Here is a 56,913-nt window from a genome sequence, read left to right as displayed (position 1 = left end):
GAGTGAGATAAAAAGGGACTGGCTAGTGGAAACTAGCCGGTCCTGGTGATTGATACTCTTCAAAAATCAAAATTATCCATCGTTAACTCACTTTGCCGTACCAAAGTACTGTCTGCAGTTCGTTGCCTTGGCTATTTTTGATTTTTATTGAGTATGGAAGTGGGATAGATGTCTAGGACTAACCGTCCCAGTCTTTTGCTAATAAAAGCTCAAACATTCATTGAATAAGGGGAGGACTATCTCCATAAACATACCGGTGACTTAGAAAACTCCCCTTAGATAAATGCCCCTTTGACTAAGCATTATAATCACCGATAATGCGAACTTCCGGTTCCAGACGGACACCAGAGTGTTCTTGGACTTTTTCGATGACATGGGCAATCAGATTTTCATAATCATCAGCTGTGCCTTGGGCCACATTGACCATGAAACCAGCATGCTTCTTACTGACTTCAACACCGCCGATACGATAGCCCATCAGGTCAGCTTCCATAATTAATTGGCCAGCAAAATGATTGACAGGCCGCTTAAAGACAGACCCGCAGGAAGGGTATTCTAGGGGCTGCTTGAGCTGACGCAGGTGGTTGAGACGGGCCATTTCATTCTTAATTTGCGAATGGATTCCAGGACGAAGAGCGAATTTGGCAGAAATAACCACTTCACCACTTGTCTGAATGGCTGAGTGACGATAACCAAAGGCCATATCACGAGCTTCAATAGTATGAATGTCCCCTTCCTTAGTCAAGACCGTTGCCGAAACCAGAATGTGGGAAATTTCGCCACCATAGGCTCCAGCATTCATAAAAACAGCCCCACCGATAGAGCCAGGAATTCCTGCCGCAAATTCAAAGCCAGTCAGGCTATGAAATTCAGCAATTTTGGTCGTCTCAATCAGGTTGGCCCCTGCTTCTGCTTCAATGGTATAACCATCAACGGTGACCGTGCTCAGCTTATCAAACATGATAACAAAGCCTCGAATGCCCCCTTCACGGACAATGAGGTTGCTGGCATTGCCTAGAACCATCCAAGGGATATCATTTTCGTTGGCAAACTTGACAATGTGGGCCAACTCATAGCGGTTGCGAGGGAAGGCCAAGTAATCAGCTGGCCCTCCAACTCTAGTGTAAGTATAGTTACGCAAGGGCTCATCAATACGAATATCAATTCCCTCAAGCGCCGTTTTCATTTTTTCTAACATTGTTTTTCCATTCTTCTTGAGCTAAAGTTGATTGCTAACGTGAAAAAATCAAGCCTAGCTACTTTTCGATAAAAGACGTCTGAGCACCAAAAAAATCGGCCTGAGACCGACTTTTATTATATCAAAAACTAGGGACTTTTGCGATAGCCTGCCTGAGAGAATTTGACATAACCTCCACAAGAGAAATCGACATAGTATATCAGAGAAAATTTGATAATTCGGTAATTTGTAAATATCCAGAACCTATTTGATAACCCTAGTAAATCTCGCTGTTCCTAATAATCAGCCTAGATAAAAGGCATGGGGTCAAGGAAATTAGCAAAATTCAAGAAAGCTTAATCCGAGATTTTTTCGATTCCTTCCTGAGACAAGCTAACTAGAGCCTGACTATAGGGTTGACCAGTTTTTGGGTCCAGCAATTTTTCATCCAACTCCAAAAGTGGAACGAGGACAAAGGCTCGCTCCTTTATATAGGGATGGGGTAGCGTCAAATCAGGCTCCTCTACTAGCTCCTGCCCGTAGAGAAGGAGGTCAATATCTAAGGTCCGAGGTCCCCAATGCTCTTTTCGCACGCGCCCTAAATCATCTTCGATGGTCTGGCAGGCCCGTAAAAGGTCCAAGGGAGGCAACTCTGTCTCAATGTGACAGACCAGATTGAGAAAGTCAGCTTGGTCAGTCAGCCCCCAGGCAGGAGTTTGATAGGTAGAAGATACGGCCAGCAGGCTTGTCTGAGGGAGCTTGGCTAGACGCTCCAAAGCCTGATCCAGATAGGCCTTCCGGTCTCCGATATTGGAACCAAGACCCAGAAAGGCATCAATCATCGACGGCGCTCCAATTCTATACCGACACTGTCATAGTGCCCAGCGATAGGCGGATTCTCCTTGCTAATTCGCAATGTGACACCCTGAACAGGTGGAAATTGGTTGAAGATATCCTGACAGATTGCACCCGCTAGTCTCTCCAATAATTGATAAGGCTGGCCTTCTACAGCTTGCTTGATGGCCTCAAAAACAAGGCCATAATGAACCGTATCGCCTAAATCATCGCTCGTAGAAGCCTGACTCAGGTCTACTGATAGTTCAGCATCCACCACAAAAATTTGCCCCAGACGATTTTCTTCTGGAAGGGCTCCATGGTAGCCGTAAAAACGACAGCCCTTTAAAAGTATTTTATCCATATTCTATTTCAACTGACTAATAACCTTGACAATATCACGATTAGCTTCAACGTTATGGACTCGCACAATTTGGCAGCCTTTCTCAATAGCGTAGCCAGATAAAGCGGCAGTTGCCCCATCTCTTTCTAGGGGCTTGGTGTGACCGCCTAAAAGATAGTCCACGACCCGCTTGCGAGAAATACCAAAGAGGACTGGATAACCCAGAGAGGTAACTCGGTCCAATCCCTTGAGCAAGTCAATATTTTGAGCTTCATTTTTAGCGAAACCAAAACCTGGATCCAACCAGATCTTGTCCCTAGCAACGCCTGCTTCTACAGCTGCTTGAGCCCGCTGAGACAGAAAGTCACAGACATCCTGGGTGACATCCCCGTAAACCTCATCTTCCTGATTGTGCATGAGAATAATAGGAACATCCTTTTGGGCAGCAAGAGCCAGCATTTGACCATCATAGAGGCCAGCCCAGACGTCATTAAGAATATCAGCACCAGCTTCCAATGCAGCCCGTGCTGTTCCTGTCTTATAGGTATCGATACTGATGAGGACATCATAATTTTCCTTAATAGCCTTGATGACGGGAACAACTCTGGCAATTTCTTCCTCTTGCGAGATGAAATCAGCCCCTGGTCTGGTAGACTCACCACCAACATCAATAACGGCTGCTCCCTGCTCTACCATGGCACCTACTTGAGCTAGGGCTTTTTCTAACTGTGTATAAGACCCGCCATCTGAAAAAGAATCAGGGGTCACATTCAGAACCCCCATGATACAGGCTTTTCCATCAACATGATATTGTCCAATGTTCATCTTCTAGTGCTCCTTAATCAAAGTCAGCAATTCCTGTCTTTGGTCTCTATCTTCTTTAAAAAGACCACGGGCAACGGTTGTCACAGTCTTACTACCAGGCTTTTTGATGCCTCGCATAGTCATACACATATGCTCAGCTTCTACCATGACAAAGACCCCCTTGGGGTTTAAGGCTTCTTCCAAGGCCTTGGCGACCTGTTCGGTTAAGCGCTCTTGCAACTGAGGTCGCTTGCTAGCCACTTCTACTGCCCTGGCTAATTTGGAAAGTCCTGTGACCTTGCTCTGACTTGGCAGATAAGCCACATGGGCTACCCCATAAAATGGCACCAAGTGATGTTCACACATGGAATAAAAGGGGATATCCTTGACCAAAACCACTTCTTCGTGATTTTCGCTAAAGACAGCCGTGAATTGGTCCTTGGGATTTTCCTCCAAGCCGGAAAACATCTCGGCATACATCTTCGCTACTCGCTTGGGAGTCTCAAGCAGGCCTTCTCTTTGGGGGTCTTCACCAATGGCCTCCAGTAATTGATAAATGGCTTTCTCAGCCTTTTCTTGATTAACCATCTCGTCCTCTTTAATTTTTACTTGCCTTCCATTATACCTTATTGAGGGGAATTCTTCAAAAGCTCCTTACGCACTTGGGAAATGAAATAGAGGGAGCCCGTGATGAGGTAGAAGTCCCCTGAATCAGGCTCATATACCTGATCCAGCCATGTCTTAAAATCGGGGGCTTGCTCATAGCCCTGGGGATAATCGCTCAAGGCTAAACTATTGTGATAAGGAAAAGTGGTCACCATGACTTGGCCCACCTCAGCCAGTTTTTTCAACATACTGGTAACTGGCTTAGTATCAATAGCCGCAAAGAGAATATGGATAGTTTTGTCACCATAGCCCTCCTTTAATAAATCAACCAAGGCCTGGATGCTCTCCTTGTTGTGAGCTCCGTCAATCATTAAATTGGGTCGCAAAAGCTCAGTCCGCCCCTGCCATCTGGCAGTCGCCAGTCCTTGGCGAATGGCCCTATCAGTCAATTTTGGATAGCTTTTCTTTAGCAAGAGAGCCGTTTCAATGGCCAGGGCTGCATTAGAGACCTGGTGCTGACCTGGCATGGCTAGTTCAATGTCAGACAGGCTGGTCTCCTTATTTCGGAAGACCAGGCTCTTTTCATTTTCAGAGGTCATCAAGCTGAAATCCTTTTGCCATTGATAAACAGGTGAGCCAACTTTCTGAGCCTTCTCTAGAAAGGCCTGTCTGGCTTCTTCTTGCTGGACTGCCATAACCAAGGACTCGCCCTTCTTAAGCACGCCCGCTTTATTCTGAGCAATTTGCGCATGGGTTCGGCCTAAAATCGCCTGGTGATCCAAGCCAATTGAAGGGCAGACTACAGCTAGGGCCTTAAAGAGATTGGTTGAATCGTCCCGTCCACCCATACCTGCCTCAATAACAGCCAGATCCACGCTATGCAGTCGACCAAAATAGAGAAACATCATCAGGCTGATGGTCTCAAACTCAGTTGCCACTTCAAGTTCCGCTGGCAGAGCTTCGACAACTGGCTTGACTAATTCCACACAGGTCACCAAATCCTCCTTGGGCATGAGTTGACCATCTAGAGAAATCCGCTCCCGAAAATCCACGATGTAGGGAGAGGTAAAGGTCCCGACATGGTAGCCAGCAGCTGTAAAAATATGCTGGAGGTTATTAACCACCGAGCCCTTGCCGTTGGTACCCACCACATGAATGGCTGGTATATGCTCTTGAGGATTGCCCAACTGGTCTAACATCCAGGCCATCCTCTGGATACCAGGCTTGATGCCAAACTTTAAACGACTGTGAATCCAAGTTAGTGCTTCTTGATAATTCATTATTTCCCTTCTTTATAAGTCTAGGTTAGGCTTCATAAACCTATCTCTTGATAACCTCTACTAGTATAGCAGGCAAAAGCGAAAAATCCCGACCCTAGGTCAAGATTTCTAATTTTTCAATGAAAACCTTATGGTGCTCTGTCAATAAGACAAGCAAACTAAAGAAATCAGCTGACGATGTCGCTAGTGGCCTATCTCTGACAAGGTCGTCTTGGAACTTTTTCGCATCAAGATAATCTGACCGACGACAAAGAGGCCAATAGCCAGCCAGATGAAAATCAGGCCATAGAGTTGACCTCGGCTGAGCTTCTCGCCGAAAATACTCAACGCAATCAAAAGTTGGATGGTTGGATTGAGGTACTGGATGAACCCAACCAGATTCAGGGGAGCTCGCTTGAGACTCTCCGCATAGAGCAAGAGCGGAATAGCCGTGATAATGCCCGACAGAGCTAGGAGGATATCTTCCCATAAGCTATAGTCTGTCAGGGTCTCTTGACTGAAAAAAATCAGATAAATCAGCACAAAGGGCAAGATTGCCCCCACCTCAAAGAGCATGGCCACATCACTAGATAGCTTGATTCCCTTTTTGAGGAGGCCATAAAAGCCAAAGGAAAAGGCCAGAATCAAGGCGATCGAAGGCAAATGCCCCGTCTGCCAAACCAAGACCCCTACTCCAACTGCCGCCACCAGAACCGCTAGAGTGGTCGCTGGTGTCAAACTCTCCTTGAGAATGATTAGAGCCAAAAGAACCGATACCAGTGGCATCATATAGTAGCCCAGACTGGACCCTGTCGCATGGCCATTGGCAATGGCATAAATATAGGTTAACCAGTTAATCGCAATGAGAAAGGCCGCACCGATAGCACGATAGAATTGCTTCTTGTCTAACCAGAGCTCCTTAAGTTCTCGGCCGTAGCGCTGACGATTGCTAGAAACCAACATATAAACCAGCATGGTCAAAGCCGTCCAAATAATCCGATAAGAAAATGTATTATAGGCATTTACCCCAGCCAGAAGTTTCCAATAGAGGGAGAGAAAGGCCCAGAGTAAATAGGCCGAAACGCCCAGCAAGAGGCCCTTTTGTGTTTTAGTCAAGGCCAACACCTTCTTTATCGACCGCCAAAACAAAGGTTTCGCCGTCAAGCTTCAACTTATCTAGAGCAACCTTTAGCGCCTCACCTTCCCCTTGTTGAACCAGGGTCATAACGGTTGGTCCAGCGCCTGATAAATAGGTTGCATAAGCGCCAGAAGTTTGAGCAAGCTCCTTAATCGGTGCAAATTCCTTGACCAATTTTTGTCGGTAGGCCTCATGGAAACGGTCCTTCTGGATGGCTTGTCCAGCTACCGTTAAGTCTCCCTTTAAAAGCCCCGCAATAGCGACATTAGCGATAGAGGATGCTACAACAGCCTCTTTATAGGCCATGGTAGAGGGCAAAACTTCCCGACTATCGCTGGTTTTCAACTGGTAATTAGGGATAAAAGCTACGAAATCACAGCTAGGAAAGTCAGCCACAAGGTGGGAAACTTGGCCATCCAAATAGGAAGCCACTACCAGATTACCAAAGATGGCTGGGGCAACATTGTCGGGATGCCCTTCGATTTTTGTTGCCAGATTGAGCTTTTCTTGGTCGGAAAGTTGCAAATTGGCCAATTGATTGGCTAACTCTATCCCTGCGACAATGACTGAACTGGAAGAACCCAGACCTCGAGCCAAGGGAATATCTGAAATCATCTTAAGCCGATGAGGGGCTAGATCAGGAGCAACTTCCAAGGCTGTCTTAATCAGGAGATTGTTGGCATCGCTAGGAATGTCCCCCAAATCGTGGATAACCTCCCAGTCAGAGGAGTCTTCAAGCACTTCGATGGTTAAATATTTGGACAGAGCCACCCCCACCGAGTCAAATCCCGGCCCAATATTGGCCGAAGTTGCTGGAACTGTAATTTTCATCTTAATCTCCCAATACCTTAAAGCTGTTCAAAAGGGTGAAATCGCTCTGAGCTTCTAATTCAGCCTTGACGCGTTCCAACTGGGTCAAGCTAAGGGCGTGGGTCACGATGACAATTTTAGCTTGTTTTCCATCCCCTCTTTGTTGGAGGACTTGGGAGAAGGAAACATCCTGGCCGTTAAAAATTTCTGCCAAGCGCAGGATTTGTCCCTTCTTATCGGGCACACTGAGGGAGAAATAATAGCCAGACTTGACGTCGCTCGGGTTGGCTAATTGAGTCGGACGACTGAATTCATTGAAGGGTTTACCAACATTGCCATCAACAATCCGACGACCAATGCGAATAATATCGGCAACTACAGAAGTTGCAGTCGGCTTTTGACCTGCACCAGGACCATAGTACATGGATTGGCCGATGCCGATAGACTCCACAAAGACGGCATTCATGACCCCGTTAACGCTAGCCAGCGGGTGTTCCTTAGGGAGGAAGGTTGGGGAAACCTGAGCGGAAATACCTGAGGCTGTTTCCCTAACATCACCAACCAGCTTGATGACATAACCCAACTCTTGGGCGACAGCGACATCATCTGGAGTAATGGTCGAAATGCCTTGGTGGCTGACATCGTCAAAATCAATGGTCATACCAAAACCAAATTGGCTGAGAATAACGGCCTTGTAGGCTGCATCGATTCCTTCCACGTCATTGGTGGGATCACTCTCTGCATAACCCAGTTCTTGTGCGGTTTTCAGAGCATTTTCATAGGTCCAACCTTCATCAACCATCTTGGTCATCATAAAGTTAGAAGTCCCATTGAGAACACCCAAAATCCGAGTCACCTTGTCTGAGGTTAGAGAATTAGCCAAGGTTCGCAGTATTGGAATACCACCAGCTACCGCAGCTTCATAGTAGAAAGCCAGCCCCTTCTCTTGGGCAAGAGCAATGATTTCCTTGCCATGAGTGGCAATCAAGTCCTTATTGGCAGAAACCACGTGTTTACCAGCCTCCAAAGCCTTGGTGATAAAGGTCTTGGCTGGTTCAATCCGCCCCATCAATTCAACCACAATGTCAATGTCAGGGTCTTGGACAATATCTTCAACATTGGTCACGAAGTTGTAGTCATGTCCAGCGGCCTGAAGACGATTTTTTTCGGCCTCATCCTTGACTAAGACCTTAGCAATCTCGAAATTATCCTTGGCAGCCGCCCCGATCTTATCGCCATTTTCCTTAAGCAAAAAAGGGATACCGCTAGCAACAGTCCCAAAACCAAATAATCCAATTTTTATTGCCATGTTTCTTACCTCGTTTACGAATAATATACGCCACCATTATAGCAAAATCCCTTAGATAATTACAGAAAATCCCGCCTTATGCTATAATTTAAGAAGAATTCACGAACGAAAAGGAAGATAACTATGGTATCTTGGACAGGATTTGCCCAAAAAAGCCCTCAAGAGCGCTGGCAGACTATTGAAAACAATCAAGCCCTCTCAGAGACTAGCCTGGAAAAACTAAAAAAAGAAGAACTCCTGCCTCTCGAGACAGCTAATCAAATGACCGAAAATCTCATTGGTCGACTGGCCCTGCCTATGAGCTTGGCTCCAGATTTCTTGATTAATGGCAAGATTTATAATCTCCCCATGGTGACCGAGGAACCTTCTGTCGTCGCTGCTGCTTCTTATGCCGCCAAACTCATAAAACGTTCGGGTGGTTTTAAGACCCGGGTTCACCAGCGACAAATGTTGGGGCAAGTTGCCCTGACTGGGCTCAGCGACTGGCATCCTGCCAAAGAGGCTATCTTAGCCCATAAGGAAGAGCTTCTGAGCCTAGCCAATCAGGCTCATCCTTCCATCGTCAAAAGAGGGGGCGGTGCTAGAGAGTTAACCTTGGAAGAAAAAGGAGACTTTCTCATTGTCTATCTCTCGGTGGACCCCCAAGAAGCTATGGGAGCCAATATGGTTAATACCATGGTGGAAGCCTTGGCACCTAAGTTAGAAGAACTTTCAGGAGGCCAAAGCCTTATGGCCATTCTCTCCAACTATGCCACCCATAGTTTGGTGACAGCTACTTGCGCCCTCGACCTGCGCTTTCTCAGTCGCGACAAAAAGGAAGCTCAAAATCTTGCTAAAAAAATGGAGCAGGCATCGCAACTAGCTCAAATCGACCCCTATCGCGCCAGTACACACAATAAGGGTATTTTCAATGGTGTAGATGCCTTGGTTCTGGCTACAGGTAATGACTGGCGAGCAATCGAGGCAGGTGCTCATGCCTATGCTGCCGCTTCTGGCTCTTACCGTGGCCTCTCTCAATGGACTTATGATAAAGAGGCTGGGCAAATCAAGGGAGAACTAACTCTCCCCATGCCCATTGCAACCAAAGGAGGCTCAATCGGCCTCAACCCCAGCGTCCAAGTCGCCTTTGACCTCCTGGGTAATCCTGACGCCAAGACTCTAGCAGGTCTCATTGTCTCCCTGGGCTTGGCTCAAAACTTAGCCGCCCTTAAGGCCCTAGTTGGTAAAGGCATTCAGGCAGGCCACATGAAATTGCAGGCCAAGTCCTTAGCCCTACTGGCCGGCGCTTCTGAAAAAGAGAGCCCCAAACTGGTTCAGGAACTCCTATCAGCCCAACACCTCAACTTAGAAACTGCTCAAAAAATCCTGGCAAATCTAAGAAACGACCAAAAATAGACTAGTTTTAAAATGCTTGATTCCAAGAGCAAAGAAATCCTCTAAGTTTGGCCACACGCATAAAGAAAGACTTGAGTAATTTGACAACTCAAGTCTTTTTATCTCTTAAATTTTTTATTTTGAAATCGTATCAGCTATGGTCCTGGTATAGGCGATGGCCCCTTGATCGTTGGGGTGGGTCATATCTTCACTTAGGAGCTGGCTTTCCTTATCGTGGGAGGCTCCGTACCAGTCGATGATATGTAGATTGTCATACTTCTGGTCCGCTTGACTTAAGACTTGATTAACATCATTGGTCCAGTAGTATTGGGATTTTTCCAGATTAATATTAATCCAATAGACCTGACGACCGCCAGCAGCCTGCATAACCTGATCAATCTGGTCCGCCGTTAGAGTACCGCCATTTTCATCCCGATTAATTCCGATACCGATGACCAAGGTATCCAAATCTGGATGGTTGGCGACTGCTTCTTGAACCATTTCTAGGGTATGCTGAGGTTTACGACCAATGGCCCCGTCAAAGAAGGCATTTGGGAAGACCTCGTGTAGGTCATCGTAGGTCATGGCAATCATAGAATCACCCAAGATAGCCACCTTCTTTTGATTAACAGTGTCGTACTCTTCCTGACTGATGCTATATTTACTAAGAATGGCGGGGTCCGCAGGAGTTCCTGGTGCTTGTTGAGCTTGGTTCTGCTCCTTCATCTTGGCTTGATTTTGCTTGAGTTGGTCGGTAATCTTGTTTTGGGCAGACGTTTTATCTGGTGCCGTAAAAACTAAGAAGAGGGCCCCTGCTACCGCCACAGAAACCAGCAGGGTGACAGGCCATTTGACCAAGGAAGACCAGGACTGACGCTTATCTTGGTAAAAGTCCTTAATCTGCTGCCAAGTTATTCGTCGCAGAGGTACTTCTACTAAGCGATAGGTGATTTCGGTCAAAATCACTACCAGAGCTAAAGCAATCAAGACCGATGGTAGAGACTTGGGATTGGGCAACTTGAGCTCAGCGAAGGTCAAAACAGGAATCTGCCAAAGATACATGCCATAGGAACGAGTTCCCAAATAGGAGGTTACAGGATTGGACAGCCACTTATTGGCTGCCAATTTGGGATGGACAATCAGAGCAATCAGAACACAACTGAGGAAGGAAAAGAGCCACATGCCTCCCCGATAGGTAAACCACTCTTGGTCAGGCAGGGCAAAGAAACAGATCACTAAAACAGCTAGACTTACGAGGGCCACGCCATTAAAGAGTTGCCGATCCCGCAGGGATAATTTAATTTTTTCAACCTTATCACTAGGATAGATGAAGGCTAGTGCCGCCCCCATAAGGATAGAAAAGAGCCTGGTATCTGTCCCGTAGTAGATCCGAGTGGGATCGACATGAGCCTTGTAGAGCAGGGACATTTCGACAAAGGACAGGAGCAAAATCAGATCCAGAACATTGAAGATGACAGTCCGATTCTTGCGAAAAATCCGCATGAGAACAATGATAATCAAAGGCCAAAAGAGATAAAATTGACCTTCGATGGACAGACTGTAAAAATGCTCAAAAGGAGCTTCAGCTAGCAACTTAGCAAAGTAGGAACCGCCCTTAGCAATCTGCCACCAGTTATTTACCGAGAAGATACTGGACAAAAAGACGTTCCGCATGCCATTGAGCAGATTTTTCTGGAAAAAGTACATGTAAATCGTACTCAAAAGCATGACGGCTATCATATTGGGATAGAGCCGCTTAAAACGCCGTAAGAGAAAGGCTTTGACATCAATCTTACCATTGGCTCCGTACTCTCTTAGGAGAAGGTCGGTAATCAAATAACCTGAAAGGACAAAAAAGAGAGCCACACCCAAGTAGCCACCCTTAAAAATCGAGGGATAAATATGATAAAAAATGACCGCCAAAAGACCAATGGTCCTCAGACCGTCAAAACCAGTAATATAACGCTTCTTCATGTCCTCATCCTTAAGTTTAAGCTTTGTCATCAAAATATAACATAAAATAGCCGACTAGGCAAATTGGGTGGCGGGAGAAGGTGAAAAGCCCCAGATTTCCATCTCTAGAGGAAGTCGCGGACACAAAAACTGATCCCAAAGGTCAGTTTTGGGGAATATGACTAGTCAATTCCAATCAGATCATTGCTAGGTTTTTGCAATCCTATTATGAAAGTCAGGCTCTGTCAGGTCATCATCAGATAATAGTGGACTGGCTTTTTCAGCCACTTCTAGCTTAAACAGGTCCTTCACCTTGATTATCCAGAGGGACCACCGACAAGTTCTTCCCTAAGCAAGCCAAGACTTTAAGAACAGTATCTATTTGTGGACTAGTTTTGCCAGTTTCCATTCTAGCAATGACTGGCTGACTAACACCGCTCATCTCTTCCAATTGTTTTTGAGTAATTCCCTTCTCCTTCCTAGCTCTAATCAATTCAACGATGATGGACGCCCTAATTTGGCTCTCTTTAATTTCTTCTTTTGAAAAAAGTTCCTTTTGGACACTTGTCCAATCATGACCTAAAGCCGAATTATTCTCCACTTTCCAATCCTCTCTTTCTTAAATCATTTAACTCTCGCTTGGCTTGCTCAATCTCTCGTCGAGGTGTCTTTTGTGATTTTTTCATAAAATGGTGAAGTAAGACAAAACTACCATCAAACCAGGTGACAAATAAAATTCGATCTCTTAAAGGACGAAGTTCCCAAATCTCCCCCTCAAGATGTCTGAGGACGGGAAGACCTGCAACAGTTCCAACCTCCTGCAAAATATTAAGGTAATCAGAAATCTTATTCAATCTAATCCGACTATCCTTTCCCTTTTGTTGTGAAAGTTCTTTTAGGTAGTCTAAAACAGGTTCTTTGCCCCTTTTATCCTTGTAAAAATAAATTTGATACAAATTAAACCTCTTTCTATCATTATAACTTATAAGTTATAATCTGTAAATACTTTTGGGCTATACTCTTCGAAAATCAAAATTTTCCGTCGTTAACTCACCTTGCCGTACTCCAGTACTGTCTTCAGTTCGTTGACTCGGCTAATTTCGATTTTCGTTGAGTATTATAATGCATTATCTTCCACTTATTTATTCAAAAAAAAGCTACCTTTCGGTAACTTTATTGACTTATTCATCACTCCCCAGCACCTGCTGGACAAAGTCCAGAGCTAGCTGATTGAAGACCTGCGGGTCCTTATTGGCGATGCTATGGCCGAAACCGTTTAGGGAAAGAAATTTTGCATTGGCTAGATAACGAGCGATTCTTCGAGAATGCCCCTGACGGATAAAATCTTTTTGGCCAACTAATACCAAACTTGGAACAGTCACGCCCCTCAAATCCTCAAATTTGATGGGGAGATTTCTGACCATGAGGCCGAAGCGTTGTTTGCGACGATTGACCGCTGGTTTGAAACGAACTTGTAGGCTCAACCAGAGATAGGTCAAAACCGAACCTAGTCGCAACCACCATTTCTGCCCCCAGAAGGTCAAATTTCCTGAATTGAGCAACACGGCCTTGACTCGCTCGGGATAAAGGTGTTCAAAGACCAGAGCGTAATTGGCACCATCACTATGACCGATTAGGATAGCCTGCCTGATGGCCAACTGGTCCAAGACCTCTGCCAAATCCTTGGCCATTTTCTCAAAAGTCAGATGAAGCTGACCTAGTCCAGATTTTCCGTGGGCCCGACTATCCACCATGATGACCTGATACTTCTTTGCAAAGTCTTCAAGCTGGCCAGCAAAGTATTTGCTAGAGTTGCCATTCCCGTGGAGAAATACGATAGGGTAGCCCTGACCAGCAACCTTGATAAAAATTTTTTGACCATCTCGCATGGTCAGATATCTTTCTTGGATTTCTACCATAGATTAATAAAAAGACGACCTTTCTATCGCCTGCTTCCTTTCAACCTACCTTAGAACAGGTCGGAATTGCTACTGTCTTCAACTGGTGTGATGACAGGCTTGCCATCCTTATCCAGCAAGGGAGTCATGCTACCACCATAGCCCGCTCCATGCCAGAGATAATTAACACCAGTCTCTTTGTCTAGCCAAATTTCCATTCCCGTATGACTTTCTGAAAACCTCTTTTCAAAACGTAAATCCTTTTTTGTTCGCATTATAACTAACCTCCAATTTTATTGACTTTACTTTACTCTTATTATAGCAGAGCGACTTTATCCTAGAAAGTTAAAACTGAACCAATTGGAACTTTGAGCTCCACTTTCTTATAGATATTTACTAGCCTCACGAATACTGAGTTTAGCCATTTGCTCCTCATGCTGCCAGATAAAATCTCTTACCCAGTCGGGATTGGTCTTGGAATAATCTCTTAAGGACCAGCCAATGGCCTTATTGATGAAAAATTCGTCGCTACCTAGGCAGTTGACAATAATTTCAGCCAAGAGGTCTGTATCCGTCTGCTCTTTTAGCCCCAATTGGTGCTCAATAGCCGTCCGCCTAATCCAGATATTGTCCCTCTTGGACCAGCCCAACATCAAATTCTTCACACGATTATCTCTGAGACCCAACTGCCCTACTACCTTGGTCAGGAAGTCAATGGTATCCCACCAAGATTTGGTCAAAACGTAATGCTCAACCTTAGCTAGATCTTCATAGACTAGGTAGGACTGCATTCTCAGCAAATAGTCATAGGCCAGATATTGAAATTCACGGTGGGGATCCGCATAACAGGCATCCAGAAATTCCCAGTCAATCGTTTTGGTTTTCTTCTCCGCCTTCAAAAATTCGGCATAAATTTTTCGTCTCTGGGGCGTGGGAATTCCGTAAAATTCAAAGAGATTTTTCTGGTAGGCTGCCATAGCAACCGCCCTCTCCTCATCAGCCTGAGCTTCAAAGAGGGACTTTATATTTAAATATTTTGACATAACTGATAACCCCAAACTCCCTTTTTTCTTAGCTTCTGCTATCACATAGGTTTCCACCACTATTAACTTTACCTATACTTATTTCGGAATTCTTTTTTGACATCACAATATATTTTTCCAAACAGTTTTACCTCCTTATCAAATTCAAAATCATCAAGAAATGTCATTCGCTCTGCCGAGGCTCTTATAAGTCCTTAACCATGACATAATCCTCATTGTTCTCAGATAAGGGGTTGAATCCTAATCTTCTATACAATTTTAGAGCAGGGTTGGCTTTTTGAACGGAGAGAGAAACTTTTTTAACCCCTTTTGCTTTTAAGACTTCAAGCATCTTAGTCATTAAGGACGTCCCTAGACCTTGGCCTCTGTAGCCTTCCAAAAGAGCTATAGCTAATGACGGAGTTTGATCATCTACATGACCATAATCATTGATTATCCTAACCCAAACTGCACCCACTAGCTGGCCGTCGACCTCTGCAACAAGGCAATCATCACCCACTTGACCTCCAAAACCTTTGACATATAACTGAAGCTCTGGCTGTTCAATAATTTCCCTATCTGGCTTAGCCTGGCCGTTCGGAATAAAAATAGCTTCATAGAGAAAATCATTTAGGCGATAGATTTCCTTATCTCTTATTTTTCTTATCTTTACATTCATAGCTAGACCTCATCTTTAACATCCCCCCGCTACTTCCCTATATAGTGGGCGATAGTCATCCCTATCAGCATGCCGATAACTGTTGTCAAACCTACATTAAATCGAAAGACGGAGCCTAAGGCTAGACCAAGGCTCATCCCGATTAACATTCCGGCAGATAAACGGTTTTGATTAGCCCGACCGCTGGCTTCTTCCTGCACGGACCATTTTTTGGCAAGGTAGATAGTCAGAATTGCCAATACAGCTGTCAAAATAAAGGGTAAAAATATTTTTATCATGGCCATTTGCCTGACCTCCTCGGGAATTATTTACTAATTCCATTATAACAGAAGCCAGCAGGCAGCCTGTTTGCAAACTGCAATTTTATCAATAGACATATTTTTTCTTGACGCTAGTTTATTAGAATTGTATAATCTAGTTATTAAGACTAGATTATAGAAAGTAGTTAAACTGATGACAAAGACTTATCCAAAATGGGCTGACTTGCCACAATTAGATTTGTATCTAGACCAGGTTCTTCTCTATGTCAACCAGGTCAACCAACCTCTGGCAACGCCAGGCGATAAGGGCCTGACCGCTTCCATGATTAACAATTATGTTAAGCACGGTCTCCTTGAAAAGCCAGTCAAGAAGAAATACAGTCGCAAGCAGCTGGCTCGCTTGATTGCCATTACGACTTTCAAGCCAGTCTTTTCCATTCAGGAAATTAGTCAGATTTTAGAACGGCTAACGGCTAATAATCAATCTCAGGCCTGCTATGATGCCTTTGTCGCCTGTATGAACGAAGAGCAGGGACAGGAAATTCCCGAATTGATTACCTCGGCCTGCCAGACTCTCAAGCTCTACCACTACACCCACAAACTTGCTCAAAATCTTCAAGGAGGACACCATGAACACCGCAACTCTAAAACTCAGTAAACAACTAACCTTTGGTGAAGAGGTGGCTAATGCAGTCACCCATGCCGTTGGCTCCGTCGCCATGTTGGTTCTTCTACCTATTACAGCTTCCTACAGCTACCAAATCTTTGGTCTCAAGGCGGCTGTCAGCATGTCGGTCTTCGTCATCAGCCTTTTTCTCATGTTCATGTCCTCTACTGTTTACCACTCTATGCAGTATGCTTCCCCGCAGAAATATGTCCTGCGGATTATCGACCACAGCATGATTTATATTGCCATCGCTGGCTCTTACACGCCTGTGGCTCTGTCCTTGGTCGGTGGTTGGTTAGGCTATCTAATTATTGTCCTCCAATGGGGGACGACTATCTTTGGCATTCTCTATAAAATTTTCGCCAAGAAAATTAACGAGAAATTCAGCCTTTTCCTTTATCTGCTCATGGGCTGGCTGGTTATTTTCATTATTCCAGCCATCGTCACCAAGACTGGACCAGTTTTCTGGAGCCTCATGCTGGCTGGAGGGCTCTCCTATACCATCGGTGCCTTCTTCTATTCCCGCAAGCGACCTTATGACCATATGATTTGGCACCTCTTCATCCTACTGGCTTCAGCCCTGCAATATATTGCCATTGTTTATTGCATGCTTTAAACCAGAGCCAGAGTGACTAGTCGCCTCAATCCAGTTCTAAATAATTCCTAACACAAAAGAGCTAGCGGTAATCGTTAGCTCTTTTCTATATATATAATTCAAGCTTCCTCGTAGGCCGACCAGTCAAAATTGATAAAGGTTGGAAAGAGGTCACCGTAGGTCCCTTGGAAGCCAAGGTCCTTTCCCTTGTAGATCACACTCTTGATGGGATAGTATTCTGGTAGAGTTGAGCAACCCATCAGAACCCGAATAAAATCGTTGGGATTTTCAAAAGTCTGCCGACGCTCAATATCGTAAGCGTCTGTATAGGTCATTTCAATCATGACATCATCTCCTTTACCCCTAGTCTATGCCTTTTTAGTCCCTAGGTCAAAGATTTGGACTGATTCTCCTGCTAGTATTGCCAATCAAGATTTTTCATCTCTTAGATGGCCTATCTGAGCTCTTGTAAGATTTTCGGAGAGCTGTCAGTCAGTAGTCCAATTTGCCTGGGCCAATTTGCCGTAGAGGAGATAATCAACCTTCTTGAGGTCGTCGATGGTGCGAGAGTTAAGAGCGCACATCAGCAAGCACAAATCATCCTTCCAGCCTTCTACAATGGCAATGACTTTCTCGACGGGGTAGCGCTCTACCAGATCCAACATGGTCCGAGAAAGCCCAACAGCCTTGGCACCTAAAACCAGGGCCTTAATCATATCCAGGGGATTTCTGACACCACCGCTGGCTAGGATTTCAGCTTCTTCTTTGAGCTCCCCTAGATTTAGAAGGGTTTGGACGGTCGATTGGCCCCAAGTATTAAGATAGGAACGGTCTCGCTCGCTTCGCTGATTTTCAATATAGGCAAAGCTGGTCCCGCCACGCCCGGAAATATCAAAGGTCTTGATACCAAGCTCAAGTCCTGTTTGAACAGTTTTCTTGTCCATACCAAAGCCAACTTCCTTAAGAATGACAGGGACAGAAATCTTTTGAGCGTAATCGGCCAGGTTGCTAGGCCAATTCTTAAACTCTCGTTCTCCCTCTGGCATGAGCAATTCCTGCATGAGATTAACGTGAACCTGCAAAAGCAAAGGTTGCAGGTCCTCCACGACTCTTTGTCCCAAGTCAACTGGTTTGTCAAGCCCGATATTGGTCCCCAGTAATACATTGGGAGCCACCAAGCGAACGTCATAAGAGTCATCCTCAGGATTTTTGAGGGCTGGACTATAGGAGCCAGTAATGAACAGCAGACCACAGCTCTCCGCTACCTGAGCCAGTTTTTGATTGACAGCCTTGGCCTTGGCGGAACCACCGGTCATGGCATTGATATAAAAAGGAAAGTCCCAGTCTCGACCGGCAAAATGCGTTTTCAGCTCAATATCTGCCAAGTCATACTTGGGTAGCGAAGACTGAATCAACTCCACTTCGTCAAAACTATTGTAGGGGGATTGGTAGGCTAGGGCGTGCTTGATATGCTGGTCTTTTCGAGAGCTCATAAACTTCCTTGGCGAAATAGTAGTTCAATACCAGCCTTTCGCCACCTTTCTATAATTTCTTGACTGTGGACAGGGTTAAATGATAGGGCAATACCACAATCACCACCACCAGAACCTGAGGACTTGGCAACGGCATCCAGTCCCTCAACGGCAGCCTGTAAATCCAAAAGTTCCTTGGTATAAATAGCTGGATGCAAGTCCTTGAGCAGCCTGCTGACCTCTAGCAGGGAAGACTTGATTAGTTCTTTATCGCCAGTCTTCAGTCCTCTGGCTATTGCCTCAACTGCTACTTGTGTTAGCTCTAAAAAATCTGGACCAATAGCTGACTTGACTGGCACAATCATTTCTTTAGAAATAGCAGGTTGGCCTGTCCAACCGACTAGAAAGTCAAAATCCAGGGCTGGCTCAATTGGCTCAATCTGATAGCCCCAATCCCTTGCCAAAACCTGGGACAGTCCTTCTTCTGCTATCCAAGTTCTGACCTGCTCTCTGTCAAAGGCCCTGTAGAGAACTAAGTCTTCATAGGCAATACAGGCCAGATCTCCCATGGAGCCATTGTCCCCACGCTTAAGTAGAGTATAGCTAGCCAACTTAAAAATGAAATCAGCTGTCCAGTCCTGCTGGTAAAAACTAGCCAAGGCCTTGACCACTAGGACAGTAACGCTACCGCTGGAGCCGATACCGAACTTCTTACCACCTTTTTCTAGCTTGCCGGTGATAGACAGACGAAAGGGACGGAGCTTGAGTCCCTGACCCTTAATAAAGTCATGAACAACTGCAATAGTTTCCTGAATCAGACTGTAGTTATCCTCTGCTTCCAAACCGACCTCGTAGTCAAACATATCCGAATAGAGCTGATAGCTTAAAGCAGGTTCAATCTGTCCTGACAGATAAATAGGAATATTTTTTATCAGGGCCTGCTGCCCCGGCGTAAGAATGGCGTATTCACCAGCTAGATAGAGCTTGCCGCCAGTTTTAACAAGATGCTTAGTCATGGGCTGGATCCTTGGTTTTAGAGACAATGGTGCGATAATGCTGCCCCAAAATTTGAGCCAGCTTCTCCAAATCCTTGGTCTGACAGAGAACCTTGACATTAGGGCCAGCATCCATGGTGAAATAACAGTCATACCCTTGTTCATGCAGGCTTCTAACAAAATCCATAGCCTGATAGGATTCTTCTGTCAAATAAGAAAAAGGCGGATGGGCTGATCGTGTTGTCGCATGCATTCTCAGGGCGTTTTCTTCAGCCAATTGGCCAACCTTAGCAAAATCATTAGCAGCCAGATAGCCCAGCATAGCCTTATAATCAAAGACCGACTGCTCTACCCAATCCTGAAAATCACTCGAAGTCTCTGCACAACGTTTCATTCCTTCTCGGCTGGAAATAGTCTTGGGCTGATCATTGAGCACCAGCATAATCATGGCCAAATCCAAATCAGTCTTGACCTGATAAATCTCACCTGAGTCCTTGTCCCAAGCGGACAGCGGACCAAAAAAAGACCTAGCCGAGGAGCCAGAGGCAAACTTGGCATACTGGGTCAGTTCTTTTTGATTAAGACCAAAGTCAAAGAGCTGATTGCAGGCCTTAACTAGGGCCGACAGACCGCTAGAACTAGAGGAGAGACCAGCTGCTGTTGGCATATTGTTGCTGGTTTCAATCTTGACAAAAGGTTGACCTTCCTTGCGGAAAAAATCAATAATCGTCGTCATCTTAACATGTTCCTGCGGGCTTTGCAGGACACCGTCGATATAAAATTCATCGCCTCGAGCTTCCTCAGGTAAAAAGGACAGGTCGGTCTTGGTGTACATATTTTCCAGGGTCAGAGAGATACTACTGGTCGCTGGAATCATCTTCTTGGCATCAGCCTTGCCCCAATACTTGACAATGGCAATGTTAGCATAGGATTTGACACTTACAGATTTTCTATCCACGTGTTAACGGCTCCTTCTTTTTCGAGCTCTGTAGCCAGAGCCACGGCTTCTTCTTGATGACGACAGAGGGCAATGATGCAACCGCCTAGACCACCACCGGACATCTTAGCTCCCAAGGCCCCTTGAGCCTGGGCAACACCTACTAAACGATTGGCTTCTGGACTGGAGACACCCAGCTGATTTAATTCATGATGGGCTTGGCTCATGGCCTGACCCACGATGAGGAGATCTTTGGCTAAAATTCCGATTTCGATGGTATTAGCTAGCTTACCCAAGCGGTGTAGATAGGGCAAAGCCTTCTCTTCTAGGTTACGGACCTTGGCCACTGCTTCTCGCGTATGGCCATGAATACCTGTATCGGCAATGACCAGACAAGCCTCTAGGTCCATGGCCATCTCTGAAAAACCGAGATTGCGAATGAACTTAATGGCGGTGTCACTGAGGCAGGTCTTGGCATCAAGACCGCTGGGATTCTCATGGGCAATGATTTCCGCCTGATTGGCCAGTATCTCCAAGTCTGGTAAGGTCAAAGATTGATCAAAATAGTCAAAGACCGCCCGAATGGCTGCAATAGCCACAGCTGCTGAGGATCCCATACCTCTTTTGGCAGGAACATTGGACTCAATTTGAACGGAAATTTTTTCATCTGCCTTATCCAAAAATTCCAAGGCAGCAAAAACCGCTGTCGATAGGGGATCAGCGATGTCAATTTCCAAGGCTTGGTCTGAGGACTGGACATGACAGACCACCTCAATATTTTTTAGGGGCAGGGCAATGGCTGAGTAGCCGTAGACTACCGAATGTTCCCCGATGAGAATAATCTTGCTATGGGCCCTTCCGATTCCGATTTTCTGCGTCATCATCACTTTCTTTCTTATATTCCTCTAATATTTTAGCTTAAAATAGCAAAAAAAGCGACCTCAAGCCCTAAAAAACTTCGGTCGCAAGGAGGATTTTCTCTTATTGCTTGGACTTGCTTCTTTAACTTTCTGCCCTTGACTCTCATTGAAAGCAAAAGCTAGGGTCAGTATAATGGTGGTCAGAAAGGAATGTATGAATCTATGAATAATCATCAAAAAGCAAGAAGCCTGTGCTTGACTAATGGAATCTTAAGCATAGCTGGTGGGGTGCTCATTTTTCTTGCCACCTTCATCTTTGTCCTAGCCTATGCTATTGATGCCAGCTATGACGGCCGAGTAGCCTCCGTCTTGACCTATGTTTTCTATACCTGCTTGAAACTGGCCATCCTTATCCTCGGTATTGTCAGTCTGGTCTATTATAAGGAGGACCCCCGTCTCAATGTTGCTCCCCATGTTCTTTTTATCGTCGGTGGAGCAATCTCCCTCATTCCTTTTTTGGGTTGGATTGGCGGTATCCTAGCCATCGTGGGTGGCTCCCTCTACCTTGTTAACCTGAAAAATTTTGACCGACCACCATTCGGACAATTTTAGTTTAACTTCATTGGCTTTAAAAAGCTTGCCCTGTTTGAAAGGTCAAGCTTTTTTGAATGCTTACATTATGGAGAAATTTCTCTAAAGACTTTTACAGGAGGAAAACTTACCAAAGACTAGTTATTTTTCGCCATAATACTCCAGCAACTTAAGGGCTGATTCGACAAAATAATTGACAGCGACTGGTAGGGCTTCGTCCTTGACGACAAAGTCATCGTGGTGCCAATCGGGAGCGCCCTCATCCCCGTTTGAGCCGACAAAGGCAAAGACACCTGGGATTTGTCCTTGAAAGGCCGCAAAGTCTTCACCACCCGTTGATGGCAGGGTGTCAACCACCTCGGCAAAGGACTTGGAATTCTCAAAGATGATTGGGGTGATGGTCTTGTCATTGAAGGTGACGCTAGGCGAATTGCCCCACTTAATGGTGACATCTGCTCCAAATTGCTCAGCCGTTGTTCTAACAACTCGCTCGAACTTTTCAATAACATCTAGGCGAACTTGAGGGTCAAAGGTTCGAATGGTCCCTTCAAAGAATCCCTTGGCCGGCAGGACATTCCAGGTTGTTCCGACATCAATATGGGTCACAGAGAGGACAGCTGATTCAAAGGGTGAGACGGTCCGAGCGACGATGGCTTGAAGGTTGTTGACAATGGTAGTAACAGCCAGGACTGTATCCACGCCCAAGTCAGGTCTAGCAGCATGGGAGGAAACGCCTTGAACGGTCACTTCAAACTGTTCAACCCCTGCCATGATGGCACCAGATTTAAGCCCGAGTTGACCTGGTTTGAGGTGAGGATAATTATGGTAGCCCACAATGGCTGACACTCCTTCCAGACCTCCGGCTTCAATGACCTGATAACCGCCTTGGAAATCTTCTTCGGCAGGTTGAAAGATTAGGCGAACAGTTCCTTGCAATTCATCTTCCCGATTTTTCAAAAGTTCAGCCGCCCCCAGCAGGCTGGTTTGATGGAAGTCATGACCACAGGCGTGCATGGCTCCATTGGTGCTAGCATAGTCCAGACCAGTCTTTTCTCGAATAGGTAGGGCATCGATGTCTGCTCGCAGGGCAATAATAGGATTGCCTGAACCAATTTCCGCAATTAGTCCTGTTTTCAAGGGGTAGTTGAGGGTCTCAATTCCCAAGTCTGCCAAGTAGGATTTGAGAAAAGCTGTGGTTTCAAATTCCTGCTCGGAAACTTCCGGATGGGCGTGAATATAGTGACGTGTCTTGGCTAATTTTTCATAAAAACCTGATGACATAAGCATTCCTCCTAGCTAGTCTTGTCCAAATGCTGGACTTTAAACTTATTAATATCTTATCATCAGCCCGACAGCTTGCCTAATCTAAATATTTTATGCTCGGCCATAAGAATTTCTTATAGGGCAGCAAATCCAGATTCTGGTCGCACAAGGCCGCGAATGGATACTGAGCAAAAAGCACTAGAAAATTTCCACAAATCTTATCCACTGAAGCATCAAACTGGGTAAAAAAAGAAGCGCACTGGCACTTCTTTTTTAGGCTCTTTTATCAGACATAAACCAGACGGTCATTTTTACTGTCTGGTTGGAATTAGTCATGGCTATAGAAACTTCAATAGCAGTCACTCTAATGAAAAACTATAGAGTGAATTTATCCGTGGGAAAATTTTGATTTTCGAAGAGTATTAACTTCTGGTCACTCGGTCCTCTAAGACTAGGGTCATAAGGACATAGCCGACCCAGGAAGTTCTAGAATAGGAAATATAGCGCTGGTCCCAAAGTGGGGTGAATTTTTCCTTATAGCGATAAAGACCTTCAAAGGAGTAAAAATGACTGCCAAAATGATAGACCAGATAGGCCAAACGCTCTTGAATAAAGCTTTCCTCGACCTGACCAACTCCTGATAGGGGAGCCATGCCCAAGTCGAAATAACCGATACCTTGGTCTCGGAAATAGACAAAGAGGGAAATAAAGAGGTAGTCCATGACCCCGTTTGGAATGGCCTCCTTGTCATAGCGCATCATATCAATGGAAGCGATATTTTCCTGATAATTAGGCATGACATTGGCAAAGGCAACCAGTTTGCCCTCCTGATTGCGAACGACTGCCAGAGCAGCTTCCTGCAAGTAGGCCTGGTCAAAATAACCTAGTGAGAAGCCCTTTTCAGATCGACCGTCCAGCCAGATGTCAGAAACGGCCTTGACTTCCGCCAAAAGCTCAGGACTATGGGGGCTGGCCAAGACTTCAAAGCTAAAGCCATCCTTCTCCACCCGATTGAGGGCATTGCGGAAAGGCTTGTATTTATTGCCCCTGAGGGTGAATTTTTCCAAATCCACTAGGGCGTTTTCCCCCACCTTCATAAATTCAAAGCCGAATTCATGCAGGTAGAGGGTCATCTTTTGACCGATACTATAGAAAATCAAGTCGTAATCCAGCCGATCGGCCTTATCAATGAAATAAGCAATCGCTTCTTCCACATCTGCTTGGTTACCAGCAGGTTGGCCCATCACCAGACATTTGTTGTTGCGGATAGCGAATTGAAAGGCAACCCGGTCTTCGCCTTCCTTTTGATACCAGAAGAGGCGTTTGTCACCTAGAAAAGCAAGTGCGCTATCCCCTTGACCACCATAGGTTTCCAGGAGCTTACGGTAGCGGTCAGCCTGGAAGGGCGTGCCCAACTTAACCTTGCGTCCTTGAACAATCCGCATCAAAATCCAGTAAGAGACCGTGATAATCACCGTAATGATTAAAACGATTTTCCGCGTTAGGAGGTAGCTTTCTGGACTGATGGGTTTATGCCGCTCCACGAGTTCATGGAGCTCATGGGCCCGAACAGGGAAAATCACTCCAGCCAAGGTGAAAATCACAAGCAGGGTCAGAGCAATAATCAGGCTATCCTTGGTTCTAGCCTCCCAGGAATAAATAAACTGCTTCTTATAGAGCTGAGGTCGAACCAAATTGAGGGCAATTATAGCTAAGAAAATGGCGATGGAAAAGCCCCAACTAATAGCTCCAAAATCGACATAAATCAGAGTCAGGACCAACCAAATCATGGTCAGAAGATAGGCCAGCTTGACCTTCTTTTCGATGGTCCTGGCTAGAAGAATGAAACAAATCCCCAACAAGAGACCTGGAAATTGCCAAATAATCTGCTTCTGCAAGGGGTTAAAAGGCCTTAGCCAGGTGATATAATCCAGATTTTCAAAGAAGACGGTGGAAAGGGCTAGGAAAATCCCCAACCAGCGAATCAGACGGATAGTGACTGTATGAATGCCCCTTTCCAGCATCTGCTTGGGAACGGCATTGTATTTCTCATTAATCTTTCCACCCAGATGTCTGATAAAGAAAATAATCCCGACAAAGAAAGGGAGAACATAATAGGCCAGGCGGTAAAGCAAGAGCCAGGCTAGAACCGTTTCCTTAGGCAAACCGTGGGCAGACAGACCTGTCAGGACGACAAAGTCAAAACTCCCTAGAGCCCCAGGAATCAAGGAAATAATCCCCACCGCACAACCAATGGCAAAGAAGGGCAGAACGACGGAAATCGGCATATCAATGCCCATCAGACGGCCAATAATGATAAAGGCTGCCGCTGCACAAGACCACTCGAAGAAGGACACAATCCCTAGACGGTTCCTGGTCTTGACAGGCATATTGGCAAAGTAATTCTTGGTCTTGCGTCCCGTCAACCAATAGAGAATAGGAAAATAGAGACTAGCTCCAATCAGAACAATATCATAATAGGGAAGACCAGAGCGGTTGACTCCATAGGCGTAGGTCAGACCCAGAGAAGCCAGACTGACAAAGGACAAGCCCGAAATCAGATAAGGGAGGAAGGTCGTGACCTGCTGGAGGTCGCGCTCCTCTTCTCCTTTTTGCCCGTAGAAGGCCAAACGCAGACCAATATCAATCAGACCGCCAAAACCCGATAAATTATTAAAGGTATTGATACACCAGGAGGTCTGCAAAATATACCACTTGGACTTATTGGTACCCAAAATTTTATTGAGGACAAAATCATAGCCCGTCGTTGGTAGGACGGCCAGGGCTCCAATGATAAAAATCAGGAGAATATTGATAGGAGACACCCCACCCAATGCCGCCTTGAGTTGCGACACAGAAATGGTCCGCCTCAGATTGAGGATTTCCATGATGATTAAGAGGATGATGGAAACAAAGAAGACGGTTTTAAGAATGGAGGTAAGGGGCTTGATTTTTTCAAGAAGGGCTTTCAAAAGGAACTCCTAACAATATATGCTTGATAAACTGATGCGTAATTTGGTTAAAGGTTTGTGAATCTTTTTTGACAATATTATGGCCAAATCCCTTGAGGGAGTAGAAAATCCCCTTGGGAAAATAGGAAGCCAAGCTCCTAGAATAAGAAAGCTTAATCAGGTCATGCTTGCCAACCAGGACCAGAACAGGGACCCTGACAGCTGCCAAATCAGCCTGCTTAATGGTCAAATCCTGCAACATCAGATAGATAACGCGGCTCTTAGCCTTGAAACTAGGAATAAGCAGGGACAAGACCGCTAAAAACCCGTAGGCCAACCAAATTAAGAGCCTGTCAGCCAGATGCAGAGCCTTGGTTGTGATATTGCCCGAATTAAGGAGCATACCAACAACAGCCTGAGGGTACTTCTTTTGGAAAATCATGGCTAGGTTAGCCCCATCGCTGTGGCCAACCAAGATAGCCTTTTGAATTTTCAAGACGGTAAAGACCTGATGGAGGTCATCGGCCATCTGGTCAAAGGAGATAGTCTGAGCCTTGGCCTGAGTACGACCATGCCCCCGACTGTCCAAGACGATAACCTGATAATTCTTGACAAAGAAGCTAATCTGCTGTTTAAAATAGCGACTACTGGAACTATTGCCATGCAGGAAAACCAACGGTTGTCCTTGGCCAAAAATCTCTACATAGACAAAGGTACCATCCGCCGTTTCAATCCATTTTTCTTGTCCAACCATGCTTTGTCTCCCATCACAAACATCGTCAACTATCTGCCAAAATCAATAAAGGAAAAGCTACCAATTTGGGCCAATCCCTGGCAAATCTTGGCAGAAAAAATTTACTCTATAAGGTCAATTCTATCATAATTTGCTTATATTTTTACTAGAAAACTGGTCAGAAATCGGGGAAGATAGCCTGCTTAGGGGGGTATATTATAGTCAGCATTATTAACCTTCTTGGTATCAAAAAAGAGTAGCTCTTGACTACTCATTCTGAATTTTTTACGACTCGGAATTCTTCACAGACTACGGGCATGTCTTGGCTAAAGTCCAGGCCTACCTGGGCTAACTCCTGCTTGAAAAAGTCTTCGTGAACTCGGCGCCAATAAGTTAAAGATCGGTCTCCTTCTCCTTCCTTATAGGCATGGGCCTCGCTCACCTGATTGAAGGGAACTGTCCTAACCTCGGTCGTTTGTATCAGACAGACGGCCTGCTCTTCGCTATCCATGACAATACTGTATGTACCAGTTTGGGGCAGAGGTGCCTGATCCAATTCATACATGGGATAAGCCGAAGCTGTCGCCGTTTTAATGCCCTCCTTGACCAGCCTAGCCAAGTCATCGATCGTTTGCGCTTCTAGTCCAAATTGAAAGGCTTCATAAAAGGGAAAATCCTCAACCTCATAGCCTTGCGCTTGCTTTTGGTCCAAAAATTCCTGCCATAATTCTGCTGCTGTCATCTTTAGTCTCCTAGTGTATGGCTAGTCTTATTTAAACCAACCAAAAAATTCATCCTCTGCTGAGATCTTCCCATTGCGCCAGTCGGGGTAGGAAGCCTCTTGCTCAAAATGATTGCCTCTAATGATCAAGCCCTGTCGATTATAAAAATCCTCCATTTGGCTATTTTTTAAGTGGCGAAAATGGATGGGATAGAGGATGGCATTATCCTCGCCAGGGACGGATATGGTTCTGACAAAACGATTGTTGGTCAGACTGATATTGCTATAGTCTTGATTCCCAACCGTGTGGGCCCCTATACTGGGGCCATAATTAACCTCCACTTCCTCTTTTTTACCGCTAATCAAACTTTGGCCAGTAGGCCCCTGATAGGGAATGAATTGGGAGGCATCCACCGAAATATTGCTGGAGGGGCGCCCGTCATAAGTATCCTTAGTCCAGAGAACCGTTGCTTTTAAATCAAGCTTATCACCCAAGGAACCAGGAATGGCACTATCAATCTGAAGGGCTTCAGCATAAATGGTATGCCAATCCTTGGCGTAGCGAGCTTTGAGTGCTTGGTCTGAATAGGTCTCGCCCCCATAGCCGGCAAAGGTCATATCTGTAAAGCTAAGGTTTTCAGAACCAACCAAATCAAAGAGATGATTGCTACTCTGCTGGGCATTGTAAAAATTCAAGCTGGTAAAGTAAAGATTGCTCGTACGAAAGAGCTGGGCATTGAAACGACCACCATTAGGGTGGGGCTCCTTGATTTGGCCACTTTCTAAATCAGTCTTCTCCTTGACACTACCATAGACTGATAAATCCTTGAGCTGACAGGGAGTTCCCTCCTTCTTGAGGTGGTCACCAGAAAATTTCCATTCAAAATAGGCTCGCTGGCCAATTAAGACCTTAGAGCCAGCAAAGTCAATATCTCCCTTGGCCTTGGAACTAAAATACCAGTTGACATTTCCTGTGACTTGATAAGTCCTCTTGGGAAAGCTCAGAGAGCTTTGATTCTCAAAATAAACCTCGTCAAAGGCCCAGTCCTTACCAGTTTGCTTAAGATAGTTCTCCAAGTCTTTCTGATTCCTGATGGTCACCGTCATCCGACTTTGACCATTATGAAGACCATCCCAGATAAAAAAGCCTAGGAAGACTAGGAAAATTAGTGAAGCTAGTATAAAGGCCGTATTTCTTTTATTCATCGCTCTTGCCGAAAACCTTAAATAAATTTTCTAATTGATTGAGATAGTCTGTTTTTGTAGGGACAAGTCTCAAAATAAGAACTAAATCATCTTGAACCACGTAAAAGATTAAGGTCTTTTTAGTTACAAACAAACGAACGACTTGATTTGGAATTAAGGAGTGACCAATTCTTTGGTTAAAATCAATGCCTCCATCAGGTGAAAATGTTAGGATTGCAATCTTCTTTTGCATCGTCTTTACCAAATCATCGGCAACCTTCTTTGAAAAATTCTTCTGATAGAATTGATGCAACTGTTGCAAGTCTTCTCTGGCTGTCTGAGTGAATTGTAGCTTATAAGTCATACTCTCTAAAGACCTCATCAGCATCTAGTAAGCGACCATTAAGAACATCCTGATAGCCCTTGTCAAGCTCATCAGTCAGCTGAGCAAGAAATTTTTCCGCTTTAACCTCTTCTTGTGTCTTAATAGGCAAATCATTCTTTTCAATAATCTGATTAACAAAGAGGTTAAGTGCATCTGAAATAGAAATATCTCTAGCCTGAAGTATCTCCTTAGCCTTCTCCAGTTGTTTACTATTTACCCGAAAATTATAAAGTTTATCTCTTGTTAAAGTTGACATAAGGGCCTCCTGTAATACACTTAGTTTTACAAGTACTATACAATTATCTGACGTAGCTGTCAACAAATAGGCAGAAATAAATAAAATAGTGGAATTCAGGACAGATTTTGGTAAGATATTATTTAGTATAAGACTGATTGAGTTCAGCGCCCTATGGTTCATGCGTGCGTGAAAGTAAGGGAATTCTATTGTAATGAAGTGGCCAAGGCTTCCTTGGTCGCTTTTTTCTATAGCTCTTAATAAAGCGAGCCAGAATGGCGAAGCTGAATTTAGAGCTATTGATGCAGTTTGAGCAAGAGCGAGAACTAGGTTCCTTAATTTAAAAATCCCAGCTAGGCTGAGACTTACTCTTTTATGCAATTTTATAACCTAATATACTTGGTTGGTGCAAGGAAGAAATTAAGGAACTTGATTTTGTTGAATAGGTAGGCGATGAAGAGGCTAATCAGCCAGCCTGCTATAACTCCGATGAAAAGATGGAGCAACATAGCATGGATACCCAATTTCAAAAGGATAATCCGAATGGCGCTTAAGACCGGCGAGTGAAAGATATAAATAATCAGGCTAGATTTTCCCTTATCCGCAAAATAGTTGAAAAGGCCATTGTGGGGCAGACGGGGATAGACTAGAAAAGCCAAAAAGACACTGAGAACAAAGACAGGACCCTCAAGGCCTGGTGTCAGATAGCTCACGCCCTGCTTAAAATCAAACTGAGTCCACCAAAGCAGATAGAGTGCAATCAAGCCCAAGAGCAGAGAAATTTTCTTAGCAAAATTGGCCGATAACTTTTCCAGAGAGACTTGACTTAAGAAGGAACCCAAGCAATAGATACCAGACCAGAGCAGAGTCCCCTGCAAGAGGAAAATAGATGAATGCAAGGGATAACTGATGAGACTGGTCAGAGCTGTAACAGCCAAGAGCTTCTTCTGATCCTTGATGAAAACCGAAAGCAGACCAACATAGAGGCTGACACCCCAGAGCACATAAAGATACCAAGAAACGGCAATCGGCCGCCTATAGATGGCTAATAAATCCGCCAGCGAAGTTCCTTCCCTAACACTCCCGCCACCTAATTTCTGGAAAAAGAAGTAAGTTACACAAAAGAGGACATAGGGAATCAGGAGATTCAAGGATTTTTTGAGGACATACTTAGGGTAAGCCTGCAGATTCTTGACTGGCTTAAAGAGGTAGCCTGACAGAGCAAAGAAAACCGGTATATGGAAGATGTAAAAACATTGGATAATAAACTGGAAGCTGTTATGATAGACCTCAAAGGCTCCAGAGGTCTGCATGCCCTTAAAGACATGACCAACCAGCACCAAAAAGATAGTAAATCCCTTACCAAAATCCAGCCATTGAATACGTTTCATGTGAGTCTCCTTTTATCATTAATAACCACTTCCACCGCTGCTTGAGCGGCCTTAATGGTGTAATAGCCATTTCTCAGCTGTTTGCCTATAGCCTTACAATTAGCTTTCATCTGGTCATAATCATCTTGGCTCAGTTGAGTCAATTGGTCATCCAAGTCTGCAAGAGAATCTAGGGTTAAACCCAAACCATGCTTTTCGATAAAGGGGGCCAGAGCTGCCTCTTTCCAGATGATGACAGGAAGATTACTACTGAGATAAAGCGAAATCTTGTGAGGATTGTTGTAGCGCATATAGTCGCCAAAAGGCCCTTGGCAAGAATCTACCGCAGGACCGTCCCAAACGAGACCATAACCATATTGACTGACTGTTGATGGAATCTCCGTAGGTGTTTTTGACCCACAGTAAGTTAAATTTTCCGAATAAGATTGGTCATCACTTTTGAGACCATAAAGGTAAAAAGGTGTTTGCGTATGAAGTTCTCTCAAAAAGCCACTCTTATCCAGATTTCCTGCAAAGACTACTGTTTTCCAATTCTGAACAAGCACCTCTTGCAGATCGACAGGCTGGGCATAGTCAAAAATTTCTAAAGAAACCATAGAAACTTGGACACCATTTTGACTAAGCCAAGCCTTCATATTGTCATTATGGACAATCAGGCACTGAGCCTGATTTAAAACTGCCACTTCCTCAGCAATCTCACTAGCTCCCCTTTGCTCGCGCAGAGTTTCAATATCATGAATAAGAAGAATCTTGCGCCGGTTAAAAGCTAATTTCTTGAGGAGCTTCTTCAAAGAAGGACGCCCAAACATGGAATACTGCAGAAAGCAGATATCGTCAGCCTGAATCCCTTTGATTTTCTTGGCTAAGATATAGTTCTCACCTAAAATCTTAACAGCTCTGGGAAGGCTCATATCGTAATTAATACCTAAGAAGCCCATCGTTTTAAGAAAACTGCTGACATCACGCTCAGCCTTAGAGGCCGCCGTATTGCTATCATCTCTGATAAAATCTAATAAATATTTTTTTGTCATTTTTTATCCACTGTATTAGAAATCCAACCGCAATAGCAAGAAAGTCATTGATTATTCAGCCTAGCAACTGCCTCATCTACCGCCTGTTTGGTGTAATGCCCTGAGCGGAGTTCTTGGCTGAGGCGCAAACTGTTTTGGGCAAAGCTCTGGTAGCTGACTTGACTTAACTGAGCAAAATTCTGCAGAAGCTCATGCAAGTCACTAACAACCAGACCAATCCCCTGCTCCTGCACAAAGCCTGCCAAAGCCGCCTGACTCCATACGATTACTGGCAAACCAGAAGCAATATAAAGAGAAAGCTTATGGGGGTTATTGTAGCGCAGATAATTTCCAAAAGGACCGCTGCACTCCTCAAGGGAATCTCCATCCCAGACCAGACCAAAGCCTTGCTTGAGCTGAGTTGGCAGCTGATCGGGCGGAAAAGAACCATGGTAGTGCACTTGATTACCAGTTTTCTGCTGGATATAATTGGGGCCGTAGAGATCAAATCTCAGACCGTCAAGCTCCGCAATCTTGGAGATATAGGGACTCTTTCTGGAACTGAGATTTCCGGCGATGGCAACCGACTTAGAAAAGAGGGCTTCCTCAGGCTCAAGCTCGGTCAGGTAATCAAAAATCCCCAGTACCACAAGCCTGTCCTCTGCTACACCCTTGGTTAGGAAAAAGTCCTTCATAGCCTGATTGTGGACAATCAGCTGGTCAGCGATTTCAAGCATGAACTTAAATTCTCTTTTATGCAGGTCGTTATTGAGGTAGGAAACATTGCGTAACTCCTCGACATCATGAACCAGGCAGATAAAACGAACCTGCTTGTCCTGCTTTAAACGACGGAGAAACTTTTCCCGCCCCAACTGACGGTGATGAAAAGGATGCTGCAAAAGGACGATGCTCCCCTTTTCAATCTTTTGATAAGCTTTCTTCCAATCTTGATAAAAAGCGATTTGATTGGTCAGCTTGGTCAAAAAACTAGACTTTTGCGACTGTAATCGAATGTTAAAAGGCTCAAAACCTTGCAGTTCTACAATCTTGGCAACATCATTTGTTGCCTTACTACCAGCATGCTGCATATCAGCGCCACGCACTTCAACAATTTGATATTTTTTCATCATTTCTATTTCTCAAAAGAAGACTTGTCAGAAAATTTTTCTGCTAAGATTTTACTAATCCAAGCATTCTCTGCTTGAAAGTCAACAGAACTTTCATCATCATTGATGCAAACCATCTTATAGTTCGACTGACGGATTAATTTAGCAATCTGTTCCTTATCTGCAATCGGAATATACTTACCAATTTTTAGAGTTTGCGGATAAAAACGATTGGTCTCAATATTCCAATACCCAAAAGCCCAATGGTTTAAGTCCTGTATGCTACGAAAACGATTGTGACACATCTCATCTAAATAAGTCCCCTCCTTCTCCCAAACTTCCTTGTAGGTAGATTTGAGCGAAGGCATTCCGACATGGGCATCCTGATAACCCATAATTCCCGAATAAAAGAGACTGAGGAAATTATAGAGATTGAACTTACCATAGCGATAATTAAAATATTTGCCTAGATGTTTCTTCAAATTAGGTTTATGGTAAAAATACTTGTTGAGCAAGCGGCCATTATTAACCTCGATATGATTAAATTCACCCCGAGGAATAATGGGACGATAGATGGCCTGCAGCCTTGGAAAACCTTTGTGGAAGAAATCAGCCGGCTCAACGGGCCGATTGATAAAAATATCATCACCAAAAAGGACAAAATGCTCGCTCAAGTCAGGGATACGATGCAGGTTGAGTTCAATCACATTAGAATTAAAGGTTGGCAAATAATCCTTTGGAATATAATCCTCATGTCGGACCAAGCGCAACTTTGGGTGGCTGGTATCCAGCCAGTCAGGAACATGGCCGTAGGTAACAAAGAAGATTTTATTAACCCAAGGAGCATACGCTTCGACCGCCCGAAACCAGTAGTTAAAAGCAGACATTTCTCGATAGCGGTTAGGACTATCTGCCTGAGGAGCCTCCACACTTGGATCCGTCTCATACTTGGCCTTATCCCTGAGCCAGTCGGGGTCACTGCCATCTACCCAAGGAACTACAAAATCAATTTTGGGCATTATTATTTCCTTTCCCTCTCTGGTTAAGCATTCTCAACAGGTCGTTTTCTAATCCTTGAGCGGCATGGCGAATGTCATAACCAGAGTCTTGGAAGTGTCGGGCAATTTCTTGCTCGGACAGGCGGCTGTCCTGCTCAGACAGCTTTTCGATCAGCTTTGCCCAATCCTGAGACGATTTTGCTAAAGAAGCAAAATAAACATTAGGATTAATCTTAATCTCCTGTGGAACCCCTTCTTCCGACATTAAAACAGGCAGACCATTGGCCTGTGCTTCAAAAGGCGCTAAGGGCAGGCCTTCAAACTTGGATGGAAAGAAAAAGAGGTCAAAGGCACTAAGCCATTCGGATACATTATTCTGTACACCGGCAAAGATGACCTTATCAGCCACGCCTAACTCATCAGCCAAGGTTTTGAGCATAGCTTCATCATCTCCTTGACCAATCAAAACCAAACGAGCTTTAGGCTTGAGCTTGACCAGCTCAGCAAAAACACGAAGGATGAAATCTTGGTTCTTCTGAAAATGCAGGCGGCCGACATTGCCAATAACGTAGGCATCTTGGAGCTGATACTGCTGACGGATAGACTGACGGGCTGCTTCAGAAAAGCAACTGGCTTCAATATCAATGGCATTGGGAATAATTTTAGACTGCTTGAGAATCTCTCCCTCATAGAACCAAGCAGCAGCCTTGTCCGCACAGGCCCAAAAGTCGGTTGCCCAGTTGGCTATCCGCTTTTTATTGTGATTATGGAGCTTACCCCGTAAGCGGCTGTCCATGTTTTGACTATTATGGCTGTGAACAATACGCACGGGAATCCCATACTTCTTGGCTAGTTTGAGATAGTCAATATTAGCCAGACTATTGATATTGACCCAGAGGGCATCATAGTCCTTGGCATGCTCCTTAAAGAAATGATGGATCTCACCATAATATTTGAAGGGATTTTGACTGCGAGCCGTAATATGAAAAATACTTGCTCCCCTTTGAACAAGCTCTTCTTCATAGGCAATAGGATTCATGGAATTGCATAAAAAATCGACATGCAGTTTGGTTTGATCAAATCGCCTAACATAATTCATCAAGAAAGATTCGACTCCGCCAGGGTTCTCATTCATACCAAAAATTAGAACTTTTTTCACAGGTTCACCTTTCCTTATGGGCATTCTGTCTGACCCTAACCAGATAGACTAGCGAGGCCAAACGATAAGCATGATACTTGATTAACCAGAGGGGGATATCACCCAAACTCTTGACCTGTTTCAGACTCATCCCAGCAAAAGCGGAGGCAAAGAGTTCTGAACGACTGAGCTCCTTCATCCTAGCAATTTTTGCCTTGTAAGACTGCGGATTGCTTTGGTGAAAGACCTCCCGCACCATTCCTATATTGAACTGAGCCAGACTATAGGCGGCAAAGGCCTCTTGCAAAGCTGTTGATTGACCTTCTATAATGGTTTGAGCCGAAGTCAGGGCTGCCAAATACCCATCTAATTTAGATTGATCAAAGGTTCGCATGGTCGATGAGCCATCAATAGAATAGTGGTAAAGCAGATCAGGTGAGGTTGAAATAGCCTGAGCTCGCAAGAGCGCCTGCAGGAAAAAATTACTATCCTCAGATACTCGCAAATTAGGATCAAATCGCAAGCTTTTAACTAAACGTGCTCGAAAAGCCTTGCTCCAGACTGTCATGTACTGGGTCGGCCGATGAAGACAGCGACTGATAAAAGCTTCTCTTTCCTCTGGCCGACGGAAATCCTCAACCACCTCAAAAAGCTCAACGAGATGACCGCCCTTGTGGAAATTATAGGCAACAATATCGCTCTGACTAGAGCTGAGTTTATCGGCAATTCCTGTCAAATTTTCCTTGAAAAAGAAATCATCCGCATCCAGGAAGAAAATCCATTCACCATTGGCCTGATCCAACCCCTTATTGCGGGCATTGGAAACTCCCGGAGCTGACTGAAAGACCTTGAAACGATTATTCTCCTTGGCATAATCACAAGCCAGCTGGTAGGAATTGTCGGTTGAGCTATTCTCAACCAAAATGATTTCACAGTCGGGAAAAGCCAAACTGTCCAGAGCACGCAAAAGCGTTGTCTCGGCATTATGAACGGGAATAATCACGCTGATAAATGGTTTGCTGCTGGTTAACATCTGCTTCTCCTTTCCCTATTTTAAAACTGAACATCAAAGATGTAAGTCCTTGATTTAGAAATTCTTCGAACTGCTAGCAGGAGCATCCCCCAGCCTGATTGGCTCAACTCCTTCATCCCTAGACCTTAGACGGTAATGCTCAATATAAAGCATACCTAGTAGAATCGGAAAAATACTATAGTGCAAATTTGAAATCAAATCATCAATCAGACCATGGAAGGCTAAGCTGATGAAAATGATATAGAGATACATGGCTTTCTGACGATAGAGCTTATACATAACCACTGTCATCCCTACCACAAAAGCTAGAGTAACAATCAGGCCAAAACTCTGCAGAAACTGCATATAGAGGTTATCCACATAAAGATAGGAGGAATGGGTCACTCTCCCCAAATTATTAAGTCCATTACCGACCCAAGAAATTTTCTGACCTGTCAGCTTAAAACCGTAAAGCCCCATGGATTTGTGCATGAGATAGAGCCGTCCTCCCATAACATTATTAAGGTAAAGCTGGAAGGAAGAAACTTGCGAATAGTTGAAGCTAAACCAGAGGCTGGTTAAAAAGGTGAAGGGATAGGATAAGATGAAGATGGACAAAATTGACCGAAACTTGGCCATGAGTTGTGGATAATATTTAAGGACTCCCCAGATTAAGAGGAGCAAAATAGCGGTAAAGAAGGTCAGACGTGAGTCAGTCTGCCTAAAAATCCAATAGTTAGCCAGCAGCAAAACAGCTAGCTCGTAGAGTTTAACCCTATTTCTCTTAAGAAAGAAGCGAATCGAGCTGATGTTGAACATGACTGTTGACGGAAAAAGGGAATAACGAAAACCGATATAATGACGAATCCGACCTTCATTCGCTTCTAAGTAGTTTGGAATAAAACCAATATGACTGCTAAAAATGACTAAAAACAAGGCCAAGATACTGCTGACACAAGCCACTTTAGCAACTGTTTCTAACGGCTGCCGCCGATAAAAATAGCTAAAGAGGATAATAACCGAAACATTAGAAAAGATGCCAGCAACTTTATAAGAAATAGCGAAGAGTACCAATAGAACAGGAACAGCAAAGATGGTTCGGCGCGTATAATTCAAATGCAGCACTTCAACAACTACCATGGCAGCTAAGGCCATGTAATTGACAAGTTTAAACAAAGCCCCCGGAATATGTTGGACAAAAAAGCTGGCATTGAGAATGGCAAAAAAGATATAGACTGCCAGAACAGCATAAAGAATAAAATCTGAAATTGATTCCTTGTCAATTCTAATTTTCATGGGCTTCCTTCTTGTGGTAAAAATAAGGTCATTTAGCAAATACTAAAAGGGACTTGTTTTAGTCCTCCTCAGCTAAACGAACAATGAGCTTTTGTGAATGAGCGATATCAAACTTGCGGCCAAAGAAATCTCCGCTAGCCTTGATAGCCTCAAAATCCCCCTCATCTAAGATGGCTGGATAAGAGTTGTGTTGCTCCTCCCACTTGATATAGCGATGATAGTCAGCTACTATCCGTTCAGAAAACTGAGGTGCATTGTAAATAATTGTTGGCAGCCAAAACTCATCAGAGCAAAAGCTTGTCTGCAACATCTTGATATAGTTGGGGTGCTGCTTCATGTAATCTAGGCAGTATTGGGCCACATCACGAGGTAGGTCACACCACTGAGGTCCTGAATAAATTTCTAGGTCTATGCCTAGCTTTTTCAATTTATTGACGTGCAAGAGTCTTTGGAGACTAAGGGAAACTCGGTGGTAGAGCTTACCAAGGGTCGACCGACGATTGATTTTATCGTAATTGAAATAAAATTGTTGCCACCAAATCAAGCGCTCACCAGACTTGGTTTCTTCTTTAGCTGGCTTTGCCATCAAGTAAATTTTGTCATTGTTTTCATAAAATTCCTTAATCCTACTAGGATTTTTTAGGGGCCAATCTTGTCCGGAAATAAAGTGGATATAGTCAATTTTAGGATTTTTCAGAGCTTCTTCCATAAGACGATAGCTGGCTTTTGCTACACTCCATGCCCCCCAACAAACATCTATTTCTGAAATATAGTGAATGCCCACCTCTTCTAATTGCTTCTTTTGAGACTGATTTAAAGGCATCTTGACATCAAAATGAATATAGATCTCAAAATCAGAATTTAAATACTGAGCCAGCTGATACACTTGGTCAAAGTTCCTATGAGCTAAAATCAAAATCGCTTGCAAAGACTTATTCTCCTACTTCACTTCTCACACATTGCAGGGCAGCAGCAATGACTTGGTGCATGTCGTAGTAACGGTAGTGACCCAGACGGCCGCCGAAGATAACCTGACCTTCTTGGTCAGCTAATTTCTTGTATTCCTTGTAGAGATGGTTGTTGCGGTCATTATTGACTGGGTAGTATGGTTCATCCCCGCGGCTCCATGTCTTAGAGTATTCCTTGGTAATGATGGTCTTAGGCTGAGTACCAAATTCAAAGTGCTTGTGCTCAATGATCCGTGTATACGGCGTTTCGCTGTCAGTATAGTTGACCACAGCATTGCCTTGGTAATTTTCCATATCAAGCGTCTCTGTTTCAAAGCGCAGGCTGCGGTACTCCAGCTCACCCAATTGATAATCAAAGAATTGGTCAATCATACCGGTAAAGACAATCTTAGGGAAGTCCGCTAGGTATTGGTCCTTCTTAGCGAAGAAATCAACACCAGTTTCCACATCAATATTAGCATGATCCAGCATCTTCTCAACGATTTGCGTGTAACCACCGATTGGGATACCCTGGTAGGTATCGTTGAAATAGTTGTTATCATAGGTCAGACGAACTGGCAGACGGCGGATAATGAAGGCTGGCAACTCAGTCGTCGGCTTGCCCCATTGTTTTTCTGTATAGTCCTTAATCAGCTTTTCATAGATGTCAGTTCCAACCAGCGAAATAGCCTGTTCTTCGAGATTCTCAGGCTTCTTGCCACCTAAGACAGCGCGCTGCTCCTCAATCTTGGCCTGTGCTTGGGCCGGTGTCACCACGCCCCAGAGCTTGTTGAATGTATTCATGTTGAAGGGCAGATTGTAAATCTCTCCCTTGTAGTTGGCAATGGGACTGTTGGTATAGCGGTTAAATTCCGCAAACTGGTTGACATAGTCCCAGATTTCCTTATCAGATGTGTGGAAGATATGAGCTCCGTATTCGTGGACTTGGATTCCTTCCACTTCCTTGGTGTAGATATTTCCAGCGATATGGTCACGCTTTTCAATAACCTTGACCTTCTTACCCTTGAGGGCTGCTTCGTGAGCAAAAACCGCCCCAAACAAACCCGAACCAACAACTAAATAATCGTATTGTGACATTGTATTCTCTCTCTAAATGAAATTTTTATAGGATACAATCTTTTAATGCTTTTTACCGTTCAAGACTTAGCACTGATTGCTTATTCCTCATATCTTTCCAAAAGGCATCGTTCTATAGCTAATGATGAAAAGGAAGTGTGATACTTTCGTCGAAGTGGTATTATTAGCAACAAGATACTTGTTGCTAATAACGGAAATTTTGAGACCGAGGCTCAAAATTTAGCAATGAAACTCCGTCAGGAGGTTGCTTGCGTCCGCACTTTTTAAGAAAGTATCAGAATTACAGTTTTTAACTTCCAAAGACTATCAGAAGCTAGAACCGTATTTTTTGCCAAAAAATTTAGCCTGCAGGAAAGACAGGCCTTTCCTGAACAGATTGACTTTTTCCATATAGATAAAAGGTACCTCTTTGATCGTGAGGTCCTGCTTCTCCAACCAGACATTGAAGAGAATTTCACTGACCCGGCCAAAAAGGCGGGCTTCAAAGGCACTCAAAGTCTTGGTATCAATCTTTTGATAGAGCCCTTGCAAGATTGGGAAAAGCCAAGCACAGTAAGCATCCGAATTTTCCTTAGACATGAGATACATATTAAACATATATCCTGAGCGCTGCTGCATAACACGGTCAAAGGCCGCCAGATAGTCCGGCTGAATGTGCTCAATGACAGCTCTGGCTTCGTCCAGATGGCCCCCATCAAAGGTGTGATCATAGTGGGAATAAAGTGTCTCGATATAATACTTGCGCCGCTTTGGCACGATGATGTCAGCCTGATCCAGCAAACTTTCACAGTCAGCCTGACTGAGAATGGCCTGATTGATATCCAGACCTTTCCGGTAACGCACGCCCTGCTTGGCAAAATACCGCCGATAGTGAACCAGACCCAGATAATCACAGTCCAAATTCTTCCAAGCCCAGTAGAGTCCTGTCAATTCACAGAAATAAGGATTGAGCTCGGAAATATTATCGCCGGTATTATCCGGCCTGTAACCAATACTGTCCTTTCCCTGAGCACCCACATGAATTGGCAGATAGAGATTGCTATCGTCAGGCATGACGAAGGACTTGTGAGTAGCTACGATAAGTTTGATAGTCTTCACCCTGATCTCCTTGTTTTTTATTTTTTATAATAGCTGACCAAATACAGCAAGAAGGCATCCTTGAACAGAAAACTCAGCAACAGATAGACTAGACCAAAGACCGCTGCTGTTGCCGCCAGAACCAAAAAACTGGACAGACCAGTCAGAAAACTGACATAAACCGCAAAAGCAGCCAAGCTCGCTAAAACTGTAGCTAGGACATTTTTGTCCATTCTAATCTGAGCCATAATGTCTTTCAAAAAATCCCTCAGGACAAAAATCTGATAGGCAACGACAAATAATTCAGCCACCAAAGTTCCAAAGGCAGCCCCAGCCGCTCCAAAGGCCGGAATCGTCATAGCATTGATCATCAAGTCAACAATAGCTCCGAGAACAACTGATTTGAGCACTTGATTCTCCCGTTCCATAGGCACTAAAATTTGAATACCCAGAAGATTGGAAAGACCGATGAAAAAGAGGGTAGGCATAATAATCTGCATGGGTAAAATCGAACCAGCATAATCAGGCCCCGATAAAAAATCAATCCCCTGCTTGGCAAAGAGGGTAAAGTAGGCCCAGAGCGGGATAGAAATAAAACCGATAAACTGCAGGGAACGCACGGTCAAAACTCTGAATTCGTCCTTTTTGTCATGTTTGACATAGTAAGACAGCCGGGGAAGGAGGACACTTCCCATGGAAGTGACCAGACTGACCAAAATCCCCTTGATTTTAACCGAAGCATTGTAATAACCGACCGCAGCATCATCCTTCATAAAGCCCAGCATTACAGCGTCCAGATTGGTATAGATGGTCGTTGCTACTGTCATCATAAAGAAGCTGAAAATCGGCTGAATATGCTGCTTGAGATCCATACCGCTGTACCACTTGAGATTGAGGTATCTGCGCAGATTGATAAAGTTAAATAAATTAGAGCCGACACTAGCTAGAATGGTAATAGCACCATAGAGGACATAGTCGCCCTTTTGATGGACCAGCAGAAACATAAGCACTAGGGAGACAAACTTCAGGGCCACCGAACGAACGGTAATGTAGGTATATTGTTCCAAGGCCTTATAGAGCCATTCGCAACCAATCAGATTAAAGACCAGAGTGGCAATATTAATCATAAAGAGTGTGCGATCCTGAGCCATTCGAGGCACCAGCATAATCGCCAATAGATAGGTGACCAGGGACAGGGTCATGGCTATGGTATTAATGACCATGATTTCCTGAACTGTTTTAGAGAGCTTATCCTTGTCATCACGAACCTTGGCACAGGCCCGAATCCCGTAAGTCGGAATGCCCAGCATCCCCACCATGGCAAAATAGGACACGATGGAGGTCGCGAAAGCAACCTTACCCGTCCCGACTGGCATGAGGACCCGAGAGACATAGGGAAAGGTGATGAGAGGGAAAATAATATTGGAAATGGTCAGGATGAAATTCATGATGATATTCATCTGAACCGAAACTTTTTTCTGAGCCATCAGGCTATCACCACTCCCCTCTCAAGAAAAAAAGATTGAACATCAGCGAGCTCCTTCACCTGTTAAAACCTGCTTAACGGTCAGAAAAGCAATTTTCATATCTAAGCCAAAAGAAAAGTGCCGAGGGTAGTAGAGCTCTAACTGACAGCGTTCGGGATAATTCACATCACTGCGGCCAGACACTTGCCACCAACCAGTGGCTCCTGGCTTAACTGACAAAAGTTCTCTCTTTTCCTTAGCTGTATATTCTTCAAGCTCCGCTGCCAAAATCGGCCGAGGTCCGATAAAACTCATATCTCCTTTAAGAATATTGAGAAATTGGGGAAACTCATCCAAACTGGTTTTGCGAATAAAAGCTCCAATCCTAGTTAAACGAGGATCTTCTCCTTCAGGAAACTTATAGCCATTATCAATATAGGTCTGGTAGAGCTCCTGATTTTCCTGCAAAACTGCCTCAGCGTTAACCACCATGGAACGAAACTTCATAATTTTAAAAGGTTTACCATCTCGCCCCATCCTTTCCTGCCGAAAAATAATCGGGCCCCTGTCTTTTCCGAACAGATAAAAGAGTGAGATAATAATACTCAGAGGTAGAAAAAAAAACAACGGCCCCAACCAGACCGATTAGAATATCTAAGAGAGGCTTGATAATTGATTCATAAATACTAGTTTTAGTCTTGTGTTTATAGTTTCTGCTCATTAACACAGCAATATTTCCCATCTAAATTCTACTCTTCCGTTTACGTTTAGCGAAGACTGTATTTTTATTACTCTCCCAAATAACTTTAAATACGTAACAAACACGTTAATTTTACCATTTCCCTGCTATCATTTCAATAGTGTTAACTAGAAATGTCAGGAACTTATCAGATTTATACTCTTCGAAAATCAAAATTTTCCCACGGATAAAGTCACTCTATAGTTTTTCATTAGAGTTACTACGAAAACTACGATTGTAGTTTTCTATATCCCTGGCTAACTCTGTATAAACTGTGGCAACGACAGCTTATACCTCGTGTCGCATCGTTAACTCACCTTGCCGTACTTACTGAGGAAACCGAAGTTTCCCCTATTTTCAACCTCAAAAGGTCTCCCAGACCTTTTGAGCTGTCTTCAGTTCGTGCGATGCGGAGCAAAGTTGGTCGATTTCACCAACTTTGTGAGGTTAGTAAGGGAGCTAGACAATCGCTATAGAGATTGCCGTTCGACATCAGTCACTTTGATGACTTGATGTCCTTGCTCCTTACCTCGGCTATTTTCGATTTTCATTGAGTATTAAAAGCCTCTTTTCTGTCTTGTGAGGGCAAGAAAAAATCCCAAGGCCTAAGAAGCTTGGGAAATCTTCTACTATGCTTACTGGGGGCCGTTCTGCTCTACCTAACTAGCCTAGTCTAAATCATTTTCGATGGCCTTGATGACCTTGGCTGGCACGCCCCCAACGACGGAATTATCAAGCACATCCTTAGTCACAACCGCTCCTGCAGCCACCACGCCATTGGAGCCAATGGTCACCCCAGGTAAGATGGTCACATTGCCACCAATCCAGACATCATCGCCAATGGTGACAGGCTGAGCGTGACCCAGATGTTCCCGGCGACCCTTGGGCGTGATGGGATGGCCAACCGTGGTAATCAAGGTATTAGGACCAGTCATGACATGGTCACCGATATGGACGGGAGCGATGTCCAGGATAATCCCGTTATAGTTGATGAGAAAATCATGGCCAACATGGATGTTCTTGCCATAGTCACAATTAAAGACTGGCAAAACATTGGGATTTCTCCCACAGAGCCAAAGAGCTGACGGATAACTTCCTGTCTTTGTTCCGTCTCCAGCACACTAATAGCGTTTAACTTCTGGCAACCCAGAACCGCCTGCAATTTCCGCCCATCAACCTCAGGGTCAGTAAAATCATAAGGAAGCCCAGCTTCCAATTTTTCGAGTTCTGATAAGGACATTGAGAACCTCCTTCAATAGCCAAGTTTAAAGATAAATATTTCTAACTCTATTTAAACATAATAGCTAAATTTTTGTAAGGGATTCCCCAGACTATGATAAAATTTTCGAACCTATGCCAAAGGTTGATTATTAGCATGGAACTGTTTCTCTTATCGTAAACAACCATCATTATTATAACCAATATTGAATAAGGCTCCTCGAAAATAGACTCTTATGCACATAGTTGACAGATTTTAGACGTTATCGGGTCGCTGGGGAATTGTATCTTTTTATATTCTCTAACTGGCAAGCAATGGAAATCCGATAGCTACCATAAGAGGCTCCATCCTTTAAATTTTTATGTTCAGTATCATTTATTTTATAAAAATCTTTTCTTAATTTATGTATTCAGGAAAAATTGAACATAAAAAACCTACCCGAAGGTAGGTTCGTATCTGTACTTATCATCATTGAAGTCATATCAATATTTGGAAAGGTAGTAAGCTTTAAATTTCATTCAAGATAGAAACTAGAAAATCTCCCGAACCACATGTGAAGTCATTACTATTGATAAGACTTTCAAATAACAAACTATTTCCTATCCCTGTGGTATGTTAGCAATTCCATCACTATATTACTTTTCTAATGTTTTCAAAAAATCAACTATTGTATGAATGTACTCCTTAGGTTTATCTACATGGATATCATGCATTGACTCAAAGCCTTCCACTAAGATGCTTCCGTCAATTAAATTATTAACCCTTCTAGCATCAATTTCATCCATTGCAGAGATTAAAATTCCTTCGTCATTATAATAAGAAGGTGCCGCTTCTTTTGGCGGCGCCACATGTAAAATACACGTTGGCACTTTAATCTTTTTTAACATCTCTTCTTGATGAACACCATTAAAGAATTGAAAAGTAAAAAAAGTGTCCCCAAACCTAAGGTCATAATTCCCTGTTTTGTCTTGAATATTAGACGCAAGCATAAGTAATCTGTTCACACCCAGCTCTGGAGGATAATACCACACTACCGGACTTTTTGAAGGATCTTTTCTAAACATTTTCAAAGCAGGTTTCGCTACAATTTTAGACCAATTATCATTCCCATCTTTGTTGAAAAATATCCGCATAGGATGTCTATTTAGGCTATATTCAAAATAACTAATACTTTGTTTTTCATTAAAATAGTCATGTATATTTTTGAAATCCATATAAGAAAATGTGGTTTCTGCTCGTCCCTTTTCTGTAGAAAAGAATGGTCCGTCTTCAAGAATTAAAGCCTTGATATTCTCTGGAAATTCTGCTGCGATATATGCAGCAATTAAAGCTCCTGAGGAATGTCCAGCAATTATTATATTTGAACCAATCCTTTCTTTTATCAACAAAGCTATATCGGTTCCTATTCGCTCAATATTATATAAATCTGGATTTTTACTTGATTTACCATGTCCATAGTAATCAATAGCAATCACATGGAAACTTTTTATAAGTTGAGGTAAAACTGAACGATAGTCTTTCCAATCTACCATCTGTCCATGTAATAATATGATAGTAGGACCATTTTCAGGTCCTTCTGCATAATTTATTACGTTCCCATCATCTAATCGAAATTGTTTTTCTATAATTCCAAGCTTTGGCGCTTGGTTTTTTAGAAATTTTTCTCCTGAATAATCATAATTGATATTTCTAACGACAAAAAATATTACTGCCGCTAAAAGGATTATAACAATCACGGCAATTATTTTCATAATTTTACTCCTTATCTTCTAAATCTTCTTCTATACTCATAAGTATCTTTGTTGCAGACTCACCGTTCATAATCACCAACCCTCTTCTTTCATCCCCTAAGATAATTATATTATCCCCGGGTTCTATTGAAAAAATTTCTCTTGCTTGCTTGGGAATTACAATTTGTCCTTTAGAACCAACCCTTGCTGTCCATGCATGTAATTTATTGTCTCTTTTGCTTCTCATTTTATTCCTCGAAAGTATGTTAAGTGTGTTTTTTTATATTTATTATACTTTATTGAAGGATTAATTACAAGAATTACTTAAAAAGTACCACCCACGTCCCGTAAGGGTAACAGTTATAATGGAATCCTTCTTTGGAGTTTAAAATCCGAAATGTTCTATGGTTTTGAAAAGGAGTTTTCATCCATTGAGGCATTTAAGCTCGCTATCTCAGACTATATTGATTATTACAACAATAACGCATCAAATTAAAACTAAAAGGACTGAGTTCCGTGCAATACAGAACGCAATCCTTTACTTAAACTATTATGTCCAACTTTTTGGGGTCACTACAATTGCTAGTGGTTTTCGGAAGCCAAAAACTCCACCAAGCTCAAATCTTAGTGGGGTTTGGTGGGGAATGAAAATATTTCAGCGATTTTCAAAATCAAAAAAACCCACCCAAAGGTAGGTTCTTCAGCTGAAAGCGTCACCCGATTATTTAAGAGTTACGCTAGCTCCAGCTTCTTCAAGTTTAGCTTTAAGTTCTTCAGCTTCAGCAGCTGCAACACCTTCTTTAAGAACAGATGGTGCGTTATCAACAAGACCTTTAGCTTCTTTAAGACCTTCGCCTGTGATTTCACGAACAACTTTGATAACAGCAACTTTCTTGTCGCCACCAGCAGTCAATTCTACGTCGAATGAGTCTTTAGCAGCACCAGCGTCTGCACCACCTGCAGCACCAGCAGCAGCTACAGGAGCAGCTGCAGTTACACCAAATTCTTCTTCGATAGCTTTTACAAGGTCGTTCAATTCAAGGATTGAAGCTTCTTTAATTTCAGCAATAATGTTTTCAATGTTCAATGCCATTGTCATTTCCTCCAAATATTTTTTGTTTAAATCTTTTGTAGCCCTAGGCTACTGGATAAAGTTGACTTAGACTTAAGCCACTTCGTCTTTGCTGTCGGAAACAGCCTTGACAGCGTAAGCAACGTTGCGTACAGGTGCTTGAAGCACTGAAAGCAGCATAGAAAGCATACCTTCGCGATTTGGCAGAGCAGCAAGAGCCTTGATTTCTTCGACTGAAGAAACAGCACCTTCAACGGCACCACCTTTAATTTCAAGCGCTTCAGCTTCTTTAGCAAAATCGTTGATGATTTTTGCTGGGGCCACTACGTCTTCGTTTGAGAAGGCTACAGCAGATGGTCCAACAAAGAGATCTTTCATGTCGTCAAGACCTGCTTTTTCAGCAGCACGTGACAAGATTGAGTTTTTGATAACTTTCAATTCAACGCCAGCTTCACGAAGTGAACGACGAAGATTGGTATCTTGCTCAACTGTCAAACCACGTGAGTCAACGACAACGAGAGATACAGCAGCTTTCATTTTTTCAGCAACTGCATCAACCAATTCAGCTTTTTTAGCAATAACAGCTTCACTCATTAAGTTTTACCTCCGTTTTTATTTTGTCTGGAAACGAAAAAAATCGCATCCAAACCTAGACACGAAAGTACAAATACGTTTATGAACTAGCCTGACAGGCAGACCAAGATTTTACGTTTTTGTGCCTCGGCAGGATGTTTACGAGTCAAGCTCCCCTGCTGTCTTAGGTCGGTTTTTCAAACCTTTATTAGGTTAACACACCAGACCTTGGACTGTCAAGCCTTTTATTTAAATTCATCAAAAAAAGCGACCCTGTGTCCACTTTCAAAAATTTGGACAGGCTAACTTGAATCTCTCTCAGGTAGCGAGCTATTTAAGTCCCTGAGCCAAAACTTGGATGTCGCTAGGTCGAGTCCGGCAACACCCGCCAACCACCTTAGCTCCCAACTTTTGCCAGGTTAGGGTATTTTCCAAAAGACTGTGGGAATGGTCGGGGTCCTTGGTCCAGGTTTGGGTTGCCCCATCATAGACCTCACCAGAATTTGGATAGGTCACTAAGGGCTTAGCCGTGTACTGACGCAACTGGTGCAAAAAATCTGGATAAACCTTGGGCGAGCTACAATTGAGACCGACCGCCAAGATTTGTGAGCTAGCCTCCACCAATTTAGCGACTTCTGATAGGGCTGTACCATCGGAAATGGATTGACCATCTTGAGAAGTGAAGCTGATATAGGCTTCTACTTGCGGAAAGTCCTCAGACAACAGTTCCACCAGAGCCTGAGCCTCTAGGAAATTGGGCATGGTTTCTAGAGCCAATAAGTCCACTCCTTGCTCTTTCAAGATGGCAAGGCGGGGGCGATGAAAATCCTTGAGTTCCTGCTTAGTGATGGCGCCGTAGTCGCCTGTATATTCTGAACCGTCAGCCAAATAGGCAGCATAGGGGCCAACATCTCCAGAAATTAAAGGGTAGGGACGACTTTCCTTTTCTATCTCAGATAAGCTTGACCAAACCTGGTCACGAGCGGACTTAGCAATGTCCACCGTTGAAGCGATAATTTTCTTAGCTTGTGCTTCAGTCAATCCATAGCTTTCAAGACCTGGTAGAGTAGCCTGATAGGAAGCCGTTGTGACAATATCACTACCTGCTCTTAGATAGGTTTCGTGAATATCCTGAATAGCCTTGGGGTCTTCCAAAAGATACTTGGCTGACCAGAGCTTGCCAGAAACATCATAGCCACGGTACTCCAGCTCAGTTCCCAAAGCCCCGTGTAAAATCAAGTAGTCTTGACTGGCTAATAAATCTTTAAATCTTCCCATAATAATTCCTCCTAAAAATGTCGCTGGCCCTTAAAACTTCTTATAACGCCAATAATGATAAAGATAACAAACGGCTACAAAAGGTAGACCAAAATAGAGACCGGCCCGTTGGTCCTTATCCCAGGCAATACCAACAATGGAAATTACCAAGAGAATAATGGTGATATAAGGCAAGACAGGATTGAAGGGGGTCTTGTAATCCAAGTCGCTTTCCTTATGGTCCTTGAGCCAAATCTTACGGAAGTTAATTTGTGAAATAGGAATGGACAACCAGACGGCTACTACCGCAAAACCTGCAATAGAAACCAAGGCCAGATAAACCGTCGATTTTGGATAAAAACCAGCAAAGAGGGACAAGCCGGCTCCTATCATGGACAAAAGCATGGCCCGCATGGGAACACCGTGCTTATTGATTTTGACGACCCGTTTATCCAGCATACCTTCATTGGCCAGGGACCAGAGCATACGGCTGGAAGCGTAGAGACCCGAATTTCCCGCCGACAAAATGGCGGTCAAGATGACGAAATTCATAATGTCGCCAGCATAAGGAATGCCCATCTTATCAAAGACTAGAACAAAGGGAGCATCCGTCACGCCTGCTTCTTTCATGGGAAGTAGAGAGGCTAGGACCAGAATAGTCAGGACAAAGAAGATAACCAAGCGACCGATGGTAGTCTTGATGGCTCTAGGAACAGCCACTTTAGGGTTATCCGTCTCCCCTGCTGCTATCCCAATCAATTCAGTCCCAGAGAAGGCATAGTTCACATTGAGCATGACTGAAATCACAGCAATGAAACCTTTAGGAAAGGCCCCTTGAGCGGTCAGATTTTTAAAAAGAACAGGTTCATGATGGCCATTGAAGCTGACTAGGCCAAACATGGCTCCCAAGCCTAAGACGATAAAGACAACGATGGCTAGTACCTTAATGCTAGAAAAGAAGGATTCTGTTTCTGCAAAGGAACGAACTGACAGAGCATTGATGACAAAGACCACCAAGGCGAAGAAGGCCGCAGAAATCCAAGCCGGAATAGCAATCCAACGCTCGACCAGCATACCGGCCGCCAGAAATTCAGTTCCTAGGGCTACTGTCCAGCAAATCCAATAGAGCCAGGCAACCGTGAAGCCCGTACCTGGACTAATAAATTTAGTCGCATAGGTGTGAAAGGAACCCGTCACTGGCATGGCCACAGCCAACTCTCCTAATGAAAGCATGACCAGATAAACAACAACAGCTCCTACCAAGTAGGACAGGACAGCCCCTAAGGGACCTGCTTGGGCAATAGTATAACCAGAACTCAAGAAAAGCCCAGTCCCAATAACGCCACCCAAGGAAAGCATAAAGAGGTGACGGCTGGTCATCTTGCGTTGAAACTTCCCTTGGTCTTTAAAATTATGATTTTGCATAAATCCTCCAAAGTATTGATTACCTTCTATGATAACACGAATAAGAGGAAGTCCTAACATAGTTATTTTTTATGAGGACTTATAAAATATTGATTGGTCGGAGTAAATTGGAATGAACTTGAAAGAATTTATGTCGGTTTACATAATTTATTTTATGTTTATTTATTGTTGAGGTTTTCTAGCAATAAACTAGCAAAAAAGCCTTGATTATTAGTAATCATACTAACTTTGTATTATAATTAAGTAGTAAAGAAGTGAAGACGGTGGTTACAATCCTTTTTCTGAAAGTGAGGTGATGCCTATGCGGTACTCATCAAACTCCAACAGAAGGGAGGTAACTCTTTGACTGCTTTTGAAGTGGTAGAGACGATTTTAGGTTTTGCTATGTTTACCATAGCCCTAATTAGTCTTTGTTACCAAATCTTCAAAAATGACAGCAAAAAATAACCGTCATCGCTTTGGGGGCATGACGGTTATTCTTAAATTAACTATAATGTAACCACCGTCTAACGGCTTTACACTGGGTCTTGCTCTAACAAGACCCTTTTTCTATTATCATTGTAACATAGTGTGCTAGGTTTGCAAGTAAAAATTTCTAGTAATTAGCGTGATTAGACTCCATCGTAATGACTCTATCAGAAGCGGACCTAGGAAACCAGCCTCTGGTATAGCATTTATAATTTTTCTAAAATGGTGTCCCAGGCCAAGTCATAGCCTTCCTTGGTCTCCGATGAAAAGACGATAAAGCTATCTTGCTTGTCAAAGTTGAGCTTTTTCTTTATCAGGGACTCCTGCTTGTTCCATTTGCCTCGAGGAACCTTGTCGGCCTTGGTAGCCACGATAATGACAGGAATCCCGTAATACTTGAGAAAGTCATACATTTGAACATCGTCGGCTGTCGGTTCATGGCGCAGGTCAACCAGGCTAACCACCACCCGCAAATTATCCCGAGTCACTAGGTATTCCTCAATCATCTTGCCCCACTTGGCTCGCTCGGTCTTGGAAACCTTGGCATAGCCATAACCAGGCACATCTACGAAGCGCAACTTATCGTCAATATTGTAAAAATTGAGAAGCTGAGTCTTACCAGGTTTACTGGAGGTCCTAGCCAATTTCTTTCGATTGAGCAGGGTATTGATAAAGCTAGACTTACCGACATTAGAACGACCTGCCAGGGCTACTTCTGGTAGGTCATCTTGGGGGTAATGGGATTTATTGGCTGCACTCAAAAGAATTGAGGCATTATGGGTATTTAAAACTTCTTCTTGGGTCATGATTTCTTCCTAGGCCGTTTTCAGAATGGGTTTATCGGTCCCTTCTACCGCTGCCTTGGTGACTTCAACACTGGTCACGTCTTCTTGGCTAGGTACTTCAAACATGATATCCATCATGGTTTCTTCAATGATGGAGCGAAGTCCTCTAGCGCCGGTCTTGCGTTCAATAGCTTTTTGTGCAATAGCTTCCAAGGCTTCTTGGTCAAACTCTAGGTCAACCCCGTCATAGGAAAGCAGAGTCTTATACTGCTTAACCAGGGCGTTCTTAGGCTCCGTCAAAATGCGAACTAAGTCCTCAACCGTCAGTTGCTCAAGAGCAGCTAAGACAGGTAAGCGTCCGATAAATTCAGGAATAAGGCCAAATTTTTGAATATCTTCTGAGATAATTTGTTGCATATAGGAAGCATCGTCGTCAATGGACTTATTGTTTTGACCAAAACCGATCACCTTTTCACCCAGACGTTGCTTGACAATGTCTTCAATACCGTCAAAGGCACCACCAACGATAAAGAGAATATTCTTGGTGTCAATCTGAATCATCTCTTGGTTAGGGTGCTTGCGACCTCCTTGAGGAGGAACGCTGGCAACCGTTCCTTCGATGATTTTCAGCAGGGCCTGTTGCACCCCTTCACCAGAGACATCTCGGGTGATGGAGACATTTTCTCCCTTTTTGGCAATCTTATCAATTTCATCGACATAGATGATGCCTCGTTCGGCCCGCTCTATGTTAAAGTCGGCAGCCTGAATGAGCTTGAGGAGGATATTTTCCACATCTTCACCGACATAACCAGCTTCAGTCAGAGCAGTCGCATCCGCAATCGCAAAGGGAACATTAAGACTCTTTGCAAGTGTCTGAGCTAGGAAGGTCTTGCCTGAACCTGTTGGGCCAATCATGAGGATATTAGATTTCTGTAAATCCACATCCTCGTCCTGAGCGCTCTCAACAAAGCTAATCCGTTTATAGTGATTATAAACAGCAACCGCCAGAGCCCTTTTTGCCCGATCTTGACCGATAACATAGTCATCTAAAATTTGCAGGAGTTCCTTGGGTTTTGGTACTTCTGCCAAATCCGCTAGGACCTCTTCGGCCAGCTCTTCCTTGATGATTTCTTGGGAGAGGGCTACGCATTCATTACAGATAAAAACGCCGTTCCCAGCGATTATCTTTCGAACCTCTGTCTGGTTTTTACCGCAAAATGAGCAATAAACCATAGAGTCTTTTGTTGTTTGATTGTCTGCCATAGTAATCTGAACTTCCTCGATTTAAAAGAGTGTGCCATAGAAGGCATGGATGGTGTTTACAAGATTTGTCAAAGCGTTGAGGAGAAATAGCGTCCCTAAGCCGTAACGATTTTTGCGAAAGGCAGGGAGGGCACAGAGCACACAGATGATGGCCAAAAGTGCCGTAAATACCCCAAAAATACTTCTTTGCATGAATAGTAAATTCCTTATTCCTTATTTTTTTGATAGGTGGCAATGGTGAAATCATAAGGATTTTTCTCATCCTTGCCATGATTTTCTTGGGAGACCAGTTGGTAGGGAGCCATATCCATCTCTGGAAAATAGGTATCCCCCTCAAAACGGGTCTGGATAGTCGTCTTGACCAGACCTGTATAATCATCTAAGAAGGTCCGATAGACCCCTGCTCCACCAGCGATATAGAGATCTTTGTCCTGCTGTTCAAACCAGTCCAAAACTTCCTGACGACTAGAAACAGTTTTAACCCCTTCTACCTGGTAGCTTTTGTCTCGGGTCAGAATGAGAATTTGGCGACCCAGTAAAATCCTTCTTCCCATACCATCAAAGGTCTTGCGTCCCATGAGGATAGCCTGCCCCATGGTCGTTTGCTTGAAGTGGGCTAATTCAGCCGGTAAATGCCAGGGCATGGTTTGATTGGCCCCAATTAATCCTGCCTGGTCCTGTGCCCAGATGGCAAGGATTTTTTTTGCCTTAAAAACTTTGTCCATACTGTTTTCATTCTAGCAGAAATTAAGAAAAAATGCATTTGAAAAAATTCAAACACATTGCCAGAAAAGGCCCCTTTCTAAGAAGCCTTTAAGTCCTTCTCCCACTTTATCCAACCGACGATACTATTAATCATGTAAATCAAATACATGAGCATGACATGAGTTTCTGCTCCCCACCAGAGACAGATAGACAAAACATTGGTCGCAATCCAGAAAATCCATTGTTCTCTATACATCCCAGTTTGGAGAAATTGTCCCGTCCAATTGGTCCCATCGGTGGAACTATCCCAGAAGGGTCTGGCTGAACCAATCGACTGTTAAATAAAACCGAGCAAGAGCCAGACGACTAGATTGACTGCCAGAGATTTGATCCAACCTAGCCAGGTCAATCTCTTGGCCTTAATGTCCTTGACATCAGACTTTTTCTCCTTACCATAACGACGGTCAACCAGCCAGTAATAAGCGCCAACGAATTGCATGACTGTGAAGAAAATCGTCGTCAGGCCCTCCCCGTAGTAGAGGTTCTGGAAACTAAGGGCCAGATAGGTCAGCTCATGAATGAAACCGATGAAGTAATTGGAAATTCGTCCCTCTGCTACTAGGATAACGCAGAGAATGCCAGTCAGGGCCGACAAGAAACCAAGACCAACCCTAGTTCCTCCCATAAATTCTAAAACTAGGGTTGGAAAACAAAGGGCAAGGAGATAGAACCACTGCTTCTTACTCCTATCAGCGAATAAGTCCTTGATTAGGCCCCCCTAAAATACCTAAGAAACCTAGTTTCCTAGCAAATTGACCAATCCATTTCAAATGATCCCAGATTAAGTCAATTTTTTCAACATCATATCAACCTCCTTAGAAATCTTGTTTTTATTCTAAAATTATTTGAAATTCTGTCAAGAATTTTCGGATTTATTTGATTTCAGACCAAAAAAGACGAACATTGCTATCCTTTTCGATGAAAGGACGAACGTTCGCACAGATTCGAATCAGCAAATATTTCTTGGAAAGGACTGGGTTATTTGATAGGAAAAACGACACAGTCAGTTTATCACTTTAGACAGTCGTGCGATGCGGAGCAAAATTGGTCGATTTCACCAACTTTGTGAGGTTAGTAAGGGAGCTAGGCAATCGCTATGGCGATTGCAGTTCGGCATCGGTCACTTTAGTGACTTGATATCCTTGCTCCATACCTCAGGTCTTTCGTTTTTCGTTGAGTATTAGGCATTAGGCAAATTTAAATGAGTAGCCTCAATCTTGCCAATTGGCTCTTGCGAATATGGTAGTGCCTCTTCTAACTACCTGTCTCTGGCCTTAAATCGCTAGGTCAAATTTTAGCTGGGGCTTGACTGGCTCATAGTCCAGCAGTTGGAAATCTTCCGGCTTGATGTCAAAGAAATTGGTACCGTCAGGAACATTGAGAATCAAACGAGGCTCCTTGTCCGCAGGGGTTCGATTGAGCAACTCCTGAGCCTGGTCAAATTGATTATCATAGATATGAAGGTTATTGACAAAGTAGAAAAACTTGCCAACCTTCCAGCCAAAGTGCTTAGCAATCATCATTTGGAGGGCAACATACTGCATGGCGTTGATATGGTGGGCGACCAGCATATCATTGGAGCGCTGGGTCAGGGTGGCATCCAAGTAAATGTCCCCATCTACCCGACGGACATCAAACATGGTCTGGAAGGCACAGGGAAGGAGGCCCTCACTTTCTTCAAAAGCCTCGTAGTCCCAGAGCGAAATAACATTGCGGCGATTCCAGGGATTTTCCGCTAATTGCTTGAGTATTTTATTGATGATGTCGTGCTTCTTTACGACAGCTCCGTATCTCTGACCGATGGTACCTGTGTCACCCACCTCCCAGTCATTCCAGTACTTAACCTGATACTTTTCATTAAGGAGATCCAGGTCATTACTTTGGTCCTGATAGATCCAAAAAATCTCCTTGATGGCCGACTTAATGGGAATGGGTCTTAGGGTCGTAATGGGAAACTCCCCCTTGGAAAGGTCATATTGGGCAAAAGAGCCTGTAATGTACTTGGAATTGGCTGTTTGGCCATTCTTATACTTGGGTCGAGCCTGTTCAGACATGACCCCTTGAGTCAGGATTGTTTCAATATTAGCTTTAAAAATTTTATCTGCTTTAGTCATGAGTTGTCCTCTGCTCTTAATTTCTGGTTTTTATTGTAGACGAAAATCCTGAAAATTACCAGTTCAGACAATCTAGCAAACATTAAATGTATAAGTCTGATTTCGCAAGTTTTGTGGGTCTCTGGTCTTTGGGTGCCTTTATTATTCTGGTTTTCTCTAGTCAGGACTTGGCTCTCTGGAATCGGACTAGAGGCCGATTTTTCAGCCGGTTCAGGCTTTCAGGTGTTTTTTGACCAATTCTTCCATGACATTTATGTTACAATAGTAATAAATAATACTCAATAAAAATCAAAAATAGCCGAGGCAAGGAGCAATGACATCAAGTCACTAAAGTGACTGATGTCAAACGGCAATCTCCATAGCGATTGCCTAGCTCCCTTACTAACCTCACAAAGTTGGTGAAATCGACCAACTTTGTGAGGCGTCGCACGGACTGAAGGTAGCTCAAAATGTCTGGGAGACCTTTTGAGGTTGGAGGTGCAGAAAGCTTCGCTTTCCTCAGTAAGTACGGCAAGGTGAGTTAACGATGCGACATGGAGTAAAGACTGTCAATGATACAGTTTTTATGAAATTAGTCAGGGATATAGAAAACTACAATCGTAGTTTTCGTAGTCACTCTAATGAGAAACCATAGAGTGACTTTATCCGTGGGATAGTTTTGATTTTTGAAGAGTATAAATCGTTACTATAGAAGGGATGCTTATGTCTATTGGTATTGACAAGATTGGCTTGGCTACTGCTAAATATCGACTGGATATGGCAGACTTAGCTCTGGCTCGCGACACCGATCCTAATAAGTACTCAGTCGGCTTGATGCTAGACAGTCTCAGCATTGCCCCCATTACGGAAGATATTGTCACCCTAGGGGCAGCTGCTGCTGAACAGATTTTAACCGAAGCTGACAGGGCTAGGATTGATATGGTCATTGTCGCTACTGAATCCAGCATCGACCAGAGCAAGGCGGCGGCTGTATTTATCCATGGATTGCTAGGAATCCAGCCCTTTGCCCGCAGTCTCGAAATGAAGGAGGCCTGCTATAGTGCGACGGCTGCCCTCAACTATGCTAAGCTCCATGTGGCTAGCAAACCTGATTCCAAGGTGCTGGTGATTGCTAGTGATATTGCCAAGTATGGTATTGGAAGTTCTGGTGAACCGACCCAAGGTTCTGGAGCCCTTGCTATGCTGGTTACCAGTCAACCGAGAATTTTAGCTTTCAATGATGACAACGTCGCTCAAACCCGTGATGTTATGGATTTCTGGCGACCAAACTACTCCAGCACGCCCTTCGTTCAAGGTATGTTTTCAACCAAGCAGTACCTCGATTGCCTGAAAACGACCTGGGCTGAATTTCAAAAACGAAATCAGGCCCAACTTCAGGATTTCGCAGCCTTCTGCTTTCACATTCCCTACCCTAAATTGGCCAACAAGGGGCTCAATAAGCTATTAGACAAGTCGCTTTCTGAAGAAAAGGTTGAAGAATTAAAGGCTAATTTTCAAGCCTCTATCAGCTATAGTCGGCAAATCGGCAATATTTATACAGGCTCCCTCTACCTAGGTTTCTTATCACTCTTAGAAAATAGTCATAGTTTGAAGGCTGGCCAGAAAATTGCCTTCTTTAGCTACGGCTCAGGAGCGGTTGCAGAAATCTTTAGTGGCCAATTGGTTGCTGGCTTTGAAAAAATGTTAGATAGCAACCGACAAGCCCAGTTAGACCAAAGGCAAAAATTGACAGTTCCTGCCTACGAAAAGCTTTTCTTTGAAGAAGCCCACTTTGATGACCAGGGAAATGCGGACTTTGATAACTACGACACCCATACTTTTGCTTTAGAGCGGATTGATCACCATCAAAGATTGTATAAGAGGAAGGAAGAAAGCTATGACAACTAGAAAACAAGGGCCCCGTCGGCC

The 56,913-nt window shown here is 43.8% G+C and carries 58 protein-coding genes, 4 pseudogenes and 1 other annotated feature (1 of these 63 running past the window's edge); of the genes and pseudogenes, 8 read left to right on the top strand and 54 right to left on the bottom strand.

Translation table 11 applies throughout. The features are described from left to right. Positions 1-295: 295 nt before the first annotated feature. The 9 genes from murB to DYE66_RS06875 form a co-directional block, all read right to left on the bottom strand. Entirely contained in the window at positions 296-1,198 is a 903-nt protein-coding gene (gene murB / locus DYE66_RS06915) for a UDP-N-acetylmuramate dehydrogenase (RefSeq protein ID WP_019788784.1), read from the bottom strand. Between the two features lie 335 nt (positions 1,199-1,533). Further along, complete coding sequence (gene folK / locus DYE66_RS06910) at positions 1,534-2,019, bottom strand: 2-amino-4-hydroxy-6-hydroxymethyldihydropteridine diphosphokinase (RefSeq protein ID WP_002998412.1); 486 nt, start codon at positions 2,017-2,019, stop codon at positions 1,534-1,536. After that, positions 2,016-2,375 carry a dihydroneopterin aldolase gene (gene folB / locus DYE66_RS06905; protein WP_002998087.1) on the bottom strand — a complete coding sequence of 120 codons (360 nt, stop codon included), beginning with the start codon at positions 2,373-2,375 and terminating at the stop codon, positions 2,016-2,018. Before folB ends, folK begins: the two co-directional genes overlap by 4 nt. A gap of 3 nt (positions 2,376-2,378) precedes the next feature. Further along, entirely contained in the window at positions 2,379-3,179 is an 801-nt protein-coding gene (folP, locus tag DYE66_RS06900) for a dihydropteroate synthase (protein ID WP_002997840.1), read from the bottom strand. A 3-nt stretch (positions 3,180-3,182) separates the two neighbouring features. Continuing rightward, positions 3,183-3,746 carry a GTP cyclohydrolase I FolE gene (gene folE, locus DYE66_RS06895; RefSeq protein WP_019782764.1) on the bottom strand — a complete coding sequence of 188 codons (564 nt, stop codon included), beginning with the start codon at positions 3,744-3,746 and terminating at the stop codon, positions 3,183-3,185. Between the two features lie 38 nt (positions 3,747-3,784). Continuing rightward, the gene (locus DYE66_RS06890; RefSeq protein ID WP_115325051.1) at positions 3,785-5,044 is read right to left on the bottom strand and encodes a bifunctional folylpolyglutamate synthase/dihydrofolate synthase; all 1,260 of its coding nucleotides are present in this window, start codon (positions 5,042-5,044) and stop codon (positions 3,785-3,787) included. 183 nt (positions 5,045-5,227) lie between these two features. Further along, the gene (rarD, locus tag DYE66_RS06885; protein ID WP_115325192.1) at positions 5,228-6,139 is read right to left on the bottom strand and encodes an EamA family transporter RarD; all 912 of its coding nucleotides are present in this window, start codon (positions 6,137-6,139) and stop codon (positions 5,228-5,230) included. Beyond that, the gene (gene thrB / locus DYE66_RS06880; RefSeq protein WP_002998155.1) at positions 6,132-6,992 is read right to left on the bottom strand and encodes a homoserine kinase; all 861 of its coding nucleotides are present in this window, start codon (positions 6,990-6,992) and stop codon (positions 6,132-6,134) included. The genes rarD and thrB overlap by 8 nt, the downstream gene beginning before the upstream one ends. Before the next feature lies 1 nt (position 6,993). Beyond that, positions 6,994-8,280 (bottom strand): homoserine dehydrogenase, encoded by a 1,287-nt coding sequence (locus DYE66_RS06875; RefSeq protein ID WP_002998542.1) that lies wholly within the window; start codon positions 8,278-8,280, stop codon positions 6,994-6,996. Positions 8,281-8,397: 117 nt separating this feature from the next. Here DYE66_RS06875 and DYE66_RS06870 point away from each other — a divergent pair, with 117 nt between their 5' ends. Next, positions 8,398-9,675 carry a hydroxymethylglutaryl-CoA reductase, degradative gene (locus tag DYE66_RS06870; RefSeq protein ID WP_277422188.1) on the top strand — a complete coding sequence of 426 codons (1,278 nt, stop codon included), beginning with the start codon at positions 8,398-8,400 and terminating at the stop codon, positions 9,673-9,675. A 114-nt stretch (positions 9,676-9,789) separates the two neighbouring features. Here the strand turns inward: DYE66_RS06870 and DYE66_RS06865 are convergent, their stop codons facing one another. From DYE66_RS06865 to DYE66_RS06830, 8 genes are all read right to left on the bottom strand, one after another. Beyond that, a complete protein-coding gene (locus DYE66_RS06865; RefSeq protein WP_044123767.1) occupies positions 9,790-11,628 on the bottom strand; it encodes an acyltransferase family protein in 1,839 nt (612 codons plus the stop codon). A 274-nt stretch (positions 11,629-11,902) separates the two neighbouring features. Next, positions 11,903-12,208 (bottom strand): helix-turn-helix domain-containing protein, encoded by a 306-nt coding sequence (locus DYE66_RS06860; protein ID WP_002998420.1) that lies wholly within the window; start codon positions 12,206-12,208, stop codon positions 11,903-11,905. Next, positions 12,198-12,563: a type II toxin-antitoxin system RelE/ParE family toxin gene (locus DYE66_RS06855; RefSeq protein WP_002997927.1), complete on the bottom strand. Its 366-nt coding sequence runs from the start codon at positions 12,561-12,563 to the stop codon at positions 12,198-12,200. The genes DYE66_RS06860 and DYE66_RS06855 overlap by 11 nt, the downstream gene beginning before the upstream one ends. A gap of 225 nt (positions 12,564-12,788) precedes the next feature. Continuing rightward, positions 12,789-13,526: an alpha/beta fold hydrolase gene (locus DYE66_RS06850; RefSeq protein WP_002997976.1), complete on the bottom strand. Its 738-nt coding sequence runs from the start codon at positions 13,524-13,526 to the stop codon at positions 12,789-12,791. A 50-nt stretch (positions 13,527-13,576) separates the two neighbouring features. After that, positions 13,577-13,780, bottom strand: a complete 204-nt coding sequence (locus DYE66_RS06845; RefSeq protein WP_002997721.1) for a DUF6440 family protein — start codon at positions 13,778-13,780, stop codon at positions 13,577-13,579. A gap of 108 nt (positions 13,781-13,888) precedes the next feature. Continuing rightward, positions 13,889-14,548 carry a DNA alkylation repair protein gene (locus tag DYE66_RS06840; RefSeq protein ID WP_019777305.1) on the bottom strand — a complete coding sequence of 220 codons (660 nt, stop codon included), beginning with the start codon at positions 14,546-14,548 and terminating at the stop codon, positions 13,889-13,891. A gap of 184 nt (positions 14,549-14,732) precedes the next feature. Further along, positions 14,733-15,206, bottom strand: a complete 474-nt coding sequence (locus DYE66_RS06835; RefSeq protein ID WP_002998501.1) for a GNAT family N-acetyltransferase — start codon at positions 15,204-15,206, stop codon at positions 14,733-14,735. A 29-nt stretch (positions 15,207-15,235) separates the two neighbouring features. Beyond that, positions 15,236-15,490: a hypothetical protein gene (locus DYE66_RS06830; protein WP_002961607.1), complete on the bottom strand. Its 255-nt coding sequence runs from the start codon at positions 15,488-15,490 to the stop codon at positions 15,236-15,238. A gap of 169 nt (positions 15,491-15,659) precedes the next feature. Between DYE66_RS06830 and DYE66_RS06825 the strand changes: the two genes are divergently transcribed. Then, positions 15,660-16,124 (top strand): DUF1836 domain-containing protein, encoded by a 465-nt coding sequence (locus DYE66_RS06825; protein WP_002998308.1) that lies wholly within the window; start codon positions 15,660-15,662, stop codon positions 16,122-16,124. Continuing rightward, positions 16,096-16,749: a PAQR family membrane homeostasis protein TrhA gene (gene trhA / locus DYE66_RS06820; RefSeq protein ID WP_002998384.1), complete on the top strand. Its 654-nt coding sequence runs from the start codon at positions 16,096-16,098 to the stop codon at positions 16,747-16,749. The genes DYE66_RS06825 and trhA overlap by 29 nt, the downstream gene beginning before the upstream one ends. 98 nt (positions 16,750-16,847) lie before the next feature. Here trhA and DYE66_RS06815 read toward each other — a convergent pair whose 3' ends face one another. The 5 genes from DYE66_RS06815 to mvk form a co-directional block, all read right to left on the bottom strand. Next, positions 16,848-17,072 (bottom strand): DUF4649 family protein, encoded by a 225-nt coding sequence (locus tag DYE66_RS06815; protein ID WP_002997760.1) that lies wholly within the window; start codon positions 17,070-17,072, stop codon positions 16,848-16,850. 144 nt (positions 17,073-17,216) lie between these two features. Further along, positions 17,217-18,221, bottom strand: coding sequence for a type 2 isopentenyl-diphosphate Delta-isomerase (gene fni, locus DYE66_RS06810; RefSeq protein WP_002997945.1), 1,005 nt, complete (start codon positions 18,219-18,221; stop codon positions 17,217-17,219). After that, positions 18,218-19,216: a phosphomevalonate kinase gene (locus DYE66_RS06805; RefSeq protein ID WP_002998171.1), complete on the bottom strand. Its 999-nt coding sequence runs from the start codon at positions 19,214-19,216 to the stop codon at positions 18,218-18,220. The genes fni and DYE66_RS06805 overlap by 4 nt, the downstream gene beginning before the upstream one ends. Further along, on the bottom strand, positions 19,209-20,153 hold the full coding sequence (gene mvaD / locus DYE66_RS06800; RefSeq protein ID WP_002998406.1) for a diphosphomevalonate decarboxylase: 945 nt from the start codon (positions 20,151-20,153) through the stop codon (positions 19,209-19,211). Before mvaD ends, DYE66_RS06805 begins: the two co-directional genes overlap by 8 nt. Beyond that, positions 20,135-21,016: a mevalonate kinase gene (mvk, locus tag DYE66_RS06795; protein ID WP_044123766.1), complete on the bottom strand. Its 882-nt coding sequence runs from the start codon at positions 21,014-21,016 to the stop codon at positions 20,135-20,137. Before mvk ends, mvaD begins: the two co-directional genes overlap by 19 nt. A gap of 186 nt (positions 21,017-21,202) precedes the next feature. Between mvk and DYE66_RS06790 the strand changes: the two genes are divergently transcribed. After that, positions 21,203-21,604, top strand: a complete 402-nt coding sequence (locus DYE66_RS06790; RefSeq protein ID WP_044123765.1) for a hypothetical protein — start codon at positions 21,203-21,205, stop codon at positions 21,602-21,604. Between the two features lie 120 nt (positions 21,605-21,724). On the opposite strand, the gene DYE66_RS06785 is transcribed toward DYE66_RS06790, so the two are convergent. The 22 genes and pseudogenes from DYE66_RS06785 to DYE66_RS06675 all read right to left on the bottom strand — a co-directional run bounded on the left by DYE66_RS06785 (position 21,725) and on the right by DYE66_RS06675 (position 45,530). After that, complete coding sequence (locus DYE66_RS06785; protein ID WP_002998347.1) at positions 21,725-22,864, bottom strand: amidohydrolase; 1,140 nt, start codon at positions 22,862-22,864, stop codon at positions 21,725-21,727. 404 nt (positions 22,865-23,268) lie between these two features. After that, positions 23,269-25,818 (bottom strand): bifunctional lysylphosphatidylglycerol flippase/synthetase MprF, encoded by a 2,550-nt coding sequence (gene mprF / locus DYE66_RS06780; RefSeq protein ID WP_115325050.1) that lies wholly within the window; start codon positions 25,816-25,818, stop codon positions 23,269-23,271. Beyond that, the gene (locus DYE66_RS06775) at positions 25,802-26,551 is read right to left on the bottom strand and encodes an alpha/beta fold hydrolase (RefSeq protein ID WP_002998449.1); all 750 of its coding nucleotides are present in this window, start codon (positions 26,549-26,551) and stop codon (positions 25,802-25,804) included. The genes mprF and DYE66_RS06775 overlap by 17 nt, the downstream gene beginning before the upstream one ends. A gap of 250 nt (positions 26,552-26,801) precedes the next feature. Beyond that, positions 26,802-27,272 carry an ASCH domain-containing protein gene (locus DYE66_RS06770; RefSeq protein WP_002998280.1) on the bottom strand — a complete coding sequence of 157 codons (471 nt, stop codon included), beginning with the start codon at positions 27,270-27,272 and terminating at the stop codon, positions 26,802-26,804. A gap of 27 nt (positions 27,273-27,299) precedes the next feature. Beyond that, positions 27,300-28,457, bottom strand: a complete 1,158-nt coding sequence (locus DYE66_RS11015; RefSeq protein WP_002998047.1) for a hypothetical protein — start codon at positions 28,455-28,457, stop codon at positions 27,300-27,302. Next, the gene (locus tag DYE66_RS06755; protein ID WP_002997929.1) at positions 28,450-28,800 is read right to left on the bottom strand and encodes a type II toxin-antitoxin system RelE/ParE family toxin; all 351 of its coding nucleotides are present in this window, start codon (positions 28,798-28,800) and stop codon (positions 28,450-28,452) included. The genes DYE66_RS11015 and DYE66_RS06755 overlap by 8 nt, the downstream gene beginning before the upstream one ends. After that, complete coding sequence (relB, locus tag DYE66_RS06750) at positions 28,790-29,077, bottom strand: type II toxin-antitoxin system RelB/ParD family antitoxin (protein ID WP_002997838.1); 288 nt, start codon at positions 29,075-29,077, stop codon at positions 28,790-28,792. The genes DYE66_RS06755 and relB overlap by 11 nt, the downstream gene beginning before the upstream one ends. 362 nt (positions 29,078-29,439) lie before the next feature. Further along, positions 29,440-30,447, bottom strand: coding sequence for an acyltransferase family protein (locus DYE66_RS06745; protein ID WP_002998098.1), 1,008 nt, complete (start codon positions 30,445-30,447; stop codon positions 29,440-29,442). Further along, positions 30,444-31,478: a glycosyltransferase gene (locus DYE66_RS06740; RefSeq protein ID WP_002998266.1), complete on the bottom strand. Its 1,035-nt coding sequence runs from the start codon at positions 31,476-31,478 to the stop codon at positions 30,444-30,446. Before DYE66_RS06740 ends, DYE66_RS06745 begins: the two co-directional genes overlap by 4 nt. A gap of 44 nt (positions 31,479-31,522) precedes the next feature. Continuing rightward, the gene (locus tag DYE66_RS06735) at positions 31,523-32,584 is read right to left on the bottom strand and encodes a glycosyltransferase (protein ID WP_044123788.1); all 1,062 of its coding nucleotides are present in this window, start codon (positions 32,582-32,584) and stop codon (positions 31,523-31,525) included. Positions 32,585-32,589: 5 nt separating this feature from the next. After that, a complete protein-coding gene (locus DYE66_RS06730) occupies positions 32,590-33,582 on the bottom strand; it encodes a stealth family protein (protein WP_002998524.1) in 993 nt (330 codons plus the stop codon). Beyond that, complete coding sequence (locus DYE66_RS06725) at positions 33,569-34,720, bottom strand: glycosyltransferase family 1 protein (protein ID WP_002998375.1); 1,152 nt, start codon at positions 34,718-34,720, stop codon at positions 33,569-33,571. The genes DYE66_RS06730 and DYE66_RS06725 overlap by 14 nt, the downstream gene beginning before the upstream one ends. Positions 34,721-34,724: 4 nt before the next feature. Next, the gene (locus tag DYE66_RS06720) at positions 34,725-35,732 is read right to left on the bottom strand and encodes a glycosyltransferase family 2 protein (protein WP_002997749.1); all 1,008 of its coding nucleotides are present in this window, start codon (positions 35,730-35,732) and stop codon (positions 34,725-34,727) included. 54 nt (positions 35,733-35,786) lie between these two features. Then, a complete protein-coding gene (locus tag DYE66_RS06715) occupies positions 35,787-37,007 on the bottom strand; it encodes a hypothetical protein (protein ID WP_002998013.1) in 1,221 nt (406 codons plus the stop codon). 58 nt (positions 37,008-37,065) lie between these two features. Next, complete coding sequence (locus DYE66_RS06710; RefSeq protein ID WP_002998314.1) at positions 37,066-37,935, bottom strand: beta-1,6-N-acetylglucosaminyltransferase; 870 nt, start codon at positions 37,933-37,935, stop codon at positions 37,066-37,068. 4 nt (positions 37,936-37,939) lie between these two features. Further along, entirely contained in the window at positions 37,940-39,052 is a 1,113-nt protein-coding gene (glf, locus tag DYE66_RS06705) for a UDP-galactopyranose mutase (protein WP_115325048.1), read from the bottom strand. 306 nt (positions 39,053-39,358) lie between these two features. Continuing rightward, positions 39,359-40,150 carry a DUF4422 domain-containing protein gene (locus tag DYE66_RS06700; protein WP_044123764.1) on the bottom strand — a complete coding sequence of 264 codons (792 nt, stop codon included), beginning with the start codon at positions 40,148-40,150 and terminating at the stop codon, positions 39,359-39,361. Positions 40,151-40,167: 17 nt separating this feature from the next. Continuing rightward, entirely contained in the window at positions 40,168-41,616 is a 1,449-nt protein-coding gene (locus DYE66_RS06695; RefSeq protein WP_115325047.1) for a flippase, read from the bottom strand. Positions 41,617-41,658: 42 nt separating this feature from the next. Beyond that, positions 41,659-42,322: pseudogene (locus DYE66_RS06690) on the bottom strand (sugar transferase). A 680-nt stretch (positions 42,323-43,002) separates the two neighbouring features. Continuing rightward, positions 43,003-43,574: pseudogene (locus DYE66_RS06685) on the bottom strand (sugar O-acetyltransferase). A 614-nt stretch (positions 43,575-44,188) separates the two neighbouring features. After that, the gene (locus tag DYE66_RS06680) at positions 44,189-45,304 is read right to left on the bottom strand and encodes an alpha/beta fold hydrolase (RefSeq protein WP_002997692.1); all 1,116 of its coding nucleotides are present in this window, start codon (positions 45,302-45,304) and stop codon (positions 44,189-44,191) included. 4 nt (positions 45,305-45,308) lie between these two features. Beyond that, on the bottom strand, positions 45,309-45,530 hold the full coding sequence (locus tag DYE66_RS06675; RefSeq protein ID WP_002962292.1) for an AbrB/MazE/SpoVT family DNA-binding domain-containing protein: 222 nt from the start codon (positions 45,528-45,530) through the stop codon (positions 45,309-45,311). Between the two features lie 87 nt (positions 45,531-45,617). On the opposite strand from DYE66_RS06675, the pseudogene DYE66_RS06670 reads away from it, so the two are divergent. Then, positions 45,618-45,829: pseudogene (locus tag DYE66_RS06670) on the top strand (IS3 family transposase); the annotation flags it as partial. Positions 45,830-46,004: 175 nt separating this feature from the next. Here DYE66_RS06670 and rplL read toward each other — a convergent pair. The 4 genes from rplL to DYE66_RS06650 all read right to left on the bottom strand — a co-directional run bounded on the left by rplL (position 46,005) and on the right by DYE66_RS06650 (position 49,610). Further along, entirely contained in the window at positions 46,005-46,376 is a 372-nt protein-coding gene (gene rplL / locus DYE66_RS06665) for a 50S ribosomal protein L7/L12 (RefSeq protein WP_002998022.1), read from the bottom strand. Between the two features lie 72 nt (positions 46,377-46,448). Further along, the gene (gene rplJ, locus DYE66_RS06660) at positions 46,449-46,949 is read right to left on the bottom strand and encodes a 50S ribosomal protein L10 (protein ID WP_002997982.1); all 501 of its coding nucleotides are present in this window, start codon (positions 46,947-46,949) and stop codon (positions 46,449-46,451) included. A 28-nt stretch (positions 46,950-46,977) separates the two neighbouring features. Then, positions 46,978-47,135 (bottom strand) — a sequence feature (ribosomal protein L10 leader region). A 123-nt stretch (positions 47,136-47,258) separates the two neighbouring features. Further along, positions 47,259-48,206, bottom strand: coding sequence for a homocysteine S-methyltransferase (gene mmuM / locus DYE66_RS06655; protein ID WP_002998254.1), 948 nt, complete (start codon positions 48,204-48,206; stop codon positions 47,259-47,261). A gap of 30 nt (positions 48,207-48,236) precedes the next feature. Further along, a complete protein-coding gene (locus DYE66_RS06650; RefSeq protein WP_044123762.1) occupies positions 48,237-49,610 on the bottom strand; it encodes an amino acid permease in 1,374 nt (457 codons plus the stop codon). A gap of 312 nt (positions 49,611-49,922) precedes the next feature. Here DYE66_RS06650 and DYE66_RS11135 point away from each other — a divergent pair, with 312 nt between their 5' ends. Then, positions 49,923-50,057, top strand: coding sequence for a putative holin-like toxin (locus DYE66_RS11135; protein WP_115325046.1), 135 nt, complete (start codon positions 49,923-49,925; stop codon positions 50,055-50,057). Positions 50,058-50,284: 227 nt separating this feature from the next. On the opposite strand, the gene yihA is transcribed toward DYE66_RS11135, so the two are convergent. From yihA to DYE66_RS06615, 6 genes and pseudogenes are all read right to left on the bottom strand, one after another. Then, the gene (gene yihA, locus DYE66_RS06640) at positions 50,285-50,884 is read right to left on the bottom strand and encodes a ribosome biogenesis GTP-binding protein YihA/YsxC (RefSeq protein ID WP_002998482.1); all 600 of its coding nucleotides are present in this window, start codon (positions 50,882-50,884) and stop codon (positions 50,285-50,287) included. A gap of 9 nt (positions 50,885-50,893) precedes the next feature. After that, positions 50,894-52,126 carry an ATP-dependent Clp protease ATP-binding subunit ClpX gene (clpX, locus tag DYE66_RS06635; RefSeq protein WP_019783410.1) on the bottom strand — a complete coding sequence of 411 codons (1,233 nt, stop codon included), beginning with the start codon at positions 52,124-52,126 and terminating at the stop codon, positions 50,894-50,896. Between the two features lie 21 nt (positions 52,127-52,147). Beyond that, entirely contained in the window at positions 52,148-52,318 is a 171-nt protein-coding gene (locus DYE66_RS06630; protein WP_029237156.1) for a hypothetical protein, read from the bottom strand. A 14-nt stretch (positions 52,319-52,332) separates the two neighbouring features. Then, positions 52,333-52,851: a dihydrofolate reductase gene (locus DYE66_RS06625; RefSeq protein WP_019783411.1), complete on the bottom strand. Its 519-nt coding sequence runs from the start codon at positions 52,849-52,851 to the stop codon at positions 52,333-52,335. A 77-nt stretch (positions 52,852-52,928) separates the two neighbouring features. Continuing rightward, positions 52,929-53,682, bottom strand: a pseudogene (gene pnuC, locus DYE66_RS06620) (nicotinamide riboside transporter PnuC). 483 nt (positions 53,683-54,165) lie between these two features. Then, positions 54,166-55,005, bottom strand: coding sequence for a thymidylate synthase (locus tag DYE66_RS06615; protein ID WP_019788817.1), 840 nt, complete (start codon positions 55,003-55,005; stop codon positions 54,166-54,168). 702 nt (positions 55,006-55,707) lie between these two features. Here DYE66_RS06615 and DYE66_RS06610 point away from each other — a divergent pair. Both DYE66_RS06610 and DYE66_RS06605 read left to right on the top strand, forming a co-directional pair. Further along, the gene (locus DYE66_RS06610; protein WP_002997882.1) at positions 55,708-56,892 is read left to right on the top strand and encodes a hydroxymethylglutaryl-CoA synthase; all 1,185 of its coding nucleotides are present in this window, start codon (positions 55,708-55,710) and stop codon (positions 56,890-56,892) included. Then, positions 56,882-56,913, top strand: the beginning of a protein-coding gene (locus DYE66_RS06605) for a polysaccharide deacetylase family protein (RefSeq protein WP_019784386.1). It continues 877 nt past the right edge of the window; the window shows 32 of its 909 coding nt (coding positions 1-32); it begins with the start codon at positions 56,882-56,884; its stop codon lies beyond the right edge, outside the window. Before DYE66_RS06610 ends, DYE66_RS06605 begins: the two co-directional genes overlap by 11 nt.

Source organism: Streptococcus downei MFe28 (assembly GCF_900459175.1).
Lineage (GTDB): Bacteria > Bacillota > Bacilli > Lactobacillales > Streptococcaceae > Streptococcus > Streptococcus downei.
The sequence above is the reverse complement of the archived record's forward strand: the minus strand, read 5'-3'. Positions and strand labels throughout refer to the sequence as shown.

Bases quoted from the DNA above. Each gene is read 5' to 3' on its own strand.
- murB (WP_019788784.1), bottom strand. From the start codon at position 1,198: ATGTTAGAAAAAATGAAAACGGCGCTTGAGGGAATTGATATTCGTATT.
- folK (WP_002998412.1), bottom strand. From the start codon at position 2,019: ATGATTGATGCCTTTCTGGGTCTTGGTTCCAATATCGGAGACCGGAAG.
- folB (WP_002998087.1), bottom strand. From the start codon at position 2,375: ATGGATAAAATACTTTTAAAGGGCTGTCGTTTTTACGGCTACCATGGA.
- folP (WP_002997840.1), bottom strand. From the start codon at position 3,179: ATGAACATTGGACAATATCATGTTGATGGAAAAGCCTGTATCATGGGG.
- folE (WP_019782764.1), bottom strand. From the start codon at position 3,746: ATGGTTAATCAAGAAAAGGCTGAGAAAGCCATTTATCAATTACTGGAG.
- DYE66_RS06890 (WP_115325051.1), bottom strand. From the start codon at position 5,044: ATGAATTATCAAGAAGCACTAACTTGGATTCACAGTCGTTTAAAGTTT.
- thrB (WP_002998155.1), bottom strand. From the start codon at position 6,992: ATGAAAATTACAGTTCCAGCAACTTCGGCCAATATTGGGCCGGGATTT.
- DYE66_RS06875 (WP_002998542.1), bottom strand. From the start codon at position 8,280: ATGGCAATAAAAATTGGATTATTTGGTTTTGGGACTGTTGCTAGCGGT.
- DYE66_RS06865 (WP_044123767.1), bottom strand. From the start codon at position 11,628: ATGAAGAAGCGTTATATTACTGGTTTTGACGGTCTGAGGACCATTGGT.
- DYE66_RS06850 (WP_002997976.1), bottom strand. From the start codon at position 13,526: ATGGTAGAAATCCAAGAAAGATATCTGACCATGCGAGATGGTCAAAAA.
- DYE66_RS06845 (WP_002997721.1), bottom strand. From the start codon at position 13,780: ATGCGAACAAAAAAGGATTTACGTTTTGAAAAGAGGTTTTCAGAAAGT.
- DYE66_RS06840 (WP_019777305.1), bottom strand. From the start codon at position 14,548: ATGTCAAAATATTTAAATATAAAGTCCCTCTTTGAAGCTCAGGCTGAT.
- DYE66_RS06835 (WP_002998501.1), bottom strand. From the start codon at position 15,206: ATGAATGTAAAGATAAGAAAAATAAGAGATAAGGAAATCTATCGCCTA.
- DYE66_RS06830 (WP_002961607.1), bottom strand. From the start codon at position 15,490: ATGGCCATGATAAAAATATTTTTACCCTTTATTTTGACAGCTGTATTG.
- DYE66_RS06825 (WP_002998308.1), top strand. From the start codon at position 15,660: ATGACAAAGACTTATCCAAAATGGGCTGACTTGCCACAATTAGATTTG.
- trhA (WP_002998384.1), top strand. From the start codon at position 16,096: ATGAACACCGCAACTCTAAAACTCAGTAAACAACTAACCTTTGGTGAA.
- DYE66_RS06815 (WP_002997760.1), bottom strand. From the start codon at position 17,072: ATGATTGAAATGACCTATACAGACGCTTACGATATTGAGCGTCGGCAG.
- fni (WP_002997945.1), bottom strand. From the start codon at position 18,221: ATGAGCTCTCGAAAAGACCAGCATATCAAGCACGCCCTAGCCTACCAA.
- DYE66_RS06805 (WP_002998171.1), bottom strand. From the start codon at position 19,216: ATGACTAAGCATCTTGTTAAAACTGGCGGCAAGCTCTATCTAGCTGGT.
- mvk (WP_044123766.1), bottom strand. From the start codon at position 21,016: ATGATGACGCAGAAAATCGGAATCGGAAGGGCCCATAGCAAGATTATT.
- DYE66_RS06790 (WP_044123765.1), top strand. From the start codon at position 21,203: ATGTATGAATCTATGAATAATCATCAAAAAGCAAGAAGCCTGTGCTTG.
- DYE66_RS06785 (WP_002998347.1), bottom strand. From the start codon at position 22,864: ATGTCATCAGGTTTTTATGAAAAATTAGCCAAGACACGTCACTATATT.
- DYE66_RS06775 (WP_002998449.1), bottom strand. From the start codon at position 26,551: ATGGTTGGACAAGAAAAATGGATTGAAACGGCGGATGGTACCTTTGTC.
- DYE66_RS06770 (WP_002998280.1), bottom strand. From the start codon at position 27,272: ATGACAGCAGCAGAATTATGGCAGGAATTTTTGGACCAAAAGCAAGCG.
- DYE66_RS11015 (WP_002998047.1), bottom strand. From the start codon at position 28,457: ATGAATAAAAGAAATACGGCCTTTATACTAGCTTCACTAATTTTCCTA.
- DYE66_RS06755 (WP_002997929.1), bottom strand. From the start codon at position 28,800: ATGACTTATAAGCTACAATTCACTCAGACAGCCAGAGAAGACTTGCAA.
- relB (WP_002997838.1), bottom strand. From the start codon at position 29,077: ATGTCAACTTTAACAAGAGATAAACTTTATAATTTTCGGGTAAATAGT.
- DYE66_RS06745 (WP_002998098.1), bottom strand. From the start codon at position 30,447: ATGAAACGTATTCAATGGCTGGATTTTGGTAAGGGATTTACTATCTTT.
- DYE66_RS06740 (WP_002998266.1), bottom strand. From the start codon at position 31,478: ATGACAAAAAAATATTTATTAGATTTTATCAGAGATGATAGCAATACG.
- DYE66_RS06735 (WP_044123788.1), bottom strand. From the start codon at position 32,584: ATGAAAAAATATCAAATTGTTGAAGTGCGTGGCGCTGATATGCAGCAT.
- DYE66_RS06730 (WP_002998524.1), bottom strand. From the start codon at position 33,582: ATGCCCAAAATTGATTTTGTAGTTCCTTGGGTAGATGGCAGTGACCCC.
- DYE66_RS06720 (WP_002997749.1), bottom strand. From the start codon at position 35,732: ATGTTAACCAGCAGCAAACCATTTATCAGCGTGATTATTCCCGTTCAT.
- DYE66_RS06715 (WP_002998013.1), bottom strand. From the start codon at position 37,007: ATGAAAATTAGAATTGACAAGGAATCAATTTCAGATTTTATTCTTTAT.
- glf (WP_115325048.1), bottom strand. From the start codon at position 39,052: ATGTCACAATACGATTATTTAGTTGTTGGTTCGGGTTTGTTTGGGGCG.
- DYE66_RS06695 (WP_115325047.1), bottom strand. From the start codon at position 41,616: ATGGCTCAGAAAAAAGTTTCGGTTCAGATGAATATCATCATGAATTTC.
- DYE66_RS06680 (WP_002997692.1), bottom strand. From the start codon at position 45,304: ATGAAAATAATTGCCGTGATTGTTATAATCCTTTTAGCGGCAGTAATA.
- DYE66_RS06675 (WP_002962292.1), bottom strand. From the start codon at position 45,530: ATGAGAAGCAAAAGAGACAATAAATTACATGCATGGACAGCAAGGGTT.
- rplL (WP_002998022.1), bottom strand. From the start codon at position 46,376: ATGGCATTGAACATTGAAAACATTATTGCTGAAATTAAAGAAGCTTCA.
- rplJ (WP_002997982.1), bottom strand. From the start codon at position 46,949: ATGAGTGAAGCTGTTATTGCTAAAAAAGCTGAATTGGTTGATGCAGTT.
- mmuM (WP_002998254.1), bottom strand. From the start codon at position 48,206: ATGGGAAGATTTAAAGATTTATTAGCCAGTCAAGACTACTTGATTTTA.
- DYE66_RS06650 (WP_044123762.1), bottom strand. From the start codon at position 49,610: ATGCAAAATCATAATTTTAAAGACCAAGGGAAGTTTCAACGCAAGATG.
- yihA (WP_002998482.1), bottom strand. From the start codon at position 50,884: ATGACCCAAGAAGAAGTTTTAAATACCCATAATGCCTCAATTCTTTTG.
- clpX (WP_019783410.1), bottom strand. From the start codon at position 52,126: ATGGCAGACAATCAAACAACAAAAGACTCTATGGTTTATTGCTCATTT.
- DYE66_RS06630 (WP_029237156.1), bottom strand. From the start codon at position 52,318: ATGCAAAGAAGTATTTTTGGGGTATTTACGGCACTTTTGGCCATCATC.
- DYE66_RS06625 (WP_019783411.1), bottom strand. From the start codon at position 52,851: ATGGACAAAGTTTTTAAGGCAAAAAAAATCCTTGCCATCTGGGCACAG.
- DYE66_RS06615 (WP_019788817.1), bottom strand. From the start codon at position 55,005: ATGACTAAAGCAGATAAAATTTTTAAAGCTAATATTGAAACAATCCTG.
- DYE66_RS06610 (WP_002997882.1), top strand. From the start codon at position 55,708: ATGTCTATTGGTATTGACAAGATTGGCTTGGCTACTGCTAAATATCGA.